53 protein-coding genes (1 of these 53 running past the window's edge) are annotated in these 57,671 nt (G+C 31.5%); 13 read left to right on the top strand and 40 right to left on the bottom strand.

The window, feature by feature from the left end:
• From trpB to NR218_RS06190, 7 genes are all read right to left on the bottom strand, one after another.
• Positions 1-231: the 5' portion of a tryptophan synthase subunit beta gene (gene trpB / locus NR218_RS06220; protein ID WP_011275828.1), read on the bottom strand. 981 nt of this gene lie to the left of the window's left edge; only the first 231 of its 1,212 coding nucleotides appear in the window; it begins with the start codon at positions 229-231; its stop codon lies beyond the left edge, outside the window.
• Between the two features lies 1 nt (position 232).
• A complete protein-coding gene (locus NR218_RS06215; protein WP_011275829.1) occupies positions 233-859 on the bottom strand; it encodes a phosphoribosylanthranilate isomerase in 627 nt (208 codons plus the stop codon).
• Entirely contained in the window at positions 856-1,638 is a 783-nt protein-coding gene (gene trpC, locus NR218_RS06210; protein ID WP_011275830.1) for an indole-3-glycerol phosphate synthase TrpC, read from the bottom strand. The genes NR218_RS06215 and trpC overlap by 4 nt, the downstream gene beginning before the upstream one ends.
• The gene (trpD, locus tag NR218_RS06205; RefSeq protein ID WP_011275831.1) at positions 1,622-2,638 is read right to left on the bottom strand and encodes an anthranilate phosphoribosyltransferase; all 1,017 of its coding nucleotides are present in this window, start codon (positions 2,636-2,638) and stop codon (positions 1,622-1,624) included. The genes trpC and trpD overlap by 17 nt, the downstream gene beginning before the upstream one ends.
• A complete protein-coding gene (locus tag NR218_RS06200; protein WP_011275832.1) occupies positions 2,613-3,212 on the bottom strand; it encodes an anthranilate synthase component II in 600 nt (199 codons plus the stop codon). Before NR218_RS06200 ends, trpD begins: the two co-directional genes overlap by 26 nt.
• Positions 3,209-4,618, bottom strand: coding sequence for an anthranilate synthase component I (locus NR218_RS06195; protein WP_011275833.1), 1,410 nt, complete (start codon positions 4,616-4,618; stop codon positions 3,209-3,211). The genes NR218_RS06200 and NR218_RS06195 overlap by 4 nt, the downstream gene beginning before the upstream one ends.
• A 502-nt stretch (positions 4,619-5,120) precedes the next feature.
• Positions 5,121-6,158 carry a M42 family metallopeptidase gene (locus NR218_RS06190; RefSeq protein ID WP_011275834.1) on the bottom strand — a complete coding sequence of 346 codons (1,038 nt, stop codon included), beginning with the start codon at positions 6,156-6,158 and terminating at the stop codon, positions 5,121-5,123.
• A 152-nt stretch (positions 6,159-6,310) separates the two neighbouring features.
• Between NR218_RS06190 and NR218_RS06185 the strand changes: the two genes are divergently transcribed.
• Positions 6,311-7,402 carry a prephenate dehydrogenase gene (locus NR218_RS06185; RefSeq protein WP_011275835.1) on the top strand — a complete coding sequence of 364 codons (1,092 nt, stop codon included), beginning with the start codon at positions 6,311-6,313 and terminating at the stop codon, positions 7,400-7,402.
• Between the two features lie 73 nt (positions 7,403-7,475).
• On the opposite strand, the gene NR218_RS06180 is transcribed toward NR218_RS06185, so the two are convergent.
• Positions 7,476-8,738: a Y-family DNA polymerase gene (locus tag NR218_RS06180; RefSeq protein ID WP_011275836.1), complete on the bottom strand. Its 1,263-nt coding sequence runs from the start codon at positions 8,736-8,738 to the stop codon at positions 7,476-7,478.
• A 152-nt stretch (positions 8,739-8,890) separates the two neighbouring features.
• Here NR218_RS06180 and NR218_RS06175 point away from each other — a divergent pair, with 152 nt between their 5' ends.
• A complete protein-coding gene (locus NR218_RS06175) occupies positions 8,891-9,079 on the top strand; it encodes a 2-hydroxymuconate tautomerase (protein ID WP_011275837.1) in 189 nt (62 codons plus the stop codon).
• An 87-nt stretch (positions 9,080-9,166) separates the two neighbouring features.
• On the opposite strand, the gene NR218_RS06170 is transcribed toward NR218_RS06175, so the two are convergent.
• Positions 9,167-10,144, bottom strand: coding sequence for an LCP family protein (locus tag NR218_RS06170; RefSeq protein ID WP_011275838.1), 978 nt, complete (start codon positions 10,142-10,144; stop codon positions 9,167-9,169).
• Between the two features lie 146 nt (positions 10,145-10,290).
• Between NR218_RS06170 and msrA the strand changes: the two genes are divergently transcribed.
• Positions 10,291-10,797 (top strand): peptide-methionine (S)-S-oxide reductase MsrA, encoded by a 507-nt coding sequence (gene msrA, locus NR218_RS06165; protein ID WP_011275839.1) that lies wholly within the window; start codon positions 10,291-10,293, stop codon positions 10,795-10,797.
• Between the two features lie 73 nt (positions 10,798-10,870).
• On the opposite strand, the gene mprF is transcribed toward msrA, so the two are convergent.
• The 6 genes from mprF to parE all read right to left on the bottom strand — a co-directional run bounded on the left by mprF (position 10,871) and on the right by parE (position 22,027).
• On the bottom strand, positions 10,871-13,393 hold the full coding sequence (gene mprF / locus NR218_RS06160) for a bifunctional lysylphosphatidylglycerol flippase/synthetase MprF (protein ID WP_011275840.1): 2,523 nt from the start codon (positions 13,391-13,393) through the stop codon (positions 10,871-10,873).
• Positions 13,394-13,634: 241 nt separating this feature from the next.
• On the bottom strand, positions 13,635-14,864 hold the full coding sequence (locus NR218_RS06155; RefSeq protein ID WP_265848437.1) for an AI-2E family transporter: 1,230 nt from the start codon (positions 14,862-14,864) through the stop codon (positions 13,635-13,637).
• 76 nt (positions 14,865-14,940) lie between these two features.
• Positions 14,941-15,795, bottom strand: a complete 855-nt coding sequence (gene glcT, locus NR218_RS06150; RefSeq protein WP_011275842.1) for a glucose PTS transporter transcription antiterminator GlcT — start codon at positions 15,793-15,795, stop codon at positions 14,941-14,943.
• Between the two features lie 161 nt (positions 15,796-15,956).
• Entirely contained in the window at positions 15,957-17,414 is a 1,458-nt protein-coding gene (locus NR218_RS06145) for an alanine/glycine:cation symporter family protein (protein ID WP_011275843.1), read from the bottom strand.
• Between the two features lie 216 nt (positions 17,415-17,630).
• A complete protein-coding gene (parC, locus tag NR218_RS06140) occupies positions 17,631-20,030 on the bottom strand; it encodes a DNA topoisomerase IV subunit A (protein WP_016931080.1) in 2,400 nt (799 codons plus the stop codon).
• A complete protein-coding gene (gene parE / locus NR218_RS06135) occupies positions 20,027-22,027 on the bottom strand; it encodes a DNA topoisomerase IV subunit B (RefSeq protein ID WP_037558066.1) in 2,001 nt (666 codons plus the stop codon). The genes parC and parE overlap by 4 nt, the downstream gene beginning before the upstream one ends.
• Before the next feature lie 202 nt (positions 22,028-22,229).
• On the opposite strand from parE, the gene plsY reads away from it, so the two are divergent.
• Together plsY and NR218_RS06125 are read left to right on the top strand one after the other, a co-directional pair.
• Entirely contained in the window at positions 22,230-22,838 is a 609-nt protein-coding gene (gene plsY / locus NR218_RS06130; RefSeq protein WP_011275846.1) for a glycerol-3-phosphate 1-O-acyltransferase PlsY, read from the top strand.
• 166 nt (positions 22,839-23,004) lie between these two features.
• Positions 23,005-23,304: a HesB/YadR/YfhF family protein gene (locus tag NR218_RS06125; RefSeq protein ID WP_011275847.1), complete on the top strand. Its 300-nt coding sequence runs from the start codon at positions 23,005-23,007 to the stop codon at positions 23,302-23,304.
• 248 nt (positions 23,305-23,552) lie between these two features.
• On the opposite strand, the gene menI is transcribed toward NR218_RS06125, so the two are convergent.
• The 3 genes from menI to NR218_RS06110 all read right to left on the bottom strand — a co-directional run bounded on the left by menI (position 23,553) and on the right by NR218_RS06110 (position 28,756).
• The gene (gene menI, locus NR218_RS06120) at positions 23,553-24,023 is read right to left on the bottom strand and encodes a 1,4-dihydroxy-2-naphthoyl-CoA hydrolase MenI (RefSeq protein ID WP_011275848.1); all 471 of its coding nucleotides are present in this window, start codon (positions 24,021-24,023) and stop codon (positions 23,553-23,555) included.
• Between the two features lie 94 nt (positions 24,024-24,117).
• Entirely contained in the window at positions 24,118-26,823 is a 2,706-nt protein-coding gene (gene acnA / locus NR218_RS06115) for an aconitate hydratase AcnA (protein WP_011275849.1), read from the bottom strand.
• Between the two features lie 295 nt (positions 26,824-27,118).
• Positions 27,119-28,756 (bottom strand): BCCT family transporter, encoded by a 1,638-nt coding sequence (locus NR218_RS06110; RefSeq protein ID WP_011275850.1) that lies wholly within the window; start codon positions 28,754-28,756, stop codon positions 27,119-27,121.
• Positions 28,757-28,944: 188 nt separating this feature from the next.
• On the opposite strand from NR218_RS06110, the gene mscL reads away from it, so the two are divergent.
• Positions 28,945-29,298 carry a large conductance mechanosensitive channel protein MscL gene (mscL, locus tag NR218_RS06105; protein ID WP_011275851.1) on the top strand — a complete coding sequence of 118 codons (354 nt, stop codon included), beginning with the start codon at positions 28,945-28,947 and terminating at the stop codon, positions 29,296-29,298.
• A 54-nt stretch (positions 29,299-29,352) separates the two neighbouring features.
• Here mscL and sbcC read toward each other — a convergent pair whose 3' ends face one another.
• From sbcC to sosA, 7 genes are all read right to left on the bottom strand, one after another.
• Entirely contained in the window at positions 29,353-32,388 is a 3,036-nt protein-coding gene (gene sbcC, locus NR218_RS06100) for an exonuclease subunit SbcC (RefSeq protein ID WP_265848435.1), read from the bottom strand.
• 4 nt (positions 32,389-32,392) lie between these two features.
• Positions 32,393-33,517, bottom strand: a complete 1,125-nt coding sequence (gene sbcD, locus NR218_RS06095; RefSeq protein ID WP_011275853.1) for an exonuclease subunit SbcD — start codon at positions 33,515-33,517, stop codon at positions 32,393-32,395.
• Between the two features lie 360 nt (positions 33,518-33,877).
• Positions 33,878-34,345, bottom strand: a complete 468-nt coding sequence (locus NR218_RS06090; RefSeq protein WP_011275854.1) for a CcdC family protein — start codon at positions 34,343-34,345, stop codon at positions 33,878-33,880.
• A 158-nt stretch (positions 34,346-34,503) separates the two neighbouring features.
• Positions 34,504-34,746 carry a YneF family protein gene (locus NR218_RS06085; RefSeq protein WP_011275855.1) on the bottom strand — a complete coding sequence of 81 codons (243 nt, stop codon included), beginning with the start codon at positions 34,744-34,746 and terminating at the stop codon, positions 34,504-34,506.
• Between the two features lie 220 nt (positions 34,747-34,966).
• Positions 34,967-36,955 (bottom strand): transketolase, encoded by a 1,989-nt coding sequence (gene tkt, locus NR218_RS06080; RefSeq protein WP_011275856.1) that lies wholly within the window; start codon positions 36,953-36,955, stop codon positions 34,967-34,969.
• Between the two features lie 103 nt (positions 36,956-37,058).
• Entirely contained in the window at positions 37,059-37,292 is a 234-nt protein-coding gene (locus tag NR218_RS06075; RefSeq protein WP_016931078.1) for a DUF896 domain-containing protein, read from the bottom strand.
• A gap of 123 nt (positions 37,293-37,415) precedes the next feature.
• On the bottom strand, positions 37,416-37,649 hold the full coding sequence (sosA, locus tag NR218_RS06070) for a DNA damage-induced cell division inhibitor SosA (protein WP_011275858.1): 234 nt from the start codon (positions 37,647-37,649) through the stop codon (positions 37,416-37,418).
• 142 nt (positions 37,650-37,791) lie between these two features.
• Between sosA and lexA the strand changes: the two genes are divergently transcribed.
• A complete protein-coding gene (gene lexA / locus NR218_RS06065) occupies positions 37,792-38,415 on the top strand; it encodes a transcriptional repressor LexA (RefSeq protein ID WP_011275859.1) in 624 nt (207 codons plus the stop codon).
• A 229-nt stretch (positions 38,416-38,644) separates the two neighbouring features.
• Here the strand turns inward: lexA and NR218_RS06060 are convergent, their stop codons facing one another.
• From NR218_RS06060 to NR218_RS06040, 5 genes are all read right to left on the bottom strand, one after another.
• Positions 38,645-39,670 (bottom strand): CAP-associated domain-containing protein, encoded by a 1,026-nt coding sequence (locus tag NR218_RS06060; protein WP_016931076.1) that lies wholly within the window; start codon positions 39,668-39,670, stop codon positions 38,645-38,647.
• A gap of 14 nt (positions 39,671-39,684) precedes the next feature.
• Positions 39,685-40,662: a GMP reductase gene (guaC, locus tag NR218_RS06055; protein WP_016931075.1), complete on the bottom strand. Its 978-nt coding sequence runs from the start codon at positions 40,660-40,662 to the stop codon at positions 39,685-39,687.
• A 146-nt stretch (positions 40,663-40,808) separates the two neighbouring features.
• Positions 40,809-41,078 (bottom strand): 30S ribosomal protein S14, encoded by a 270-nt coding sequence (rpsN, locus tag NR218_RS06050; protein ID WP_011275862.1) that lies wholly within the window; start codon positions 41,076-41,078, stop codon positions 40,809-40,811.
• 180 nt (positions 41,079-41,258) lie between these two features.
• On the bottom strand, positions 41,259-41,408 hold the full coding sequence (gene rpmG, locus NR218_RS06045) for a 50S ribosomal protein L33 (RefSeq protein ID WP_001265708.1): 150 nt from the start codon (positions 41,406-41,408) through the stop codon (positions 41,259-41,261).
• Between the two features lie 92 nt (positions 41,409-41,500).
• Positions 41,501-43,012 carry a catalase gene (locus NR218_RS06040; protein ID WP_016931074.1) on the bottom strand — a complete coding sequence of 504 codons (1,512 nt, stop codon included), beginning with the start codon at positions 43,010-43,012 and terminating at the stop codon, positions 41,501-41,503.
• A gap of 213 nt (positions 43,013-43,225) precedes the next feature.
• Here NR218_RS06040 and NR218_RS06035 point away from each other — a divergent pair, with 213 nt between their 5' ends.
• On the top strand, positions 43,226-44,680 hold the full coding sequence (locus NR218_RS06035) for an amino acid permease (protein WP_033080038.1): 1,455 nt from the start codon (positions 43,226-43,228) through the stop codon (positions 44,678-44,680).
• Positions 44,681-44,820: 140 nt separating this feature from the next.
• Positions 44,821-45,135: a hypothetical protein gene (locus NR218_RS06030; RefSeq protein ID WP_011275865.1), complete on the top strand. Its 315-nt coding sequence runs from the start codon at positions 44,821-44,823 to the stop codon at positions 45,133-45,135.
• 87 nt (positions 45,136-45,222) lie between these two features.
• Here the strand turns inward: NR218_RS06030 and NR218_RS06025 are convergent, their stop codons facing one another.
• From NR218_RS06025 to NR218_RS06010, 4 genes are read right to left on the bottom strand one after another with little or no spacing between them, the layout of a single operon-like run.
• Entirely contained in the window at positions 45,223-46,026 is an 804-nt protein-coding gene (locus tag NR218_RS06025) for a Cof-type HAD-IIB family hydrolase (RefSeq protein WP_011275866.1), read from the bottom strand.
• A gap of 52 nt (positions 46,027-46,078) precedes the next feature.
• Positions 46,079-46,996, bottom strand: a complete 918-nt coding sequence (gene thrB / locus NR218_RS06020) for a homoserine kinase (RefSeq protein ID WP_011275867.1) — start codon at positions 46,994-46,996, stop codon at positions 46,079-46,081.
• A gap of 2 nt (positions 46,997-46,998) precedes the next feature.
• Positions 46,999-48,060, bottom strand: a complete 1,062-nt coding sequence (thrC, locus tag NR218_RS06015; RefSeq protein WP_265848434.1) for a threonine synthase — start codon at positions 48,058-48,060, stop codon at positions 46,999-47,001.
• Between the two features lie 5 nt (positions 48,061-48,065).
• On the bottom strand, positions 48,066-49,343 hold the full coding sequence (locus NR218_RS06010; protein ID WP_011275869.1) for a homoserine dehydrogenase: 1,278 nt from the start codon (positions 49,341-49,343) through the stop codon (positions 48,066-48,068).
• Positions 49,344-49,541: 198 nt separating this feature from the next.
• Between NR218_RS06010 and NR218_RS06005 the strand changes: the two genes are divergently transcribed.
• Complete coding sequence (locus tag NR218_RS06005; RefSeq protein ID WP_011275870.1) at positions 49,542-50,924, top strand: aspartate kinase; 1,383 nt, start codon at positions 49,542-49,544, stop codon at positions 50,922-50,924.
• A gap of 65 nt (positions 50,925-50,989) precedes the next feature.
• Here NR218_RS06005 and NR218_RS06000 read toward each other — a convergent pair whose 3' ends face one another.
• A complete protein-coding gene (locus tag NR218_RS06000; RefSeq protein ID WP_011275871.1) occupies positions 50,990-51,571 on the bottom strand; it encodes a hypothetical protein in 582 nt (193 codons plus the stop codon).
• Positions 51,572-51,856: 285 nt separating this feature from the next.
• Between NR218_RS06000 and NR218_RS05995 the strand changes: the two genes are divergently transcribed.
• On the top strand, positions 51,857-52,714 hold the full coding sequence (locus NR218_RS05995) for a hypothetical protein (RefSeq protein WP_011275872.1): 858 nt from the start codon (positions 51,857-51,859) through the stop codon (positions 52,712-52,714).
• 61 nt (positions 52,715-52,775) lie between these two features.
• Here NR218_RS05995 and nucI read toward each other — a convergent pair whose 3' ends face one another.
• Positions 52,776-53,312 carry a thermonuclease NucI gene (gene nucI, locus NR218_RS05990; RefSeq protein WP_011275873.1) on the bottom strand — a complete coding sequence of 179 codons (537 nt, stop codon included), beginning with the start codon at positions 53,310-53,312 and terminating at the stop codon, positions 52,776-52,778.
• A gap of 167 nt (positions 53,313-53,479) precedes the next feature.
• Here nucI and NR218_RS05985 point away from each other — a divergent pair, with 167 nt between their 5' ends.
• Both NR218_RS05985 and NR218_RS05980 read left to right on the top strand, forming a co-directional pair.
• Entirely contained in the window at positions 53,480-53,671 is a 192-nt protein-coding gene (locus tag NR218_RS05985) for a hypothetical protein (protein WP_011275874.1), read from the top strand.
• Positions 53,672-53,910: 239 nt separating this feature from the next.
• On the top strand, positions 53,911-54,090 hold the full coding sequence (locus tag NR218_RS05980) for a hypothetical protein (RefSeq protein WP_011275875.1): 180 nt from the start codon (positions 53,911-53,913) through the stop codon (positions 54,088-54,090).
• Between the two features lie 153 nt (positions 54,091-54,243).
• Here NR218_RS05980 and NR218_RS05975 read toward each other — a convergent pair whose 3' ends face one another.
• Genes NR218_RS05975 through NR218_RS05960 form a run of 4 tightly spaced genes read right to left on the bottom strand, consistent with a single transcriptional unit; the run spans position 54,244 to position 57,548 of the window.
• Positions 54,244-54,846 (bottom strand): response regulator transcription factor, encoded by a 603-nt coding sequence (locus tag NR218_RS05975; RefSeq protein ID WP_011275876.1) that lies wholly within the window; start codon positions 54,844-54,846, stop codon positions 54,244-54,246.
• Complete coding sequence (locus NR218_RS05970) at positions 54,843-55,940, bottom strand: sensor histidine kinase (RefSeq protein WP_011275877.1); 1,098 nt, start codon at positions 55,938-55,940, stop codon at positions 54,843-54,845. Before NR218_RS05970 ends, NR218_RS05975 begins: the two co-directional genes overlap by 4 nt.
• Positions 55,941-56,678 carry an ABC transporter permease gene (locus tag NR218_RS05965; protein ID WP_011275878.1) on the bottom strand — a complete coding sequence of 246 codons (738 nt, stop codon included), beginning with the start codon at positions 56,676-56,678 and terminating at the stop codon, positions 55,941-55,943.
• 3 nt (positions 56,679-56,681) lie between these two features.
• Entirely contained in the window at positions 56,682-57,548 is an 867-nt protein-coding gene (locus NR218_RS05960; RefSeq protein WP_011275879.1) for an ABC transporter ATP-binding protein, read from the bottom strand.
• Positions 57,549-57,671 lie beyond the last annotated feature (123 nt).

The following is a 57,671-nucleotide window of genomic DNA, read 5'->3' as shown; positions in this document are numbered from 1 at the left end:
AGCTCCACCCAACGCTTCACTATATGATTTTGCATAAGTCAATGAGGTTTCTCTCCCTACATATTCTTTCAAATAATAAGTTAATTCATCTTGAAACGATTGATCTTGTTTAGCCTTGTTATACGCTTGTTTTAATTCTATAATTGCTGGCATTAATGTCTCTGGAACATATTGCCCACCATATTCTCCGAAAAAACCTAATTCATCTGCTTCAGTTTGTATATTATACATATTATAATTCTCCCTTCACTTGTTGTATCACAGTTAACATTTTATTTTTGTCTTTCATACCATCCGTTTCAATACTGCTTGAAATGTCATAACCTAAGTGATTCAACTTCAATGTTTCAATTTGTTTTATCTTATCAACGTCAATACCTCCAGCAATTAAAAACGGTATAGATTGATCTAAGCCCTTAAGCAATGTCCAATCAAAAGATTGTCCAGTCCCACCATATTGCTCTGATGGCGTATCTATAATAAATAAGTCAATATGCTCTTTGAATTGATTGATATCATTTATTATATTTTGAGTAGCTGGTAAAGCTTTAATTATCTTAATATTCTTAAAATTTAAACGAAGTTGTTTGATAAAATCTATTGTCTCATCACCATGGAGTTGGATAGCATTAATATTAGTAGCATTAATAATTTTCTTTATTAATTGCAATGTTGGATTAACTAATACGACTACTCTATCTATTTCGTCTGGCAACAATCTAGATAGTTTATTTATTTGTTCAATGTCCAAATGTCGTTTACTTTTGGGATAGTGTATAAATCCCACCATGTTTATATTGAGTGGTCGAATGCTTAATGCTTCTACTTTAGTTTTGATACCGCAAAATTTTAAAATCATTGTTTCACCTTTTTTAATTTAAGTGAGGGTATAAAATGTTCTAACTCATTACAATTCATTAAGGCTCCACCAACTAATAAACCATCGATCCCGCTTTTTACTATTTGCTTAACCTCTTGTTGTGAATGAATTCCACTTTCAGAAATATATAAATAGTTCTCTTTCTTACACTTAAGTATTTGATTAGTATGTTTAACATCGGTGTTGAATGATTTTAAATCACGATTGTTTACCCCAATGATTTGTGGATTTAACTGATAGGCACGTTGTAACTCAATACCATCATGTACCTCTACTAACACTTCTAGTCCCTTAGAACTTGCATATTGATAGAGTTGTCGTAACTTTTCGTCGGTAAGAATATTTACAATGAGTAAAATAATTGAAGCACCTGCTTTTTGTGCAACATCAATTTGAAGCGGATCAATGATGAAATCTTTACATAAAACAGGTAATTGTGTTGTTTCTGATATTTGCTGTAATCTTTCAAAGCTACCACCGAAATATCGTTCGTCTGTTAATACGGAGATAGCATTTGCTCCATAACGTTCATAATCACTCACTTGTTTAATTATATTTGTTTGTTGAAAAGCTTTTACAGATGGACTCTTTGATTTAATTTCAGCAATTAATGTTAAATTGTCATTTTTAATTAAAGCATCCGTTAATCGCGATTTATTTTTATGTTTTACCCCTTTCAAATTTTGTAATTTATCATGATAATAGCCGTCTTTTAATAATTGCTCTTTATAATCCACTATTTCACTTAATATCGTCACAGATATCACCTCTCATTTTCATAAATTGTACCATCGCTCGACCACTATCAATTAAGATCGTAGCTAAACTTATTCCAGATGCTATCGTATCTACCTTTTCAGAAACGTATAACGCAAGTGCAGCATTTAATACAACAACATCTCTTCTACAAGTTTTATCATCTCCACTTAAAATATCTAATGTAATCATTTTGTTTTCTTTCGGACTCCCACCCTGTAAATCTTGATTACTTGCAACCTTTAAACCATAATCTTTAGCATTTATAAAATAATGCGTTATGTCTCCATTTTCATTTAATTCATAAACTTCATTGTTTCCTGAAAGTGTAGCTTCATCCATACCATTTGCTCCATGTAACACTATTGCCCTCCGTCGTCCTAAATCTTTCAATGTTTGTGCTATCATGTACAATCGACTTGGGTCATACACTCCTAACACTTGATAGGTCAATTTAAATGGATTGATAAGTGGCCCAACTATATTAAAGATGGTCGGTGTAGAAATCATTTTTCTAACAGGTTGAATATATTTCATTATTGGATAAGACTCCATTGCGCTAATAAATGCCAATCCCTGTTCTTCAATTTGTAATGGGACTTCTGAAACTTTTGTCGTCTTTATTCCCAATTCATTTAACAAATCAGTACTTCCTGAATGGGATGTTATACTTCTATTTCCGTGTTTAATGACTGGAATACCTGCGCTTGCTACTATAAACGATACTGTTGTAGAAATATTGAAACTGTTTGACTTATCCCCTCCTGTACCGCATACACATATACTTCCTTCATATGTTGGTTGATTAGGATACATGGTTTGAATTAAGCTATTGACGACATAGGTTAATTCTTGTTGTTTAATTTCCTTTTTCGTAAATTGCGTTAATAAGTCGACTTTGTCTTCCACATTAATTTCAGGGTTTGTTAGATAGGTTATGAATTGTGTTGTCTCTGATTGCGTTAAAGTTATGTTATTATCCAATTGTTTTAATAATCTCATTAAAATTCACCCTTTCTTTTACAATACGAATGAAGTTTTCAATAATTTGTGAACCAAACTCAGTAGCAAATGATTCTGGATGATACTGTATACCGAAATGAAGATGTTGTTTGTCCTCGAAGGATTGTATTGAATCTGATGTACTTCCCGTAATGATTAAATTCTTAGGAAAAGACTTCATCTCACTTACAAGTGAATGATATCTCATAATTCTGAATCGGTGCGGTATCGTCAAATAGAGTTCTGACTCGTTTTTAACTTCAAGTGTATCTACCTTTCCATGCATGACTTTCTCTCCTTGAATAACTTTGCCACCGTAATAACACGTTAATGCTTGAGCACCTAAACAAATACCTAAAATTGGTAAAGTATGATATTTATCGATAATTTTTACCAATTCATCGTCATCTAAAGGATGACCAGGACCTGGTGAAATGATTACCCCATCAATTTTCTCTAAATAGTTGAATACATCTTTATCATCTGGATATTTAATAATCACTTCATCAATTTGACTAACTATATCAACCAAGTTATACGTAAACGAATCGTAATTATCTATAATTAATATCATGGTGTTACCTCCAATAAGCTTTTTGCTTTAAGTCGTGTTTCTTCGAGTTCCTTTTCAGGTATAGAATCGTACACAACACCACAGCCTGCCTCGACATTAACAGTGTCGTCATCAATCAACATGGTTCGTATTGCCAATGCAAAATCTAAATTTTGATTATAATTGATATAACCAACGCCACCGCTATAGACGCCTCTTTTATATGGATAGGATTCATATATGCGTTGAATAGCTCTTAGTTTAGGTGCTCCCGATACTGTCCCAGTTGGTAAAAGACTTGCTATGGTCGTCATTGGAGATATATCTTTTTTAATTTTTCCTTTTACTTCACTAACGATATGCATGACATGTTCATATTTTTCAATCACCATCAGTTTTGATATTTCAGATGTCCCCGTAATACTTACTCTATGAATATCATTTCTACCTAAATCCACAAGCATACTATGTTCGCTTATTTCTTTCTCGTCTGTAATTAATTGGTGTGCATTGCATTCATCTATCTCTGGGGTAGTGCCACGTCTAATCGTTCCTGCAATTGGATTAGTTGTTACTTCGCCGTTATGAACTGCTACAAAGCTTTCTGGTGAACTTCCAACTACAATCTCATTTTCCATGTTCATGTAATACATATATGGACTAGGGTTCTTACGTTTTAAATTTTGATAAAGCTGATAACTCAATTGGTTTTTATTTTCTCCGAAATGATGTTGGTAGCTATATATTCTAGAGGGTACTACTTGAAACATATCTCCTTCAGTAATCCGTTGTTTCATTTGAGTAACAATATCGATAAATTGTTTATCAGAAATATTTGCTTTTATCTCTGATCTCTTAGGCACCATTTTATTATTCTCTTGGTAAACTTTAATTTGAGACAATGCTTGAATTCTATGCTTCACTCTTAATTTTAATTCTGCATTACTTGCTTTTGAAAATTGATTAGAAGCAATCACGTATAATTCATCCTTGTAATGATCAAATACAAATACATCCTCTATCATGTAGAAAGACACATCTGATATTGTTTTCATACTCTTAATAGCTACTCGTTTTAAAATTGGAAATTCATGTCGCACTAAATCAAAACTACACGTTCCCATAAAGCCAGAAATAAATGGCAGTTGCTTTAATTTTTCATCATTTATGACACAATCAAATTGATTGATGAATGTTTTTAAATAATTATATGGCTCAGTAGTTATAACTTTATCTTCTTTCAAAGTCTTAATAATTAATTCATTATCATTTAATTTGACGGTGCCATAATAATCGAATGCTACGATAGAGTATCTGCCTTTTAATTTTTGTTGACTTGCGCTTTCAAATATAATTTTATGTTCATTTAGCTGTCCTAAAGCTTCAGGCGTTATGTGAGCTTTCAATACTTCGTAATAAAATTCCATTTTCTCATCCCTTTCACTAAAAAACGTCAGCCTCCTTATGTAAAGGACGCTGACGCGCGGTACCACCTTAATTAACGAAATATTCCGAATAATCAAAATATTAAGCATTCACTCATTCTTATTGATTTGTCTTTCAACATAAACCCAAATTCATGATAAGGGGTGTTGATTTGCATCTACCATCAACTTTCTGTCACTACCTTACTCACCACTACTTCATTTATGCCTATTTAATTGTACATAAAAACACCACAGCATACGCGCTTTACTCTATAAGGACGCGTTACCGTGGTGCCACCTTAGTTAACAATACTTTGTTCACTCTTACTTTATTAAAGTTTAAAATTCTAGACCCAATTCGATTAATATGTAGTGCCAATTTACATCACCCATTGGCTTTCTATTTGCTACAAATCATATTATCTACTTCATTCATAGAATTGTTTGATATTTCTTATATTTCAGTATAATACAAAACTCTATTTTATTTGTCAACGATCAATTATAAATTTATTGGAGATAAACAATATGCGTATAAAAGATTTTGAGTTGCATCAATAGACTCAATATGAGTTCTTTCAAGCGCGTGAGATGACTCTATACCAGCACCAAATAAACCATGACGAATGTCTGCACCTGCTTTTAGTGCTGCTGATGCATCAGAGCTATAATAAGGATAAATATCAACTTTATAAGGTATGTCATTGATTTTACATAAATTTATTAAATGAGATTTTAATTCTTTATGATAAGGACCTGATCCATCTTTAGCACAAATCGATACAGTATATTCATCTGAGGTTTGACCATCGCCTAGCGCTCCCATATCAAATGCAATAAACTCTACTATCTTATCCGATATTGATGCATTTGCACCATATCCTATTTCTTCGTTATTAGAAATATAAAACTGAGTCGTATGTGGCAATTGCGTTTCTTCTTGTTTAAGTTTTTCAAGCAGTTCTAGTATCATTGCTACACTTGCTTTATCATCTAAGTGTCTTGATTTAATAAATCCTGATGATGTAATTTCAGTTCTGGGATCAAAACTTACAAAATCTCCCACTTCAATCCCTAAATCTCTTGTCTCTTGATCAGACGTTGTTTTTTCATCGATACGAATTTCCATATGTTCGCCATCTCTAGGTATTTCATGATTATTTCTGTAAACATGGACACTTGTTTCATGCAAACAAATCGTTCCTGTATATACTTGTCCTGAATCAGTTTGTATTTCACAATACTCCCCTTCAATCGCGTTATATGTAAATCCACCTATTAAACTAATAGATAATCGACCATCTTCTTTAATTTCTTTGACCATCGCGCCTAGTGTATCTACATGGGCAGTAATGCATCTTTGTTGTTCATCATTTTCACCTTGAACTTCGATAATTAAGGCACCTTTATTTGTTGTCTTAGTATCATAACCTAACGCTTCAACTTTGTTCTTAACATAATTAATTGCTTCCGTAGCATTACCAGATGGGCTATTTATTTCTGTAAGTTCTTTTATTGTTTTCAATACTTTTTGCGTCATCATTATCTCCCCTTTTTTAAAATAATTATTGATAACATTTTATCGTATTTTTAGAACTATCACTATTAATTCATTCATTTTGCTATTGTTTATCTGCACACTCTACCTTACAATGTACATATTCTGAAAATTTTGAAATAAGGTGATTCATCATGAAAAATATTTTATTTATAGGACTCGGTTTGATTGGTGGCAGTTTAGCTAGCAATTTAAAATATTATCAACCTAATCTTACAATATCAGCATTCGACGCTGATAAAGATCAACTTGAAAAAGCATTATCAATAGGAATAATTGATAAAAAAATTGAGGACTATAGTGAAGGCGTAAAAAATGCAGATATTATCATTTACGCTACTCCAGTACAACAAACTGAATTATACTTAAAAGAATTACCTAATTATCAAACACAATCTCATTTAATTGTAACTGATACTGGTAGCACTAAATCTAATATTCAAAGCTATGAAAAGTTTCTCTTAAACAACGACATTCATCTTGTAGGTGGCCATCCTATGGCTGGAAGTCATAAATCTGGCGTTCTAAATTCAAAAAAACATTTATTCGAAAATGCTTATTACATTCTCGTTTATGATGATGCACGTAATGCTGAATCGGCTAAAAAGTTACAAACATTGTTATCAACTACATCTGCAAAATTTATAACAACATCAGCACAAGAGCACGATTATGTTACTGGAGTTGTGAGTCATATTCCCCATATCATCGCTTCAAGCTTAGTTCATTTGAGTGAAACAAACTCAAAGAATCATACTCTAGTAACACAATTAGCAGCTGGTGGCTTTAGAGATGTCACACGTATAGCTAGTAGTAACGCAGATATGTGGAGAGATATTACGTTTAGCAATCAAGAAAATATATTACACCTATTAGAAATGTTGCAACAACAATTAGATTCAATTTCATCCCATATTCGTTTAAATGATACTAATGAAGTCCATAGTTTCTTTTCAGGTGCTAAAAAGTTTAGGGATCAACTTCCCGTTAAACAACAAGGTGCACTGAGTATTGCGTATGATCTCTATGTAGATATTCCAGATAAATCAGGTATGATTAGCAAAGTAACTTCCATTTTGAGTTTACATAATATTTCTATAAGTAACTTAAAAATCCTTGAAATTCGTGAAGATATTTTAGGTGCTTTGCAAATTAGCTTTAAAACTCCTGAAGATCGTGAACGAGGCATTAAGGCGCTCAGTGATTTTGAAACATACATTCTATAATAATGTCCTCCTAATACAATGAAGTGCGCTCGATTTCTTTTAAATGCGCATTTCATTGATAGGAGGATATATTTTACATTTTATGCCCTGCCATTAAGCCCAAGCGACCATGCTTTGTTCCAGCATCAGTGTAAGATATCGCTTTAGATACGATTCCCTTACCATATTTGTTTTGTAAGTAATCAATGGTTTTAGCTAGCTTTTCATCTCTTCTTCTTTCATATTCGTCTATAAATAAGTTAAGCTGGCGGTCTTCCTCATTAATAAGTTGTGTCAATGATACGCTCAATGTTCGATACAGTGCATTCTTATCACACAATTGATTCGCATAATAATTAACTACTTTATAGATGTCGCGTTCTAAGTTTGTCGCATCTGTTAGTGTATATTGCTTATGAACACCACCGCCTTCTGTATAACCAAATGAAAAGTGAATTGTTCTTGCCAATTGTTTACGTGCTCTTATTCTACTAGCAACGTCTTCTATCAATTCTTGCATTACAATTTTCGATTCCTCAAACCGATAATCTCTCATCAGTATTTGGCTTTTACATATGGATGGATTAGTAACATTATATTTTTCTCTCAATTTACTTTGATCAATACCATTAGCATGTAAATGCATATCTATCCCTAATACACCAAAATCTCTTTTAAGAAATCTGTATGGATATTGAGCTAAATCTCCAACAGTTACAATCCCTTTCTTATTGAGCTTTGCTTCTGTTTTCTTGTTAATGCCCCAAAAATCACGTAATGGCGTAATTTTCCACATTTTTTGTGGGACATCATGATATCTCCATTCTGTAATACCGTTGGATGTATGTTTTGCTTCAATATCCATTGCGACCTTACTTAATAACATGTTTGATCCTATACCAATAGTGCAATATATCCCTGTTTTATCTTCTATTTCCTTTTGTAATCTTTCTGCAAATGATTGTACAGTAGAGTTAAATCGATGATAGCTATCAGTCACATCTAAAAAGAATTCATCTATACTGTATTGATGTAAATCTTCTCCCGGTACATATTTAAGCGCAATTTTAGAAATTGCTATTGAAACTTCTAAATATTTTCTCATGCTAGGATTGATAATATAAATATCATTACGATGCGGAATCTCGAATAGTCTTGACCCTGTTTTGATACCAATTTCTTTTAATTTAGGTGTAGCTGCTAAAACAACCGATCCTTGTCTTTTAGTGTCTGCAACTACTGCTAACTTTGTTTCTAGAGGATTCAATCCCTTTTGGATACATGATACACTAGCAAAAAAACTCTTTTGATCGATACATAATATGTCTCTTTCTTCCAATAAATTATAATCATACATGCCAAGATACCTCCCTTAGTCATTTTTATTATATACGAACATTTGTTCTGTTTCAATAAAAATAAGAACTAATGTTCTTTATTTTGTTTTGGAGTACTGTCCTAAAACATGCTATACTATGGATGAAATTACTAATTCAAGGAGGAAATAAGATGCCAATCATCAATGTTAAATTGTTAGAAGGACGCTCAGATGAACAATTAAAAAATTTAGTAACAGAAGTAACAAATGCAGTTGAAAAAACTACTGGAGCTAATAGAGAGGCAATTCATGTGATTATTGAAGAAATGCAAAAAAATCACTATGGCGTTGCAGGAGTTAGAAAATCAGACGCAGAATAAAACTTTAATTAGTTTACATAATAATATTATGGTGTTTATTAAAGTCGTAAAAAAGAGTGCACCCAATCGAGTGCGCTCTTTTACGTTTTAGTTATTTAGAAATTCTTTGACAGCTTTTTTATTTTTCTCCTTATCAATCTCTAAGGCACTGCCATCGTTATTTGTATTAATATTCTGGTACGAATTATTAATTGGAACCGTAAGAGATTCTACGTTCTTATCTCCTCTTATACCGTAACTAATACCTGTTTGGAAGATAGCTGAATTTGGCATACTTGTATTAATATAGCCCCTTAATATACCAGCTACTTTAGGCAATTTTATTACTGAGCTAGGTGTAACTAACTCTTTTTTCAACGTCTGCATAACTTGTTGTTGACGTCTAACTCGCCCAAAATCTCCTTCCTCATCATGTCTAAATCTCGCATATCCAAGTAATTCTTTACCGTTTAAACGATGATGACCTTTTTTAAGAGATACGCCAATATTTTCAGACATATCTTTTTCTACGTCCATAGGAACGCCGTTAGGTTCTAATTCATCAATCATCTTTTCAAAGCCCGTAAAATCAATGACTGCATAATATTCAGGATTAATACCTAAATTCTTATTTAAAGTCTTTCTAAGAAGTTCAGGTCCGCCAAGTGAATAGGCTGCATTAATTTTATAATTCTGATATCCAGGTATTTCCGCATAAATATCACGCATCACTGACATCATTTTCATTTTCTTATGAATATAATCATATTGAACTACCATGATGGAATCTGAACGCGACTTACCACCGCTAGCTTTGTCAGCACCTAACACAAGTACAGAAATCTTACCGTCATTTTTTACTGGTCCATTAAACTTATGTACTTTGATATCTTTTGCATGTTTCTCAGCGTAATTAACACCACTACGATAACCATGGACAATATAGATAATAGCTGCGATTAGCAATATCAATATAATCAAAATGATAAAAGGTAATTTACGTAGCTTTTTCTTATTCCGTCGTTTAGAAGGTGTCTGCGCGTCTGCTTGTCGTCTGTATACTGTCTTATCCTTCTCTTCTGTCATATTTACCTACCTTACGTCTAGTAAAAATCTTCAAAATTGTATATCTATGTACTATAATTATATATAATTAAATTATAGAAGTTGCTTTGAAAAATCAAGCGATTTTTAAATAAATGGTACTAAGGTCCAATGAAAGGATGGCATAAATGAATATTAATACAGCATATTTTGCTGGTGGGTGTTTCTGGTGTATGACCAAACCTTTCGATCAATTCGATGGTATAGAAACAGTAACATCTGGCTATATGGGTGGTTCAACTCACAACCCTACTTATGAAGATGTGAAAAGTGGGACCACAGGACATTATGAAACTGTAAAAATTGAATATGATGTTGCATTGTTTTCTTATAATAAATTATTAGAAGTATTTTTCTCGGTTATTGATCCCATTGATGATGGTGGCCAGTTTCAAGATAGAGGTTCACAATATAGAACAGCTATATTCTACACGAATGAGGATCAAAAAAGACTTGCTGAGCAATACGTTCACCAACTCGAGCAAACAATTCATTCAGAAAAAGCAATAGCGACTAAAATATTACCCGCTTCAACTTTTTACAAAGCAGAAGAATATCATCAAGATTTTTACAAAAAGAACCCTGAGCGTTATGCTCAAGAACAACAAGACCGAGCAAATTATAAATCCAATTAAAGTTTTAAATAATCAAAGGCACCCTTCAAAGTGATTATCACCCATTCACTTGTTGGATGCCTTTTTTTAACAATTATTTATGACGAATAACTCTCATTACTTTTAACATACTATACCATAGTGAACTATCTTTTCTATAAACCAAAAATCTTGGTTCCCAATTTGGACTATATTTTTCTTTATACTTACGTAGTCCTTGAAAGCGATATAGACCATTGAAGTGTTCAAACACACGCCCAGCTACACGCTCTCGTGGGTAAGAATAATTTAATTGACCTACATTTGATAAAGTTGCCATACCCATGTTAAATGCTTTATAGCCTTTATCTTTACCCCAAAGTAACATATGTAGATATAGGCCATCCATTAAAGGTAAATCTAAATCAGGTAACCAACGAATTAAATCTACTGAAATAGCTTCATTATAATAAGTAGGCATTAAAGTGCAAAACGCAATGACTTTACCTTCCTCATTCTTCATTATTCCAATAGGTGCTTGTTGTAAATACTCTTCTGTAAATTGACCTACTGAAAAATGCATTTCATTACGTCCATCTAGCCATTGATTACTAACTTGTTTTAATTGAAAAATGAGATCTTTCGAAAAAGGTGGCTCTAAAATTTCAAATTGAATATTTAAATCATCAAATTTATTAAGTGTTGCTCGGAAACCACGACGTTTCTTTCCTGATGTCGTAAATTGAGTTAAATCTATAATGGCCTCTTCACCAAGTTTGAAAAACTGATTACCAAAATTATGATATAGCGGCATAAAGCGATCTGACACTTGATAGAATATAATGTCATAGCCTAACTTTTCACCGTAGTTATAAAAATCAATAAGTAAAGACTGAAACGCCTTCGTATCACCGATTGGATCTCCTAACACAACAAGAGCGTTACCTTTGTAGCGATACATTAAAAAAGCTTGTTGCGCTTCATGCATAAAGACATCTTTATCTCCACTATAGATTAAATGACTTAAATAATTGCCACCATACGTTTCAATAATTGATTTACATCTCGATAAATCTTCTAATTGATGTGGTCTAGTGTATCTAGACCCCAATAACCATGCGACGATACCTACAAGTATGACTACGACAAGAATAGTTAACCAGAAATAATATTTCAATAAAGAAGTATCCATTTCAATGTGGTAAATATCAAGTGCATATAAAGTTTCTGAAATTATAAAATGATTAACATACAATACCAGCATACTTAAAATAATTGTAAAAATTAAACGTTTTAATCTGAATGGTCGTTTCATCACTTTAGAACGACGATAAGCGAGAATAAGTAATATAAATATTAATAAAATCCATGATAAAAGAATTAAAGATGCATAAGTATATATTGTTGCACTAAATATTAAAACAAGTGAAATCATTACAAACAAAATAGCACGTCGGCTTTGTTTAAATACACCTCTAACATTGATAAGTAATAATAAGCAAGCACTTGTATGTACAGATAACATAATATAATATGCGAAATGATGATCATCGTATAAACCATCATAAACAATTGTAATGTTATTAATAAAGAAAACAAAACTTGTTATTAGTACTAACGTAGCTAAGGCAAATGATGGAATCTTGGCAATAATATCTTTTTGATAAGAGAATAAAAAAGATGTTACATCTCTTGCAGGTACAAAATATTTAGATTCTTCGAAGTATTTTCGCGCAGATGATCCAAACTCAAATGTAGATAAAATAAGTGCAATAATAACTGGTACAAAGTAATAAGCGAAACGATATAATAATAACGCTAATAATACTTTTTCTTCAGGAACGCCTAAAGACTTAAGACCTAATAATACAACTAAATCGAAAGCACCGAAGCCACCTGGTATGAAACTAACCAATCCAGAAAGAGCAGCAATGATGAATATACCGATAACAGTCGTGAATGCTATGTTAATATCTACAATAACTGTTGATAAATAGAGTACTGTCGCAGCTGCCAGCCACTCAAAACTTGATACTAATGTGCAATAAACACCTAAATATTTATTGTTACGATCAATAGGGTTAATCATGGTATAGGCAATAAATAAAGGTAAAAATAATGCAACAACATATAAAATCCATCGAACCCAACTTACTTTATTTATTATATGGGAAGCATCAAAGATATGTAACACGACAAGGATTGATAAAAGACTCAAACCCATTAACATAGAAATCAGTATGATTGAAATGGCATGAACTAATTTTTTTCTATCAGTTGTATAATTTTTATAAATAAATGCTCTAAAACCAGCCCCTATAAATCCACCAAAGCCAACAATGGCATTAAGTGCATTAATGATATAGCTGATTTTAAAAACCCTAATAAGTGGTATATCAAGTTTTAACCCTTTTACTAAGATAAGATCATACAAACTTAGTAAAATCATAGCTGAACCACCGCAAATGAATAAGCCAACTAGATACCAACGATTAATTTTGCTAAATGCTTCAAGTGTTTGTTTAAAATTAATGTGTGCTAATTCATGATATAGCGTTGCAACAACTGCTATAAATAAAACTGCAGCAAAAACAAATTTGAGTATTGATAATAATCTATTCTTAAGTTCTTCAGTCATGTCATACCTCTACCTTTACCTACGATTATTTAAAAATATATCATACCTTCATTTGAATGAACATATGAATATGTATAACTCATACTAACAGTATTGTAATGTGTGTAAGATTAAATACTTTCTTAAAAAAGACGGGAACGAGACAGAATCCAAAAATGAATTCATTATCTCATTCCCGCTAGGTAACTAAAACTGAGAAAGCTAGATAAACTGGCTTTAACACTTAATACTCTTTTAGAGTTTATTCAGATTGAGTACATTCTTTAGTTTCTTCTTTTTTAATTTCATATTCTCCTGAATCATCACCATAATACTTGTTATAACGACGTTTAAATAATAAGAATAGGTGTGAGACTAATACTTTAAGTATTGCATAACCAGGAATACCTAAAATAACACCAACAATACCTAATAAATTACCAGCACTCAATAAGATGAAAATAATCGTTAAAGGATGAATTTTCAATGTTTTACCCATAACATTAGGTGAAATGAAATGTCCTTCAATAAATTGAACAAGCGTCCATACTACAATTAATTTCAATAACATGAAAGGCGATGTAATAATCGCTATGATGATGGCTGGTGAAATAGCAATCGTTGGTCCTAGATAAGGTACAACACTTGTAACAGCAGCTATACAAGCAAGTACAAGACCGTAATCAAGACCAATAATTGAATAACCTATAAAGAGTAAGATACCAATACAAAATGAAACAATAATTTGACCTTGGATATATGATCCAACTTGTACACTCATTTTTTCCATTAAATCATGGTAATCTTTTCTAAATTTAGGTGGCATAATCTTCGTTGAATACTCTTTAAATTTGTGACCATCTTTTAACATGAAGAATAATACAAAAGGTGTTGTGACAAGAACTACACCTACATTAACAATAGCTTCTGCAAAACTTCTAATTTTAGTTCCAAATCCATCAAAATAACTCGAAACCATAGAAGGTATCTTATTGGAAACTGAGTCTAACCAATCTTGTATTTGAGTATAAAATGATGATAAGAAAGAAAAATGTGTGACTTGATCTATAGCGTTATTAAATTCATCTACATATTTAGGGAAGTTGTTAGCTAAACGTGTGATTTGATCTCCAATAAGCGGAATTAATAAATTAATAATTAATGTCGCTCCACCAACAATAGCTAAAAATACAATAATGATTCCTAGTAATCTTGGAATATTATATCTCTCCATCAAATTAATCACTGGATTAATAAGATAGAATAAAATAAGCGATAAAATAATTGGTGCTACAATTGTATTAAATATGATGATAAATGGTTCAAAAACATAAGAAATTTTATCAAATATAAATATTACAATACCTATGAGCACTAATGAAAGCAAAGCAAATAATAAATCTTTACCGCCTAAGAATTTCATAAAACGCGTTTCTGTAAAACTAAATTTTTTTGCGTTTTTTTCTTCAACTTGCTTATTTTCAATTGCCATGTTTTTCACCATACCTTAACTTACTATTAAAACTATAGCTATTTTACATCATAACACAAAAATAATTAAGTGTTCCTTAGTTATGCGATGAACTTATTTGATTTTCAAAATGATAAATATGTAAAGCAAGATACACAATTTCGGAATCATCGATAGGAATATTCAAGTGCTTTTGAATCATTTTTGAAATTTTAAAAGCAGTATTATATGCATTTGGGTAATGATTTTTAACCATATCTATAAAAACATCTTGAGCATATATATATTCTTTTTTATTAAGTCGTCGAATTAAAAATTGAATATGTCTTATAAAACGTTGATATTGAACCGTATGATTATCGATTTCATGATTTAAATCATTTTCAATAATAAGTATACTTTTACTAATCAATTTATTGATCAAAGACATCTCATGTATCGTTAAATCCTCTGTGTTTGAAGCAATGTGTAATGCAATAAATCCAATTTCATCAGGTGGGAACTTAACATCTAGTCGTTGATTCAATTTATCAATAACTTGACTTGCAATAGCATACGCATCACTATATAAATGTTTGGTTTCGATAGCAAATGGATTACTAATAATTTGATTTTGTTTTAATCTTTTATATGCAAATATAATATGATCAGTCAATGCAACAACAAGGTTTTTATCATCTGTAGTATGAGTTGTACTTGTAATAAAATTGACTGATTCAATAATCGCTTGTAGAACATCTTCATCGGCAATTTCAACTAAAGATTTGTAATATTCTTGTTGTTGTTTTTGCTCTAATTTATAAACCTTTTCTATTGAAGCACTTTCATCTAGGGTCATTCCAGCCTTTTTATTAAAGCCAATACCTTTTCCAATGAGAATGACCTCTTGATTATTATAAGTGCATATGATGACGTTATTATTTAAAGCTTTAGAAATGGTATACTCACCCATCATAATCACCTTTCTCTGTAATATATGAATTATAAATCTATTTATTAAAAATGAAAAGATTTCTAACTTAATGTAAAAACTCCTTTCAACGTTTTGAATGAGAGTTTCAACACATTGAAAGGAGTATGAATAAATTCTATTTTAATCAATCACTTAAGTGATTATTTTTTAGGTAGTTGATTTTCTCTACCCCAAGTTTCAATACCAAATAAGTTAATTTCAAGATTCTCTGGTTTAAACACAGGTTTCATACCAGCTTTACGTTGTTTTTGGTAATCTTTCATTACAGCTATCGCTATATTTGAAAGACCAATTATAGAAATCAAGTTAACAATTGCCATTAATCCCATGAATAAATCGGCAGTACTCCATACAGTTTCAGTTTTTACTACTGATCCAACAAATACTAATAAGACAACTAAACATCTAAAAACAAACATAACTACTTTGTTTTTAGATAAGAACTCTATGTTAGATTGACCATAATAATAGTTACCAACAACAGAAGAAAATGCAAATAGCGTAATTGCGATTGTTAAGAAGATACCTCCAGCTGAACCTAAATGTTCATTTAATGCTGATTGTGTAACTTGAACACCTTGAGGTGCATTTTCTCCAAATTTTAATCCTGAATATAAAAGAATCATAATCGCTGTGGCTGTACAAACTAACATTGTATCGAAAAATACACCAAGTGATTGAATTAAACCTTGTTTAACTGGATGTGGCACTGCCGCTGTTGCTGCTGCGTTTGGCGCAGAACCCATACCAGCCTCGTTAGAGAATAGACCACGTTTAATACCTTGAAGAATCGCTGCACCTACAGCGCCTCCTGTAACTTGCTCGAAACCAAATGCACTCTTAATGATTGTGCCAATCATCGGAACAATTTGATCGATATTTAATAATAAGATAACTAAAACCATACCGATATAAATAATAGCCATGATTGGAACAATCAATGAAGATAATGTCGCGATACTGCGGACACCACCAAAAATGATTGCTGCAGTAATAACAGCTAAAATAATACCTGTTACAACTGGACTTACGTTGTACTGTGTATTTAATGATTCTGCAATCGTATTAGATTGAACAGTATTAAATACAAACGCAAATGTTATAGTAATTAATATTGAGAATAAGATACCTAACCATTTTTGGTTCAAACCTTTAGTTATGTAATATGCTGGGCCCCCTCGGAATCCACCTTCTTTGTCATGAACTTTATAAATTTGAGCTAAAGTTGCCTCCATAAATGCACTTGCAGCACCGATAAAAGCAATTACCCACATCCAAAATACTGCACCAGGACCACCTAGTACAATTGCCGTAGCTACACCTGCAATATTACCAGTACCTACACGGGAACCAGCACTAATTGCAAATGCTTGGAATGGTGATATACCTTTTTCACCACTATTTAATGTTTCAGGTTTCTCGGTTAAAGCTCTAAACATTTCCGGCAACATACGTAATTGCACGAATTTAGAACTAATAGTAAAGAAGAACCCTACAGTTAATAGCAATCCAATTAAATATTGCGACCAAATTAAATCATTACCTACCTGAACAATTGTTTTAAACCATCCAGGTATTAAATTATCGAAATCACTCATTAAATCCCTCTCATCTAAAATAATTTAATATCCTAAGATATACTACAAGAGATTTATACTGTATTGAATAAACCCAATAAAATAATACTAGTACATATTACGTTTGAGTGTTATACAACATCAATATAAATCTCTTGAAAGATTAAAATTGGTTAAAATAACAAGTTCAATTTTATCATTTTCCTTTAAAATTGAAAATATAATTTTTATAATCCATTAGTCGATTGTCATATCTAAGACGTCTCCAAACTCTTTAACATCAACAACAAATGACCCATTTGTGTATTGTTCAGATAAATGAATATCAGTGATTTGTCCTTCTTCAGAGTGACTTTCAGAATATAGAGTATACATACTTTCATCTTTAACAACATAACCTGCAACAACACGATGCGGATTTTTCTTCAACTCTTTAAGTAATGTAATACCTCTTTGTGCTCTTTTAGCTTGTTGTAAAATCTTATAGCTAATTCGTTTTACAGCACCTCTTTGAGTAGCCATTATAATTGAGCTATCACTATCTACAACATCCGTCATAACGACAAAATCTTCATCTTTTAAGTTGATAGATTTCACCCCAGCTGCTCGTAATCCCGTATCAGATAGTTCTTCACTTGAATACGTTAATGACATACCTTTATGTGTTAATACACTGATGAGTTGATCTTCATTTAATCGAATGACGTTTATTAATTCATCATTATCTTTAACTTTCATAGCAACTAATGGTTTATTGTAACGAGTCGTTTTAAATAAGCTAACGTTACTTTTTTTAATCATTCCATTTCGAGTCGCTAGTACATAAAATGCGTCATCTTTAAAACTTTGTTCATTGTAAACATCAACTACAGTTTCATAATCATCTAGGGGAACAATTTGAGATACATGCTGTCCAAGTTCTTTCCATCTGATATCTGCTAATTTATGAACCGGAATGAATAAATACCTTCCTTTATTTGTAAAAACAAGTACCGTATCTTGCGTGTTAACTGTTTGATATTTGAGTAAACTGTCTCCATCTTTAAGCCCTACTTCAGTGACACCACTGGCATTAAAACTACGTGTAGATGTCCGTTTAATATATCCTTGACGTGTAATACTTAAAACAACATCTTCACTTGGAACCATAACTTCTTTATCAATTTTGATTTCTGCGATTTCCGCTTCAATTGATGATAAACGCTCAGATTTAAATCGTTTTCTAATATCAGTCAATTCACTTTTAATTACTTGTAACAATGCATCATGATTATCAAGTATATGACGATATTCTTTAATCAAATTAGCTAACTCATTATGTTCATTTTCCAATGCAACGATATCTGTATTAGTTAAACGATAAAGTTGAAGCATAACAATAGCCTCTGCTTGAGCTTCCGTAAATTCAAATTCAGCAACTAAATTGTCTTTAGCATCTTTTTTATTTTTAGAGTTACGAATTAACGTGATAACCTCATCCAATATTGATAGTGCTTTCATTAAACCTTCCACAATATGCATGCGTTTTTCAGCATGATCTAAATCATATTTCGTACGATTTGCCACAACTTCAATTTGATGATTTAAGTAACTATCAATAATTTGGCGAATACCCATTAATTTTGGACGACCGTCACTAATTGCAACCATATTAAAGTTATAAGCAATTTGTAAATCAGAGTTTTTGAATAAATAGTTTTTTATAGCTTCTGCATTTACATCCTTTTTCAGTTCGATTGCTATTCGTAATCCAGTGCGATCAGTTTCATCACGGACTTCGATAATACCATCTACTTTTTTATCTGCTCTTAACTCATCGATTCTTTTGACTAGTGAACTTTTATTCACTTCGTAAGGAATCTCAGTAACGATAAGTTGTTGACGACCATTACGAAGGGTTTCTTCATCTACTTTAGAACGTACAACAATTTTACCTTTACCAGTCTCATAAGCTTTCTTAATGCCATCCACGCCTTGAATAATACCGCCAGTAGGGAAATCTGGACCTTTTATATATTTCATTAGTTGAGTGACAGTAATATCAGGATTATCGATATATTTCAATGTTGCTTGAATTACCTCTGCTAAATTATGCGGTGGGATGTCAGTCGCATAACCTGAAGAAATCCCTGTTGAACCATTAACTAATAAATTAGGAAACCTTGCTGGTAAAACCATTGGTTCTAAAGTTGTATCATCATAGTTTGGAACAAATGCAACAGTTTCCTTGTTAATATCTCTGACAAGTTCTTCCGATAATTGGCTTAACTTCGCTTCAGTATAACGCATGGCTGCAGGAGGATCATTATCGATACTACCGTTATTACCATGCATTTCAATTAAAACATGACGTAATTTCCAATCTTGACTTAAGCGCACCATTGCATCATATACTGATGAGTCGCCATGAGGATGATATTGACCAATAACGTCACCGACTGTCTTCGCACTCTTACGGAAATTCTTATCATACGTATTCCCACTACTATGCATTGCGAAAAGAATTCTTCGTTGTACTGGCTTCAAGCCATCACGAACATCCGGTAATGCACGTTCTTGAATAATATATTTACTATATCTTCCAAAACGATCGCCTATCACATCTTCAAGTGATAAATCTTGAATTATCTCACTCAATTTGTTTCCTCCTCAGTATATTCTTCAGTTTCTAGTACTTGTACTTCAGTATTATCTAATATACTCTGATCTTCTTGCATGCCAAATTCAACGTGACTTTCAATCCATTCACGACGTGGCGCAACTTTATCACCCATTAAAGTTGTAACTCGTTTAGATGAACGCATTTCATCTTCAATTTGAACACGAATTAATGTTCTAGTTTCAGGATTCATAGTTGTTTCCCATAACTGTTCAGGGTTCATTTCACCTAGACCTTTATAACGTTGCAACATAAATCCTTTTCCTAATTTCTTCTGAAGTTTTTCAAGTTCATCATCAGTCCATGCATATTCAACTTGCTTAGATTTACCTTTTCCTTTTTCCAGTTTATATAATGGCGGCAATGCGATAAATACTCTTCCAGCTTGTACAAGTGGTTTCATGTACTTAAAGAAGAAGGTTAATAATAATACTTGAATATGTGCACCATCTGTGTCGGCATCAGTCATGATAATAATTCTATTATAATTACTGTCTTCTATTTTAAAGTCGTTTCCAACACCAGCACCAATTGTATGAATGATAGTATTAATTTCTTCATTTTTAAAAATATCTTCAAGTCTTGCTTTTTCAGTATTAATAACTTTACCTCTTAAAGGTAAAATCGCTTGGAATTTTCTATCTCTTCCAAGTTTAGCTGAACCACCTGCTGAGTCACCTTCGACTAAATATAATTCATTTTTCTCAGTATTTTTACTTTGAGCAGGTGTTAACTTTCCTGATAATAAAGTGTCTTTACGTTTATTCTTCTTACCTGAACGTGCATCTTCACGTGCTTTACGCGCAGCTTCCCTAGCTTGTTGTGCTTTAATTGCTTTCTTCACTAGAGATTTAGAAAGTTGACCTTTTTCTTCTAAATAATATGGCAATTTATCAGAAACTACTGAATCAACAGCACTACGAGCTTCTGAAGTACCCAATTTAGATTTAGTTTGCCCTTCAAATTGTAACAATTCTTCAGGTATGCGAACTGATATAACTGCAGTTAAACCTTCACGAATATCATTACCGTCTAAATTCTTATCTTTTTCTTTTAATTCATTGATTCTTCTTGCGTAATCGTTGAACACACGTGTCATTGCAGTTTTAAATCCTACTTCATGTGTTCCGCCGTCTTTGGTACGCACGTTATTTACGAAGCTTAATATACTCTCTGAATATTGATCATTATATTGAAAAGCGACATCTACTTCTATACCATTTGAAGCACCTGTAAACATAGTTACGTCGTGAAGAACCTCTTTGCCTTCATTTACATAACTGACAAACTCTTTAATTCCCTCTTCGTAATGATAAACATCTTCACGTTCTTTGCCACTACGTAAATCTTTCAATGTTATTTTAAGATTCTTTAATAGGAAAGCAGATTCTTGTAATCTCTCACTTAAGGTTTCAAAATTAAATGTAGTTGTAGCTTTAAATATTTCGGGATCTGGTTTAAATGTAACTTTAGTTCCTGTTTTTTTTGTTTTACCTGATTTAACTAATCCAGATGCTGGCACTCCACCATTTTTAAAGCTTTGCTTGTAAATATTCCCGTCTCTATGTATTTCTACTTCTAACCATTCGCTTAATGCGTTAACTACAGATGCACCAACCCCATGCAATCCACCTGATGTTTTATATCCGCCTTGGCCGAATTTACCACCGGCGTGCAATACTGTGAAAATAACTTCTACAGTAGGTTTACCTGATGCATGCATTCCTGAAGGCATACCACGACCATTATCTTCAATAGAAATACTATTATCTTGATTTATTGTTACATTTATTTCATTACCATATCCGTTTAAAACTTCATCTACGGAGTTATCTACTACTTCATACACTAAATGATGTAGTCCTCGTTTATCAGTAGATCCTATATACATACCTGGACGCTTTCTTACAGCTTCCAATCCCTCTAATACTTGAATAGAATCATCTGAGTAATGATTTGAATTTTTTGTTGCCAATGCGTTCGCCTCCTACAAACGTACGTTCGTTTTAAAAACTATACAATAGTTATTCTTATATAAATTGGTCTAAATTGCAAGCGTGAGTTAAAAACTAATCTATTTAAAGTTCCTGTTAAGAACAAATTTTTAAAATTGGTCGTTGTTATCTATTAGATTATGGTAAAATATAGCTACGTTATTAAAGGATGTGTAAAGTTATATGATGATAGTAGTCATGCTCATATTAAGCTATCTCATTGGTGCTATTCCTAATGGATATGTTATAGGAAAGCTTTTTTTCAAAAAAGATATTAGACAATATGGCAGTGGTAATACTGGCGCAACTAATAGTTTCCGAGTTCTAGGTAAACCAGCAGGATTTATTGTAACCTTTTTAGATATATTTAAAGGATTTATTACTGTGTTCTTTCCTATTTGGTTTCCAGTGCATGCAGATGGACCGCTTAGCACGTTCTTCACACATGGGTTAATTGTAGGTTTATTCGCAATACTTGGCCATGTATATCCAATATATCTTAGATTTAAGGGTGGAAAAGCTGTAGCTACAAGTGCTGGTGTTGTCTTAGGCGTAAATCCTATCTTGCTACTTATATTGGCAATTATATTCTTTGGAGTATTATATATATTTAAATATGTTTCACTCTCAAGTATTATTGCAGCAATTTGTTGCGTTATTGGCTCTCTCATCATACAAGATTACATATTATTTGGGATGAGCTTACTCGTTTCAATAATTTTAATAGTAAGACATCGCACCAATATTGTAAGAATTTTTAAAGGCGAAGAGCCAAAAATAAAATGGATGTAAATCCAATACCGATAATAATGCATTAAGCGTATCAATTCGCTTAGTGCTTTTTTATATCTTCATTGAAATTTTATGGATTATCTCAAAATATGAATATGTTATAATTCTAAGAGTTCCATTTTAAAAAAATCCAAGTAATAGATAAATAAGGTAGGAGGATAATGTAATGAAAATTAAACTAACAGATCAAGCTGTAGAATGGTTTAAAGATGAACTAGACTTACCTGAAAATAACAAAGTTTTACAGTTTTACGTTCGCTATGGTGGTGAATTTCAACTTAAACAAGGTTTCAGTCCTGCCTTTCGCGTTGAACCAAGAGAAGATGTAGAAATTGGTTACGAAGAAAATTATAATGATTTGATATTAGTCGTTTCAGAAGAAGATCTATGGTATTTTGAGGATAATGAAGTCCTCGTTGAAAAAGTAGATCATGATGATGAAATTGCCTATTCTAAATTGAAGTAAGTCATAAAAACCGTTGAATTTAACTAAGCATATATAAAAGAACTGAGAAGACGCTCCCATGTAGCATTTCTCAGTTTTTTTAATACATATTAGTGATAAATCTAAACGCTTGAAATCACAATAAAAATTTTAAAGGTAAGGTAAATGATAGTCGGCCCCCACATAGAGAATTTCGCCCTGAAATTCTTCAAGCAAAGCAAGCTGGGTTAAAATGAATACATTCCTCTCACATAAGTCTTGTATATCATCTATATTTCAAGGTCGCTTGATTGAGTCACTTCAAAATCTTTTCCATCTTGATTTAATTTATCTACATGACTATAAACCTTATGCCATTCTGGGAAGTAACGGTCTAATCTAATTGGTCGAAAATTACTTGATTTCATACAAATTAATTGAGTTGAACCAGTTGTAGCAAGTTCTCCATTCTCATTATATACTTCATAACAATAAACTGATTTAAGTCTCGAATATTGCTCAACCCATGTTTTAATTGTCACTTTTTCAGGATAAAAAATTGATTTTCTATATTTTATTTGAAGGTCTACAACTGGAGAAATGATGCCCTCTTTTTCCATATCTGCATAACTAAAACCCAACTTTCGGATGTAATCTGTTCGTGCAACCTCAAACCATGTAGCATAATTACCATGATAAATCACACCCATTTTATCTGTTTCTTGATATCTAGCTTCAATTTCAGTCATACTGTATATCATTCTTAAGTACCTCTTTTCCAAAATCATTCATATTTCATATTAACATAAAAAAGCCATGCCAACATAAAGTCAGCATGGCTTCAAAGTTCATATATTATTGCGCTAATTTATTTCTTAGAACCATTTGTAAAATACCACCATGACGATAGTAATCTAATTCTACTAGTGAATCAAATCGTACAATTGCTTCAAAATCAACGACTTCACCATTTTCTTTTTTAGCATGTACTTTCACAGTATCACGTGGACTTACTGTTTCGTCAATATCAACAGAAATAGCTTCTTTTCCATCTAATCCTAATGATTCAGCCGATTCACCATCTTTAAATTGTAATGGTAAAACACCCATCATAACTAAGTTAGAACGGTGAATACGTTCATAGCTTTGAGCGATAACAGTTTTCACACCTAATAAGTTTGTACCTTTTGCAGCCCAGTCACGAGAAGAACCCATACCGTAGTCGTTTCCTGCTAAAACAGCTAAACCAGTACCGTCTTCTTTATATTTCATAGCTGCATCATATATAGGCATTACTTCATCTGTAGGCCAGTAAGTAGTGAATCCACCTTCAGTACCTGGGGCTAATTGGTTTTTAATACGAATATTAGCAAATGTACCTCTTACCATTACTTCATGGTTACCACGTCGAGAACCGTAAGAGTTAAAGTTTCTAATAGGTACATCATGATCTAATAAATATTTACCAGCTGGTGTGTCTTTACCGATTGCACCGGCAGGAGAAATATGGTCAGTCGTAACAGAATCGCCAAATTTACCCATAACTCTTAAATCTTTAAGTGGTTCAATTGTACCAGGCTCTTTTGATAAACCTTGGAAGAATGATGGATTTTGGATATATGTTGAATTAGGATCAAAGTCATATAATGGTGCATCTGTTACATCAATTTCATTCCACATTTCATTGTTATTATACACGTTTTTATATTCTTCTAAGAATAGTTCAGGTGTTACAACACTATCTACAGTATCTGCAACTTCTTGAATAGTTGGCCAGATATCGTTTAAGTAAACATCTTGACCATCTTTACCTTTACCAATTGGCTCATTTTGTAAATCAATATCAACTGTACCAGCTAATGCATAAGCTACTACTAATTGAGGAGAAGCTAAATAGTTTGCTTTAACTAATGGATGGATACGACCTTCAAAGTTACGGTTACCAGATAATACTGATGTAACTAGTAAATCTTCTTCAGCCACTGCTTTTTCGATTTCAGGTAATAATGGACCAGAGTTACCAATACATGTAGTACAGCCGTAACCAACTAAGTTAAACCCTAAGTCATCTAAATATTCTTGAAGACCTGAATCTCTTAAGTATCCAGTTACAACTTTTGAACCTGGCGCTAATGAAGTTTTAACAAATTCAGGAACTTTAAGACCTTTTTCAACAGCTTTTTTAGCAACTAAGCCTGCCCCTAACATTACATAAGGGTTAGATGTATTTGTACATGATGTGATTGCTGCAATAGCAATATCACCTGTTTTCATTGTTGCAGTTGAACCGTCAGCAAAATTGATATTTGCTTTTTTATCAAATTCACTTTTATCTAGTCCATGTCCTTGGTTACCAGCAGGTGCTGTAACAGATTTTTCAAATTCTTTCTTCATATCACTTAAGAAAATTAAATCTTGTGGACGTTTTGGACCTGATAATGAAGCTTCAACAGTAGATAAATCTAAGTCGATGACATCTGTATATTCAGGGTCTTCTTTATCTACAGTGAAGAACATATTATTTTGTTCTAAATAAGCTTTAACTAATTCAACATGCTCTTCTTTACGTCCAGTTAATCTCATATATTTAAGAGATTCTTCATCAACTGGGAAGAAACCACAAGTTGCACCATATTCAGGCGCCATGTTAGCGATTGTTGCACGATCTGCTAATGGTAAGTCAGTTACACCAGGACCGAAGAATTCAACAAATTTGCCAACTACACCTTTTTTACGTAGTTCTTGAGTCACACGTAATGCTAAATCAGTAGCTGTTGAACCTTGTGGTAATGAATTAGTTAATCGAACACCAATTACTTCAGGGATTGGGAAGTAAGAAGGTTGTCCTAGCATACCCGCTTCGGCTTCAATACCACCAACACCCCAACCTAATACACCAATACCATTGATCATTGTTGTATGAGAGTCAGTTCCTACAAGTGTGTCAGGAAATGCCGTCTGTTCTCCATCAACATCGCGAACGTGTACAACATTTGCAAGATATTCTAAGTTTACTTGGTGAACAATACCAGTTGCAGGGGGAACAGCATTATAGTTATCAAATGCTTTAGTCGCCCAATTTAAAAATTGATAACGCTCATAGTTACGTTCGAATTCTAATTTCATATTTCTTTCTAATGCATCTGGATTAGCATAGCTATCAACTTGAACAGAGTGGTCAATGACTAAGTCAACTGGCACTTCTGGGTTGATTTTATTAATATCCCCACCAACATCGTTCATTGCTTTACGTAATGATGCTAAATCAACAACCGCAGGAACACCTGTGAAGTCTTGCAGAATAACACGAGATGGTTTGAAAGGTACTTCACCTTCATTTCCTTCATTGCCAAAGTTACCCAACGCTTTAATATGTTCATCAGTAATGACAAATTCATCTTCTTGTCTTAATACTGATTCTAATAAAACACGAATTGAGTAAGGTAATTTACTTATTTTTGTTAAACCTTGTTCTTCTAAACTTTTTAAATCATAGTACGTATATGACTGGCCATTTGCTTCAAATGTCTTTTTAGCTTGTTGCTTAATGTTAGAAGTCATTTATATATCCCCCTTGAATATTAAAATTCATATTTATATGCCTTTAAATAAATTGTATAATTATATGTTTTTCAAAACAACTGTATATACCTACATTTCACGTGATTTAGCTTTCGCATTTATAATCAGTGTATATAAGTTATTCTTATCATATGAGCTTACCACTATAAGTAAATATTATTAATTGAGAATGATTTTCATTAATATATAACATGATTTCTTTTAAATTCATAAAAAACCCTCAAGTACTTTTAAAAGCACTTAAGGGTAATAATGTTATTATGATGCCTTCATATTATTTTTCAGCGTTTCTTCTTGATTCACGCTTTTCTAAAATATCAGATTCATAATCTTGTTGTTGATATTTAACATAATCTTGAAGTCTATGTTTGTTTGGTTGAAGTGTTAATCCTAAGAATTTACGTTCTTGGTTTGCATCTTTATAGAAACTAATCATCATCATTATAACTACAAAGGAGAATGGGAACGCACTTATAATTGCCGCACTTTGAATAGCGTTTAATGCGTCAGCACCGTTTCCCCCACCTGCTAGTAATAAGATGAATGCGATTAATGATTGAGAAACACCCCATGTTACTTTCACAGCACTAGAAGGTTCAAGAGAACCAAATGTTGTTTGCATACCCAACACAAATGTAGCTGAATCGGCAGATGTGATAAAGAATGAAGCAATTAGTACTAATGCTATAAGTGATAATGCCATTCCTAATGGAACGTGGTGGAATACACCGAACAACTGAGTTTCAGGTGTCATTTTAAATAATTCTGGGTGTTTTTTACCTGTTTCAATACCTAACACACCAAATACACTGAACCATAAGAAACTTACGATTGCTGGTACTAGTAAAACACCTGAGATAAATTCACGAATTGAACGTCCTTTAGACACACGTGCAATAAATACACCTACGAATGGACTCCAACTTAACCACCAACCCCAATAATAAAGGGTCCATGAAGACATCCATTCACGTTTTTGACCATTTAATGCTGCAGTGTCAAAACTGTTGAATAAGAATGAATTTAGTAAGCTACCAGTTGAACTAGTAAACATATTTAAAATAAGTACAGTAGGTCCAATAATTAAAGCAATAATCATTAAAACAGTACCTAAACCAATATTTAGGTTACTTAAATATTGAATACCTTTACTTAAACCAGACCATGCACTAGCAAGAAATAATATTGTAACTACGACAATTATAATAGATTGAACCCATACATTATTTGGAACACCAAATAAATAATGAAGTCCACCATTAATTTGTAACGCACCCATACCAAGTGAAACGGCTACACCTACAACAGTCGCAAATACTGAAAGAACGTCAATAATTGTTCCTATAGGTCCTTCCACTTTGTCACCTAAAATAGGGCGTAGTGTACGTGAAATTAAACCTGGTTCATTTTTTCTAAATTGTGCGTAAGCTAAAGCTAATGCAACTACACCATATACAGCCCAAGCATGGAATCCCCAGTGGAAAAATGTAGAACGTAATGCTTCTGTATATGCTTCAGTAGTTTTAGGATCAGCATTAGGAGGTGAAGCAAAATCTGCCATAGGTTCAGCTGCACCGTAGAACACTAAACCTATTCCCATACCAGCACTAAATAACATCGCAAACCATGAAACAGTATTAAATTCAGGTTTATCATTAGGTTTACCTAGTTTAAGTTTACCGATTGGACTAAAAATTAAAAAGATACAAAAGAACACTATTACAGTAGTCAAAATCATGTAATACCAGCCAAGCTTTTCAGTAATCCAACTACTGATGTCGCCTGTAATTTTACCGAATTGCTCAGGTAAAAATGCACCGATTGATACAACAATGGCTACTACGATAGCACTGTAAATAAAAACCGATGAAAACTTCTTGTTTTGTTTTGTTTCTTCAGAAGAAGAATTCATAATTTACTTACTCCTTTCCTATAATAAATTTAAAAATTAGTTTGAAATAACTATGAAGTAATTTAAGACGCTATATTAAAGGATAACAAAGCCTTTATACAATATCAAATTTCTTTTAAATTAAACATTTACTAAAATATTTATATGTTGTATAATATATTTTATTCTTATGTGAGGGGTATTGAATTATGTTAAAAGAATTTAAAGAGTTTGCTCTTAAAGGTAATGTGCTAGATTTAGCAATCGCTGTAGTTATGGGTGCAGCATTCAATAAAATTGTTACATCATTAGTTACATACATTATCATGCCATTAATTGGTAAAATTTTCGGTTCTGTTGATTTTGCTAAAGATTGGGAATTCTGGGGAATTAAATATGGCCTATTTATCCAATCAATTATTGATTTTATAATTGTAGCAATCGCATTATTTATATTTGTTAAAATCGCAAATACTTTAGTGAAGAAAGAAGAGCCTGAAGAAGAAATCGAAGAAAATACTGTTTTATTAACAGAAATCCGCGATTTGTTAAGAGCTAAATAATCATATTTTAAGACCGTATGACAATATTGAATTAATTTTGCCATACGGTCTTTTTTAATTCCACTTAAATCGAGTATGACTTTGATATTGATTCGATGTTACCTCAAGTATTAATGGAATGCGTTGTTTAAGTTCACTAACGTGAGATATGATACCAACCATCCTGCCTGAAGTTTTTAATTTCACCAAAGTATCTAAAGCAGTTTCTAATGTTTCTTGATCTAACGTACCAAAGCCTTCATCTATAAACATTGACTCAAGGGTAATACCTCCAGATTCTTGTTGAACTACTTCACTCAATCCTAGCGCTAAAGCTAGAGATGCTTGGAACGTTTCACCACCTGATAATGAACTAATATGTCTAGATTTATTTGAATGAAAATCAAACACTTCAATTTCTAAACCACTATAACCATGAGATATAGATTCTCTTCTTTTTAGCTGATATCTTTCCCCACTCATGCGTTCCAAACGAATATTTGCTTGATGGATGATTCGTTCTAAGTAATAAATAAGCACATAGTTTTCAAGCGTCAATTTTTTACTATTTTTTCCTGATAGTACCTCTGATAATTCAAAGATTTCTTGTTGTTCTTTTAATTCTTTCTCTAAATAATTTATATGATCCATTATACTATTAAATTTGTCTTTATTTTTCTGTACTTGATATTGAATTGTAGCACTCGCTTCAACGTACTTATTATAGTTGGATTCAATTTCAGTTTTTGTAGCTTCCAATTTTTCAACTGATTCAGACTTATTATCTTTTGTAAGTTTAGATAGTCGTTCAATCTCTAAAGTAAGTTTTTGATGATCATGCTCATATTGCTGAATTTTCATTTCAATTTGCTCTTTGTTTTCTAATTTAGATAATAAAATTTCAACATCCTTGTATGAATTTAGTCCAATTCGCTTCATTTCTTGATTAATTTCATCGCTATGACCACTAATTTCTTGTTCAAGTTCTTTAATAGCTAATTTATTATTGTTTAAATTATTTGTTTCGATTTCAATTTGTTGTTTTGTTTGATTTATTTCTTTCTCTAATACTTCGCTCTTAGATACATAATCAGTTACTATTTGTTCATATTGCTTAAAGCACTGTTCAAATTTATTAGTTTCATCATAATTAGTGTAGCTTTTAAATTCATTTATTAGTGTTTCAAATTGATGCTTCAATGATAAAAGTTTTTCATGCTTAATTTGTAAGCTATGTTTAATATCTTTATGCTTATCTAGTGCACTTTTTAACTTTTCACGTTGCTTAATTTGAATTTGTAGTTTTTCTTTTTCCTTATTTTTAGTTCTTAATTGTTGTTCTATTTCGTTGATATCACAAATTTCATCATCATTTATTTCTAACTCACTCATTTGATTACTAATATAATCAGAAGTGGTTTCAAGTTTAGTTAACTCATTTATTTTTTTATTTAACTGATTATTGACCTCTTCTATTAAATTTTGATTCTTAGCAATTTCATCAAACTTAATATGTTCATTGAGAGACTCAATTTCATTACCACATATAGGACATGTATCTCCAACATGAAGTGCATTTTGAATTTCTTGAATAAATGTTTGTTTATCATTTAAATCTATATTTGACTTGTCTATATTTTCTAATTGAAGTTTTAAATCTGAAATTTGTTCTTTAGTCTTTTTAATACTATTCTCTGTTTCGTTGTATTTTTGACTTAAAGATTGGTATTTTTTCTTGTTTTCTCTCAAAGTCACTTTTTTATCAAAAGTGTTTGTTAATTGGAATATCTCCTGTGTTATTTCGTCAATATTCTCGTTATTAACATCTATTTTAGCTATATCATTATTTAATTTATCAATTAAATTCTTATTTTCTTCTTGCTTTTGATTATTCTCTTTTAAGTATGTTTCATTTTGTTTAATTTCGTTAAAAGCTTCACGATACTTATTTATGTTTGAATAAAACTGTTTAGTTTTATCAATATATTCAGACTTAATGTTAATATCTTCTAATTGTTCATTTAAAATTTCTTTTTCTTTCTTAAATTTCTCTAATTTATCATTAAGTTCATTTAACTCTTCAAGAATAGAATTTAGCTTAACCTTAGTATTTTCATATTTTTGTTCTTTTGTGTTTCTTTGATTATACAATTGACTCAAGGGTTTAATTTCAATAATTTTACGTAATTCAGCTTTTAATTTTTCAATACTATCTTTGTTTTTTTCTAGTTGCACTTTCTTATCTTTATTTCGATCGAGTTCTTTAAGTGATTCTATTAATTTATTGTTTTCTTCAATTTTTCTTTTTATAGCTTCAAGCGCATCATTGTGTTCAGATTTTAATTGTTCATATTCTTCATTTAAGTGTTGACCTACTAGTTCAAACTGAGGTATTGCTTTAATAATGTCTTTGGTTTGCATACTATTCAAAGATTTAAATTGAATTAATTCATCATTCTCAAATGTTTCAATATCTTCCCAAAGTATTTGAATCCGACTATAACGTGATTCTATTTGTTTCTTCTCGTCTTTAACTTGATTTAACAATAAATTTTGCATCTCTTCAAAACGGATACTATTGAATAATGTTCTTAAAATACTTTGTTTATCGGAACTATTAGATACTAAAAATTTCTTAAATTCTCCTTGAGGTAATATGAATAATTGTCTAAATTGTTCAGCGTTGATACCTAACAAATCTTTGATAAAACCATTACCAGAGCTGATTTTACTCTCTCGTAGTTCGTAAAGCTGACTTTCTTCATCAAATTCAAAAACATCAAGTTTACCAGGTGTTAAGGAAGTATTCCCCTCTTTAATAAATCCAGCCTGTCTAGATATTTTAAATTTTTTATCGTTAATTTTAAATTCATATTCTACACTCATTGGGGATTTACCATCTGCAAAATGACTTCGTAATTCCCCCTCATTTCTACCTTCTGTAGAAGCCTTACCAAATAGCGCATAAACAATGCCATCAAATAACATAGTTTTTCCCGAACCAGTTTTTCCACTTATTAAAAATAACTGTTCTTTATTTATTTGTTCAAAATCAATAACTTCATGTATGAAAGGTCCAAAATTATTAAGTATTAATTTAGTTGGTCTCAATTATTTAGTCCTCCCTATTGATAACTTGATTTAATAATTGATGTATTTTCTTCTCTTGATAGTTTGTTAAATCTTCATCCGTAATTGTTTTGTAGAAATTTTTAATTATTGTAGGGTCATCTGTAGTTTTAAAATCTGCGTACGTTGATTTATTATGATTTTCAAAAGTGATATTACTAAGCGAAAGTGTATTTGGGTATATCTGTTTAAGGTGGATGATAGGGTCGGTAACATGAGACATATTTTTAAGTTTGAAGTGAAAATAATTATCTTTATTTTTCACAGGAACGTCGCCTTGTATAACAGCCGAGTAGTCACCTTCAATTTCCTCTAACTCTCTTAAAGGTTTTAATTGTACAAACTTAGTATTTATGTCACCTTTTGAATTAATCATTAATTTTTTGTATCCTTTGGCCTGGTTCACTTCAGAAAATGAGTATTGTAATAACGAACCACTATAATCAACAATATTATCTGTAATACTAAATGGATGATGAAGATGTCCTAATAGTACTTTGTCAAAAATATTGAAGTTAGCGCTTTCTACACTTTCAACTGTTCCAATTGTAAGTGGCCTTTCAGATTCTGATGTTTTACCACCTTTTATAGTTAAATGGCCAATTAAAATATTAATTTGATTCGGGTCTATAATCTTCGAAATGTGGTTAATACACTTTTGAGTTGCTTGCTCATATGTCTTGATATCATCATCATCGAAGTAAGCCTTAATTTCACTAATAGTGGCAAAAGGAAGTGTGTAAAAGTTAATATTATTAATAGTTATAGGTGTAGACATTAATTCTAGTTGCGTTCTAATATATAATTGTGAAAACTCAAACCATGTTGACCCATAATTTAATCTTTCTCTACCATCATGATTCCCATTGGTTATAATTGTAGGAATTTTCATATTTACATTTATAATTTTAATCGTTTCTTCAAAAAGTCTAATGGTCTCCTTACTAGGATAAGACGTATCATATATATCACCCGAAATAACCAGAACATCTGGTTTCTCTTCCTTCAAATTATCAATAAGTTTGTTCAATATATAATGTTGATCTTCTAAAAATTGCTTACCATTTAAAATCTTACCTAAATGCCAATCAGCAGTGTGAATAACCTTCATAATGGCCTCCCTTTAGAACATTTGTTCGTGTATATTATATCTTGAATCACACTATTGTTCAAACTAAAAAAGATGGAACAATGATTAATTTAAATTCATTGTCCCACCTATGTTATTAAGCAGCTATTAATAACCCCAACTTGCATCACTTGTAGAATTTCTAATTTGAAATTCTCTTTGTTGGGCCCCGCTCAACCCCGCAAGGTTGACTAGAATTAAAAAAGTTAGTTACAGGTGTATTTTTAATTCAGTCAACTACTTCCAATATGTAATTATAGCCTGAGATATTGATTTATGTCCCAGGCTATACTAAAATTTTCAAAGTAATTTAAAATACATCATTTTTTAATCATTATTCAATTATTTGACAGTTGCTCTTTTCAACTTTTTATATTTATATAACATAGCTAATCTCCAAGGAACAATCATGCTAAACGCAAGTAAGAAGAACATGCCGCCAATTTCACCTGGATCAATTTTACTACTGATAAATATTTTAATTACAGTACGTATAATTAATAAAGAAATTAAAATGATTGGAAATGCTTTTGAGCGCTTCATATAAATTTCAGTACCGTGTACCTCAAAGTGACTTGTCCATATAAGAACAGATGAGAATAAGACACCTAGAATAATTGACTCTAAAATTTCAGTACCAGTCAATCTAAAGTACGGAATCACATACATCAATGCGCCTGTAGCCATGAAAAATGGAGGTAATATAATTTTCTTTTCATTAACAGGAAAGTTTTGAGCTTTCATTCGAATAAAAATTACTACTATACCCATAAATAAAGCAAATACAACAGAAAAAATTAAATACGCCAACGTTACACCTTCTTATATATTCATAAACCCTTACTCTTTATTACTCATTGTAATTTATTTAGATTTTTAAATATTTTTCTTTTTAAATAACACTAAAGTTGTTTTACTACAAAAATAAAGGATTGTAAACCTTAAAGGTACTACAATCCATTTAAAAATTATTTTTTTGAACTTTTCATGTTTTGATCCATGTTTTTATTCATCATTGTCATCATTTGATTGATTTTCTTTTGCGATGGTTTTTGACCCATTTGCATCATCATCATACGTAACATTTCTTCATTAATAGGTGGGTTTTTTTTCAAATAATCCATCATATATTTACGTGCTAAAAAGAAACCACCAACTAATCCACCGATAAGCGCTACAATGATTAATAAAATTGCTAACCATGTTGCCATTGTTTCACCCACTTTCTATATCCTACTGAATTTTACTAAATTACTATTCTATTTTCAAGAGCTAGTTAGTAATTCTGCATCCATTTGTTATCATAACAAATACTTAAACAAATGTAATACTTATTTTTAGTTAACTTAAAAATTATTTTGTATTGCTCATTCAAATTAAAGAAGACTTTCCAATGAAAGCCTTCTCAGTTCTCTAATTTCTTATCTAATATTAAAATGTGCGAATTTGATTTAATACATTTTCTTTAGTGAAACCATATTTTTCTACGACTAAGTCGCCAGGGGCACTTGCACCAAATTGGTCAATACCTATCACTTTACCTTCAGTGCCTACATATTTGTGCCAACCTAATGGTGATGCCATTTCAATTGCAACACGTTTAGTAATTTCTTTAGGAATTACAGACTCTTTATATTCTTCTGGTTGTTGTTCAAAAGCAAACCAGTTAGGCATTGATACTACACGTACACCTTTACCTTGTTTATCTAAATCTTTAGCTGCTTCAATTGCTAAGCTAACTTCTGAACCAGTAGCAAGTAATAGATACTCAGGTTTAGTTTCAGTTTCGAAAACAACATAAGCACCTTTACGAACACCTTGTTCAACTGTCTCTTCATCTACATCTAAATATGGTAGATTTTGACGAGTTAATACTAAAGAAGTTGGTGTTTGTTCTGATTCAAGAGCTACTTCCCATGCTACTCTTGTTTCATTTCCATCAGCTGGACGAATGACATTCATATTTGGTATTGATCTTAAGCCCGCTAATTGTTCAATAGGCTCATGAGTAGGTCCATCTTCACCTACAGCGATTGAATCATGTGTGAAGATGAATGTTGAATTTAATCCCATGATAGCTGATAAACGCAACGCTGGTTTTAAGTAGTCACTAAATACAAAGAATGTTGCACCATAAGGGTGTAATCCACCATGTGCTGCCATACCATTTACAGCTGCACCCATTGCGAACTCACGTACACCAAACCATATATTTTTACCTTCAGGTGTATTTCTATCATAATCAGTCGCTTCTTTAACGTTAGATTTGTTAGAACCAGCTAAGTCAGCAGAACCACCAAAGAATGACGGAACTGATTTACTTAATGCTTGAATTACTTCACCTGAATCAGCACGTGTTGCTGCATTATGATCGCTATCAAAGCGTGGTAATTCATCTCTATAGTTTTTAGGTAGTTTACCACTAATAGCTAATTTAAATTCATCTGCTAATTCTGGATATTGTTTAGAATAATTTTCTAGTAATGCTTTCCATGCATCTTCATGCTCATTTGCACGTTTTAACATAGTTGTTTGGAAAATTTCATATACTTCTTCTGGCACATTGAAACGTTTCTCAGGATCTAAACCATATGCTTCAAAAGTTAATTTTCTCTCATCTGAACCTAGTGGTGCACCATGAACACCATTAGTACCACTCACGTTTGGAGCACCATAACCGATAATTGTTTTAACTTCAATCATAGTTGGACCATTTTGAGATTTAGCTTTAGTTATTGCTTTATCGATAGCGTCTAAATCATTACCATCTTTTACTAATATGTGATTCCAACCGTAACTTTCAAATCGTTTCTTAACATCTTCAGAGAAGGCTTTATTTAATTCGCCATCTAATGAAATATCGTTTGAATCATATAAAACAATTAGTTTATCTAATTGGTTATGGCCAGCAAATGAAGCAGCTTCATGAGAAATACCTTCCATTAAATCACCATCAGAAGCTAGCACATAAGTATAGTGGTCAACTATATTGAAATCATCTTTATTAAATTTACCAGCTAAATGGTCTTCAGCTAAAGCCATACCTACAGACATAGCAAAGCCTTGTCCAAGTGGGCCAGTAGTAACTTCAACACCATCAGTATGTCTAAATTCTGGGTGTCCAGGTGTTTTAGAACCCCATTGTCTAAATTGCTTTAATTCTTCTAATTCAAGACTGCCTGAAACATGTAACAAGCTGTATAATAGCGCAGAGCCATGTCCAGCCGACAATACAAAACGGTCTCTATTAAAATAGTCTTTAGATTGAGGATTAAAATTTAAGTGGCGTGTCCATAAGGTATAAGCCATTGGTGCAGCTCCCATAGGTAATCCAGGGTGACCTGAATTAGCTTCTTCGATTGCATCAATACTTAAAGCTCTAATCGTATCAATCGCTAGTTGATCTTTCTCGTTAAACATCTTTAATACTTCCCTTCGACTTTAATCATCTTTCGTATATTATAACTTAAAAATATTGAAATTGATAATTGTTTAAACTCAACGAACTATAATCTAATATTTATTAATTTTTATTTTGTTCTTGTATCTTTTTTAATTTTTCAGGTGTCACATCATTACCTTCAGGATCTATCACCTTTGTACTCTCAATTTGTTGTTTAAACCCTTTTCTAAATGCTTCGAGGTATTTTTTACGTAATTTCGATTGCTCTTTAGCTTCAGCTTCAGTTAAACCTTGTTCCTTTTTCTTTTTAGCAAGCTCATTAATTCTATCTATATTTAAATTATCATTAGACATAACTATCACTCTTTCTATATTCCCATTAATATTTTCTCTTTTACTTCATAGAATATAACAAAAAAGAGGTCTAGACAAAAGCTATTAACATTTAAATAGCTTTGACAGACCTCAAATTTATAATTATCTTACAAACGCGAACACTTTGTAGTTATTTTGTTCCCCATTTGTAGTATTTACGTTCTTATTATCATCTTTAATAATTGCCTTTTTAGAAATAGTATGGTCAGTTATTTCGTACGTTTGTTCCATTTGAGCGTTATGATATAAATTCATGAAAAATACTATAAAAACAACACAAGATATTGATACAACAGCTATATTAGTTAATAATTTATTTTTATATTTATTAAACATTACTTTCACCTCTAGAACATTTGTTTGTATAAATACTTTAACAGAACATCTGTTCTTAGTCAACATAAAAACGAACAAATGTTTGTTCAATATTAAAATCAGTGCTATAATATAGTTAAATAAAATTAGGGAGTGCCTATATATGAGAGAATTAACTAAACGTCAAAGTGAAATATACGATTATATTAAACATGTAGTACAAACTAAAGGATATCCACCAAGCGTACGAGAAATTGGTGAAGCAGTAGGGTTAGCGTCGAGTTCAACTGTTCATGGTCATTTATCTAGACTGGAAGAAAAAGGATATATTAAACGAGACCCTACGAAACCGAGAGCCATTGAAATTGTTAGCGAACAAACTAACGATGCAGTTAATATGGAGGAAACAATTTATGTTCCTGTAATTGGTAAAGTTACTGCCGGAATTCCGATTACTGCAGTTGAAAATATTGAGGAATATTTCCCTTTACCAGAACATTTAACATCAACTCACAATAGTGATATTTTTATTTTAAATGTTGTGGGTGAAAGTATGATTGAGGCAGGTATTTTAGATGGAGATAAAGTTATAGTTAGAAGCCAAACCATTGCTGAAAATGGAGACATCATTGTTGCGATGACTGAAGATGATGAAGCAACAGTTAAACGCTTCTATAAAGAAAAAACACGTTATAGATTACAACCTGAAAATAGTACAATGAGTCCTATTTATCTTGATAACGTTACTGTTATCGGTAAAGTTATTGGTTTATACAGAGAACTGTAGTTTTAATTTCTAAAATTTACGTTAACCTCTCTCTTATATATTTCTATATAAAAAGAACTAGCAAAGTCTACAATGTAAACTTCGCTAGTTCTTTTGCTTTTCATTTTCTTTTTTATTCAAAATTTCTTTAACCTTATCTAGAATATCTAGTTTATTAACATCTTTAGTTGTCATAATATCAACTTCCTTATCAACAAAAAGATACCCTTAATAAGTCTCGTTAAAACACTTAGCCCGTATAATTTTCTGTCCAATATGGTTGTCGTTTTTCATTAAAATCAACGCCTACGCCTAGAGTACTGAAATTTGTATTCAATATATTCTTTCTATGACCAAGTGAATTCATTAACCCCTCATGAGCAAATATACTATTTTGTTGCCCATACGCTAAATTTTCACCTGCCACATTGAAATCAATGTCATCATCTTTTAATCGATCAAAAGGAGATTCACCATCTAAATTGTTATGATCAAAGTAATTTTGTTTTACCATGTCTTCACTATGATTTCTTGCTGTATTGGAGACATCTTTTGAGTAACTAAGTGTATTCAACCCATGCTGTTTACGCTCAGAATTAACTAAATCATAATTTTGATATTCAAAGCTTTGTTCTAATGTTGAAGATGGCGCACCGTAATGTTGAGTCAACCTTTTTTCCATGGCATCACTAACTTGAAGTAATGCAGTAACACCATTGTCATTATGTTTATCATAAAAAACAGTTGTATAAATATTATCTTCATGGAAAACATCATACTCATCGCTACTTATATCAACACGGTATCTACCTTTAACAATTTCCTTTAAAGGTTTACCAAGTCTATCCTCAACAACATTTTTAGGGGTGTTATATTTTACCTTAGATTTAGATGTAATGACATTTTGATTACTATATAAAGCATTGACTTTATTTCCTAAATAGCTAACCATTATGAAATTATCGTAATCATTATTGTAATAGGTATACCATTTAGCGCCATATTCATTAGATGTTACTCTTTTAGGTTTCCCCAATTGATTTTCAACTTTGTCTTTAGACATATTCATCTGAATATTATTAATAGCAAAGTCCTGTTCTGTAGGTGTTTTGAGCGTATTGTTTTTTAAACTCGAATCTTGATTCATAACTTGCTGAACTTTACTTCTTACGTCATTCTGTAATTTTACTAGTGTTTGATTTTCCTTTAATGGTATGAATAAAGCTACAACTAATAACACCAAAGAAAACAAAAGAAATTTTTTAATAACATACACCTACCACTCAAGTTTTAATCCTTGTCCCCATTAAAAATTGAATTTCGCACTATAACATAATCGACAGTTGTTAATGATTTTAAATCTTTTCCACCTGCATATGAAATCGAGCTTTGTAAGTCTTGTTGCATTTCAACTAAAGTATCTTTTAATGATCCTTTATGTTCAACAAACATTTTTTTACCTTCAACATTCTTGTGTTCACCTTTTTGGAATTCAGATGCACTACCAAAATACTCTTTATAACGTTTGCCGTCTAATTCAACTGTTTCACCTGGCGATTCTTCGTGAGCCGCAAATAGAGATCCTATCATTACCATGCTTGCACCAAATCGAATTGATTTAGCAATATCGCCATGTGTTCTTAAGCCACCATCAGCGATTATAGGTTTACGCGCTGCTTTACTACAAATATTTAATGCTGCTAATTGCCAACCACCAGTGCCAAAACCAGTTTTTATTTTTGTGATACAAACTCTACCTGGTCCGATACCAACTTTAGTTGCATCTGCACCTGCATTTTCAAGTTCTCTAACACCTTCTGGCGTACCAACATTTCCAGCAATTACAAATGTTTTTGGAATATATTTTTTTATGTGTTTAATCATTTTAATAACTGAATCTGAATGACCATGAGCTATATCAATCGTAATATATTCAGGAACTAATTGTTTGTCAGCTAATTCTTCTATAAACTTAAATTCATTTGCTTTAACACCTACAGAAATAGAAGCAAACAATCCGTCTTTTTGCATTTTTTGAATAAATGGAATACGAGCTGCTTCGTCAAATCGATGCATAATATAAAAATAATCATTTTTTGCGAACCAATGAGCTAATTCTTCACTCATAACAGTTTGCATATTCGCTGGAACAACAGGTAATTTAAATGTTTTCGGTCCAAATTGGACAGTTGTATCACATTCTGAACGACTTTCAACTATACATTTATTTGGAATTAATTGAATATCTTCATAATCAAAAATTTTCATACTTTTTAGCCCCTATACAATCTTATTTATTAAGTAAAAACGAACGTTTAGTATATTAAATATAAAAATCATTCATTTTCTCACCCTTATATACTTTACAATTTTTTAATTGTCTTGTAAATGGACTAAAGTACTAGATTTGCATTTTACCAACTTGATTTTTTGACACCAGGTATTTGTCCTTTGTGTGCATGTTCTCTAAAAGCAATTCTAGACATTTCAAATTTTCTTAATACACCTCTTGGACGTCCTGTTACTTTACATCTTCGAGTTAAACGCGTTGGTGAAGAATCACGTGGCAACTTACGTAATGCTTCATAATCTCCTTTAGCTTTTAATTCTTTACGTAATTCATAATATTGATTAACTAATTTTTCTCTTTTCATTTCTTTAGCAATTTTAGATTTTTTTGCCATATATTTCACTCCTGTTTTTTAAATCGTAATTATTACGTTTTATATAATAACACATGATTTTAAATTTACAAGACTGATGACTTAATTTCATTTAAATAATTAAAAAAACCGAAGTATAAGATTATTATACTTCGGCAAGCTCTAAGTTTATCTTTAATGTCGTATTTAAAAGATAAGAGATTATTTAGTTTCACGGTGTAGCGTGTATTTATTTAATCTTGGGCAATATTTTTTCATTTCAATACGCTCAGGATTATTACGTTTATTTTTAGTAGTAATATAATTACGATCGCCACATTCTGTGCAAGCTAATGTTACATTAACGCGCATAATTAACATCCTTTCTCATTTAACTAGGAATACTTACGATTTAAAATTTTACCATATTAAAATGCTCTACGCAATCTAATTTTTTAGTACTATTAAAAATTCTCGTAAGTTTCGTCGTTAGTACCTTCTAAATCAACATCATTAATATCGATTTCTAATGCTTTGGCAACACCTTTACCATATTCTGGATCAGCTTTATAACAATGACGAATATGTCTATGTTTAACGTCTTCACTCACACCATCCATTGCATTTGCTGTGTTAGTAAAGATTCTTTCTTTAGCATCATCAGATTGTAAACGGAACAATTTACCAGGTTGTTCAAAGTAATTATCATCATCTTGTCTTTGATTGTACTCATAACCGTCTCCATCTACTGGGAATGCTGGTTTTTTATATTCAGGTTGTGATTGGTAAACACCTTTATTATTTGGATAATAATGAGGTCCACCACCTTGATTTCCATCAAGGAATCTCATTTGACCATCACGACTAAATGGACACATATTTTCAATGCCAACACCTTTAGGTTGGTTAACAGGAATTTGCCAATGATTGACACCTAATCTATAACGTTGCGCATCACCATATGAGAATAGACGTCCTTGTAACATTTTATCTGGTGAGAAATCTAGACCAGGAATAATGTTTGTTGGAGCAAAAGCAGCTTGTTCAACATCCATGAAATAATTCTCAGGATTTCTATTTAGCTCAAATTCACCCACTTCAATTAATGGGTAATCACCTTTATACCAAACTTTAGTTAAATCAAATGGATTATCTGGATGATTTTTAGCTTGTTCCTCTGTCATAACTTGAATGTACATTTTCCATTTTGGATAATCGCCATTTTCGATTGCATCGTATAAGTCACGTTGTGATGACTCTCTATCTTGACCTACAATTTCAGCCGCTTCATCATCTGTATAATTTTCAATGCCTTGTTGTGTTCTAAAATGATATTTAACCCAAACACGTTCACCCTCATCATTGTACATAGAATACGTATGTGAACCGAAGCCGTGCATATGACGGAAGTCTTTAGGCATACCTCTATCTGACATTAAAATTGTAACTTGGTGTAGTGCTTCCGGTACGCCAGTCCAGAAGTCCCAGTTATTTTGAGGGCTTCTCATATTTGTTCGTGGATCTCTTTTTACGGCACGGTTTAAGCTCACAAATAATTTTGGATCTCTAAAGAAGAATACAGGTGTGTTATTACCTACTAAATCCCAGTTACCGTCTTCAGTATAGAATTTAAGTGCAAATCCTCGGATATCTCTTTCTAAATCAGCAGCGCCACGTTCACCCGCAACTGTTGAGAAACGTGCAAACATTTCTGTTTGTTTTCCTACTTCTGAAAAGATTTTAGCATTTGTATATTTCGTAATATCATTTGTTACTGTAAACGTACCGAATGCACCTGAACCTTTCGCGTGCATACGTCGTTCTGGAATTACTTCACGATCAAAATGTGACATTTGTTCTAAGAAATATGCATCTTGCATTAACAACGGACCTCTAGGACCAGCTGTCATACTGTTTTCTCTATCTGAAACTGGGTGCCCAAACAAACCAGTTAATCTTTTATCATCTTTCGCCATAGTTAATTCCCCTTTCACTTATTTATAATAATTATAATGTAGAATCTACTAATAATAAACCCATAACCCCTATAATTAAAACATTTTTAATAACCTATAAAATTTCAGAAAATTTAAAATTTTTAAGCTGATTTGTTGAAAAGTTATTGAATACTGTCCTTAAAAGGATTAAAATGGTTTGTATATTTTAAATTTAGAATTAGGAGACATCATATGGAAGATAACAATATGAAAAGAGGTCTTAACTCAAGACACATATCTATGATTGCTATAGGTGGCGCAATTGGTACGGGGCTCTTTGTAGCAACAGGTAGTGTTGTTGCTCAAGCCGGTCCTGGTGGCGCTATATTAGCTTATTTATTAATTGGCATAATGCTTTACTTTTTAATGTCGTCAATTGGTGAATTGGCAACATTTTATCCTGTTTCAGGATCGTTCAGTTCATACGCAACGCGATTCGTAGACCCTTCTCTAGGTTTTACTATGGGATGGTTATACTACATCATGTGGGCATTAGTATCCAGTGTAGATGTTATGGTAGCTTCAAACGTTTTATATTATTGGGATATATTTAAATTCTTTAGTCCACTTACTTGGAGTTTAATCTTTATCACAATTGTATTTTTATTAAACATCTTCACGGTAAAAGCTTTTGGGGAAACTGAATTTTGGTTATCTTTAGTTAAAGTAGTAACTATTATTATATTTATTATTGTTGGTTTCTTGATGATCTTCGGTATATTAGGTAGCCATACTTACGGTTTTGAAAACTATACTAAAGGCGAGGCACCATTCGTAGGTGGTTTATCTGGTTTCTTAGGCGTTTTACTAGTAGCCGGATTCTCAGTTGGTGGTACTGAAGTTGTAGCAGTAACTGCTGGCGAATCTGATAATCCAGAAAAAACAATGCCTAAAGCTGTTAAACAAGTTTTTTGGAGAATTTTATTATTCTATGTATTATCAATTGGTGTTATTGCAGCTATCATTCCTTATACAGATCCATTATTATTAAATGAAAATGAATCAGTAACACAAAGCCCTTTCACAATTGTATTTGACAGAATTGGTGTTGCTTTTGCCGCTTCAGTTATTAACGCTGTTATATTGACATCATTATTATCTGCGACAAATTCAGGTGTTTACACCACTAGTAGAATGTTATTCTCTTTAAGTGATGAAAAACAAGCACCAAAGTTCTTAAGTAAGCTTAATGAAAAATCCAAATTACCTTTAAGAGCATTAGTTACAACATATATTCTAATCGTTGCAATTATCATTATTGCTAATTTTTATTCAAATGCTGTATTTAGTTTATTAAACATTATAGGTTCATTGGTAATCATTGTTTGGGCAGCTAGTTCATGGGCACAAGTGAGATTGCGTAAAGCTATTAAACGTCAAGGACAAGATATCAATCAACTTTTACCTTATAAATCACCATTGTACCCTCTTGGACCAATTTTAGTATTTGCAACTTTAATTTTCTTATACTTTGGTAATTCAATTGGAGATTTATTCGATGGTAATATAGGTAAATTTTTCGTTAACATCTTACCTATTATTATTTTAGGACTCATTTTCTTAGCTCATAAATTAATAAGAAAAACGAAGTTCGTTAAATTAAATGATATGGATATCACACCACATCATTATCATAAAGAAAATTAAATAATAAAATGCGAGCACTAAAAGTATAGTAAATCCTTTTTAGTGACTCGCATTTTTTTGTTTCAACATATTGATATTTTCGAAAAAACAGTTATCTAGTATAATAGTAGTAAAGATAATGACTTAGAGGTGAAAGCAAGATGGTTGGTCAAACAAACTTATTTGATGATGTCATTAAGAGTGAAGAACGTTTCGTTATAGTAGTACAATCTCTAGAAGAAAAAAATGGTCAATTACTAAAACGTACATTAAGAGAGTACCCTAGTCTTGAACATGACCAAATGGAAAATTTATTTACACATTTAAAAGATGTATTTAGTACGGAACCTTTCAGTGAAAACCAGTCTGCATTTACAATTACAGTGTATACAAATTTAGATTATGCTGCTGATCAAGTTTACGCTTATGTAAAGCGATCAAAAGGGAAGCACGAATGGACACATACTGCTAAATAATAAAAAAGGCATGAGATCGAATGGATCATTCATCATGGTAATTATGATGAAATAAACTACATTCGTATACTCATGCCTTATTTTGTATTACAAAAGTGTTTTTAAAGCTGCGGGAATACCATTAGAATCGTTATCTAAAGTTATTTTGTCTGCAATAGCCTTCAGTTCCTCATTTGCATTTCCCATCGCGATAGCACAACCCACTACTTCAAACATTGATTGATCATTTAAACTATCACCAAAACAAATTACTTCAGATAACGATACATTTAATTTTTCACATAATGCTTTAATCGCATTACCTTTTGAAACATCCTTTGCCATAAATTCTAAAAAGAATGGTTTACTTGTTGTTACATCAATTTCTGAATTAAAACTTCCATGCATATCATCACGTACTTTAGCAATATTTGTTGCGTAATCAACGCCCATCGCTTTTGGAACGCTATCGTTAATATAAGCTTTAATATCATTTACACGTTTCATAGGTAGCCCGGTAAGTTCTGATTCAATATCTCGATATTCATGATCACCATCATGGATAATATGACCATCTTGATATGTCAGGATTAAAAAGTTATGTTCACGACAAAAATCCACAATAAGGTCAAAATTCTTCTTAGATACACTTTGACTCACTTCTACTTCTTCTGTTGCTACTTTGATTGTTTTACCGCCGTTGTAACTGATGATATAACTATCATGAACATCTAATTGTAATTCTTTTGCAATTGGTAGCATACCTTCAGTTGGTCTTCCTGAAGCTAACACTACTTTATAGCCTTGGTTTTGAATATCTATCAAGTAATTTTTAGTTTCTTTACTTACTTTATTCTCACTATTAATTAAAGTATCGTCCATGTCCATAACGATCATTTTATAATTACTCATATCTGAAGTGTACTCCTTTCGAAATTTACTCGTTTATATTTTACAATAAATTTTATGAAGGATACACAATTTCTTCAACAACGCCAATTTCATTGATTGTTGCTAATTCTGAATGACATGTTGTAACGGCTTTTCTTAACGCTCTAACTAATTGACCACTCTTCTCCTTAGGACTCATTGTTAATATGGTAGGTCCTGCACCACTAATAACTGTCGCATATGCATCATATTGTTGAGCTATAGCTTTAACCTCTTTAAATTCAGATATTAAATGTTGGCGATATGGCTCATGGAAGCCATCCTGTGACATCATTTTCCCAGCAAGTCCATAATTATGTTGAATTAATGCACACAGCATCGTATTACTTATTGCACTACTTTGAACCGCGCGCTTATGAGAAAATTGATCAGGTAAAACATTACGAGAATCTTCAGTCTTTAATTCATATGGAGGTATAGTTAGAATTATATCAACATCTGGCACATCAATATGTGCTACATTCGTTTCTTTTGTATCTGGATTATAAAAGCCTGCTAATAAGCCACCATAAATTGTAGGTGCAACATTATCTGGATGACCTTCTATTTCTGTAGCTAATTGAAGTAATTCATATTTAGAAAGCTGAATATTGCCAAAATAATTTGCAATGTATAAAGCGCCTACCAATGCAGACGCCGATGAACCTAAACCTCTAGCTAATGGTATATCACTTCGCATTTCAACACTTAAACTAGGTAATTTTACATTATATTTAGATGCGACTTGCTGAGCCACTTTAAAAACATAATTGTCTTTGTTCTTAGGAAGTGAATCTAATTCAGAATTTAAATATGTAAATTCCCATTCTTCCTCTTCAATTCGTTTCACATAAAGATGTAAATATTTATCTATAGCCATACCTATCGAATCGAAACCAACGCCTAAATTAGCAGTAGACGCTGGTATCTTTAAGTGCAACTGTTCAGTCATTTTTACAAAGCTCCTTTAATGTAATCAATAATACTTGATCTATCGTTAGGAAGCGGTTGAATAGGGTTATCTAATATTGAAATAGCAGTATCAGGATCTTTTAATCCATTACCAGTTAAAATAGCTACTATTTTTTTGCCTTTAGGTAATTGTCCTGCTCGATGTAATTTAATCAGACCTGCAATTGAGGCGTTACTAGCTGGTTCGCTAAATACACCTTCTTTAGAAGTCATTAATTGATAAGCTTCTAAAATTTCTTCATCAGTAACGCTATCAATCAATCCATTAGATTCGTCTAACGCATTCGTAGCTTTTGTCCAACTAGCTGGATTACCAATTCGAATAGCTGTAGCAATTGTTTCAGGGTTTTTAATCACTTTATTTTGAACAATTGGTGACGCACCTTCTGCTTGGAAGCCAAATAATCGAGGTAATTGACTACCTTTTTTCTCATGGTATTCTTTAAAACCTTTCCAATAAGCAGTAATATTGCCTGCGTTTCCAACTGGAATTGCGAGTACGTCTGGAGCTTGTTCCAATTGTTCAACAATTTCAAATGCACCCGTTTTTTGTCCTTCAATACGATACGGATTCACTGAATTAACTAACTCAATTTCTTCATCATTTTCAGCAATTTCCTTAACAATTTCTAAAGCCTCATCAAAGTTTCCTTCAATAGAAACAATTTCAGCACCATACATAACAGCTTGCGATAATTTACCGAGTGCAATCTTACCCTCTGGAATAACTACAATTGCTTTTAATCCAGCTCGTGCAGCATATGCAGCTGCTGAAGCTGATGTATTACCAGTAGATGCACAGATAACAACTTTTTTCCCTTGTTCTTTTGCTTTAGTAACTGCCATGACCATACCTCTATCTTTAAAAGAACCTGTAGGATTTGCACCTTCATATTTTACATATAAATCAATATCCAACATCTTAGACAAGTTCTCACAATGAATTAATGGAGTATGTCCTTCATTTAATGTTAACTTAGGTGTGTCGCTGTTAACTGGTAAATATTCTTTAAACTCTTCAACTAAACCTTGCCATCTTTTCATAAACATTAAACCCCTTCAACTGGATAAATTTTCTCGATATTAAAATCAGCTTTACTTAAAACGTCCTCTGGTGACTGATCTAAACCTATAATAACTACACCATACGTTTGTTCATCACGTTGTTCAACTTGTAGTGATTTATGGAAAGGTAACGTTTCTTTCAATAATGATTTAAATTTTTCTTTTGATAAGTCACTATTAAGAACAATATAATAGTTTAACTTCTCTTGAATAGCTACGACATCTTCCGTATCCATAATTTCGCGAGTTGCATCGGTTTTCAATTCAAAATGAGGTGGTAATGTATGCGTATTTGATTCAAAGAATAATGCCACATTTAGTAAATCACTTACAACAGCACTTCCAGTAGCTAAGCTACCTGCACCTTTCCCATAGAACATTGTATCGCCCACTGCATCGCCTACGACATAGATTGCATTATATTCATCTTCAACTGTAGCTAGTTGATGGGATTTATGTATTAATGTTGGTTCAACTGATGCGTTTACTTTACTATTTTGATAAGTTCCCTTACCAATCAATTTAATTTTATAACCTAATTTGTCCGCGACATTGATATCAGATAAAGTTGTCTGACTTATACCACGAACTTTAACATCATTTAGTTTAATGACTTGGTTAAATGATAAATAAGAAGTGATAACAACTTTACGTGCTGCATCAATACCTTCTACGTCATCAGTCGGATCTGCCTCAGCAAAACCTAGCCTTTGCGCTTCATCAAGAGCATCTTCAAACGTTGTTTGTTCACGTGTCATTTTAGATAAGATGAAGTTAGATGTACCATTTAGTATTCCCATAAATTTAGAAATGTTATTAGCATTCAATCCATTATTAATAGCATTTACTATAGGGATACCACCAGCAACACTCGCTTCGAATTTCAACGCAAGTCCCTTTTCCTCAGCTAAATCTTCTAGTAGCTTCAAATGTACGGCTAATAAATCTTTGTTTGCAGTAATTACATGTTTACCGCTTTTCAAAGCATCTCTTAACCAATCAACAGTAGGTTCAATGCCCCCCATTACTTCAATGACGATATCGATAGAATCATCATTTAAAATTTCATTAACATCTTCAGTTAAATGATATCGACTAATATTTATAGGTCTTTTCTTAGATTTATCACGCACTAAAATATGCTTTATAACAATATCTTTGTTTAACGTATCTATAATTTGTTGTCGATTCTCTTCAATTATTTTAACTACACCCGATCCCACTGTTCCTAGACCAAGCAAAGCAATATTTAATTCTTTCATATTTTTATCTTCCCCCATTTGTATAACTGAGAAATACAATTGTTTTATTGAAATATACTTTATTTTAGTATACTATTAAACCATATTAAATTAATAGGACTTTTTAGCATAAAATGTAAATACTTAGCTTTATATTATCATGTGGTATCAGAAAATTAAATAGAATTTTCTGATTTTTTAGAAAGGTTGATTAGGTATATGAAAGTGGCAAAATTCGGCGGTAGTTCAGTTTCAAATGCAACACAAATCAAAAAAGTCCTAGATATCGTTAATAGCGATTCAGATCGTAAAATTATTATTGTTTCTGCACCAGGCAAAAGACACAAAGATGATGTTAAAACGACCGATCTTCTAGTTCGATTATATGAAAAAGTAATGAATAATCTTAATTATCAAGATAAAAAGAAAGAAATTATTCAACGTTATGCAGATATTTTACATGATCTTGATATGGATGATTCATTATTAAAAGTAATTGATGACACATTAGAAGAGATTATTTCAACTTTAAAAGATAAGCCTTTAAGATTATACGATGCAATTCTTTCTTGTGGTGAAAATTTTAATGCGCAATTAATTGCATCTTATAATGATTCGCAAGGTTTTAAAACGACATACCTTTCTCCAAAAGATGCAGGTATTCTAGTTACAGATTTACCGCAACAAGCTCAAATCTTGGAAGAAGCTTATGAGAAGATTAGTAAATTAAAAGATATTGAAGGTAAAATTATTATCCCAGGATTCTTTGGTGTTTCTAAAAATGATTATGTCGTTACGTTCCCAAGAGGTGGTTCTGACATTACAGGTGCAATCATTGCTAGAGGAATTAGAGCATCTTTATATGAAAACTTCACTGATGTATCAGGTATTTATAAGGCAAACCCTAATATAATTAACAATCCGGATCTTATTGAAGAAATTACGTATCGTGAAATGCGAGAACTTTCATATGCTGGGTTTAGCGTCTTCCATGATGAAGCATTGCAGCCACTCTATAAACACAGAATTCCAGTGGTTATTAAAAATACTAATCGCCCTCAAGATAAAGGTACATTTATACGCCATGATAGAGATGTAAGTGATAAAAATGTCATTATAGGTATAAGTTGTGATAAAGGATTTAGTGTTATTAATATTAAAAAATATCTAATGAATAGACAGGTCGGCTTCACACGTAAAATTCTTGAAATATTAGAAGATTACAATATTTCTTTCGACCATATGCCTTCAGGTATTGATAGTATTAGTATCATCCTTCGAACATATCAATTAAAAGGTAAAGAAAAAGATGTACTTAACGCTATACGTAAACGTTGCGATGTTGATGAATTAAGTATTGAACACGACTTAGCGATTTTAATGATTGTTGGTGAAGGAATGAATAAAGCAATCGGTACTGCTAACACTATTACCCATGCGTTAGCAGAGTCTAATATCAATTTGAAAATGATCAACCAAGGCTCGTCTGAAATATCAATGATGTTCGGTATTTCAATTGAAGATGCAGATAAGGCTGTTTTATCTACATATGAATATTGTTATCATGGCATTTGTTTGAAAAATCTAAATAAGCAAGCATAGTTAAAAAGCATCTAGTATTTAAGTAGTCATGTTTTGTACATTCCACTTAAATATTAGATGCTTCTTTATAATTTGTTATGAGCTAATGCCTCATTGATACGTTGCTCCCCTACGACAACTTTTAATATAACAAATTGATAATAACTTAATGAGTCTAACACCATTTTATAATTAGGTAATTGATGGTAATTTTGATTATCCAATAAGTCGTACATTAGCACGATTTCTGGTTTAATATAATCTACTCCCCATGTCAGCGAATGAAAATAAATACTATTCTTAGGAATTCTAATATTACTATCTAATCTAAATATCCACTCTTCATTTACGACATCATAAATAAAGATATTCATTAATAATTCTCCGTTAAAAGTAATATCTATGTGTGCAATTTCGGGTACACTTAATTGGTCTCGATTCATTAAATTATTATTTTTATCATAATAATTTAAATGATACGTGGACGAAATTACTTTTAATACTTCAACTAGTTGTTTACGCTCTACGCATATGTCGACTCTAGAAGGTAGAATAAAATTATCACTTAAAAATAGCTGCATTGCGACTTCCCCATGAAATTTGAATGAAGTACGACATTCATTTTTTAATATTTTAACTAGCTCTTCTACATGTTGTTGATGTTCCATATTACTACCTCCAAAGGAAACGCTTTCATACATTAATTATACATATCCTTATTTCTGATTTCAATTTACGAATTGTGAAGGATTGTAAATTTGATAATAAACAAAATAATAATATTGCTAAAATTAGGTAATATTTATTATTTTAATAATTTAACTTAATTTACATTTTGTTGAACTACGCAATTATAATAGATATAATTTATATGTTATTTCATATCGCTCACATTATTACTATTTATATAAAAGAGTGATATAAAATTAAAATTCGAACATAGGTGATGAATTATGACATTAACAATTATCTTAATTGTTATCATCGTTATACTTATTTTGGCGTTCATCTTAAATCAACGTTACATGCAAGATAGAGTTGATACAGAAGTGTACGCAAGAAATCAGATGGTAACTAAGAATGCGACGCTTAGCAATGAAAATTTAGAACTTAAAAATCAAATGCTTAGTTCTAATAATGATGTTAGTTCACATGCAAAGCGCAACGCAAAACACGTTTTAACTAGCATTCTTGATAAGTATAAAGACGAAGGCAAGTTAAAGTATTACGATATTATAACGACAAGTAATTTAGCTACGAAACACCCTTTCTTTGAGTACGCTAGAACATTTGATTATATTGTCGTTTCAGATGTTGGCTTAATCAATATTGACGTCAAAAACTGGAAACAAAAAACGTTCTACCATTTTGATGCACCGGTAGATGACGATATGCAGATTGATACAAGTGATGTTAATCAGATTGTCGGTCATTATGTAAGCAAACAATATCACAGTCAGTTTGATTCACCACGTAGTGAAATTTATACTTTCGTTGAAAAAATCCAAAACAATCGCGTAATTTATGAATTTTATGATCATGATCCGTATGAACAAGCGGCGATTAATTCTAAAGTTTTAAAAGATGGTATTGAAAATCATTTCAATCATAAAGTACAAAGCATCGGTGTCGTTTACTTTAGCGATGGTAGCGTAAATATCATTGAGGGATCTGAGGAAAGAGCTCAATATGTAGACACCGTTTCAACTAAATCATCACTTGAAGCGGTAATCAAAAATGCAATTGATTTATCTAAACACCCACTTTCTGAAGACCAAGTTAACAAAATCGTAAATAGCTTTAATAATTAATTCATTAAGTAAGCGATTGACAGTGAATCTACATACTGATACACGTGTCAATCGCTTATTTTTAACTCCATAAATTCACTTTATCTTTTTTAGCTTGTTGCTCATCTTTTTCAAAGAGAGAACGATATTTGCCATTCGGTGAGAAGTACTTTTCACGTGCTAATCCATTTTTAACTAATTCTTCGTTGTACATAATGTTCTCATCTAACCACACATAAGCAAGTGTCCGACCATATCTATCTTCTTTTTCTTTGTCATATTCTAAATATACATCTTTCCCATTTAAGTGTTGTTTACTATAATTAGATGCTTCTTTACCATATGGTTGAACTGGTGTGTTAGGTTTGACTGTTTCTGGAGTATCTATACCTATAAGTCTAACTTTAATTTCTTTCCCTTCGCTATTTGTTGCAACAAATGTATCACCATCTACGACTCGATCTACATGTACTTTTTCTTTGTCTTTAATGTTAGTACTGTTTGATGACTGTGAACCATTATTTTTAAAAGGCCCAGTGTGATTAATAAATTGAAAGGCTAATACGCCTACCACTAAAACAGCTAAAACTATGATACTTAATGATTTTTTCGAATTCAAAGATGTCACCTACGCTTTTAATTTCAATAATAAATATAATATATAAATTAAAATTAGTCGTCAATGACTTCTTATTTTAGTTAGACGATGATAGTATCTACTTTTATCGCAAAAAGTGAAAAAATTAGAGCTATCATGCTATAATAAATGCGTTAGGAGTGACATCAATGTCTGAGAAAAATGAAAATTTAGTGACAGTTATAGCCGTAATTATAGCCATAATCGTCGGTGTAATACTTCAAATTGTCTATAAGTTACCTATTATTGTTTCTGTCGTAGTAGCTGTATTATTAGGCGTCTTAGTAGGATTTATTGCTTATATCATTCAATCTATAATACGCAAAAGAAAGAACAAGTAGCTTGATATAAAACATTAAATGAAATTTTACTTGCAAAAATAATGGGAGTAAGACAAAGAATTCAAACTGAATTTTTTATCTTACTCCCAACTTTTTTTATATTTAAGGTTAACTTCTTAATATTGTGGTATTTATAAGAAACACCTTAAATGTATAAAATTAATTTTAAAAAATGATTAATTTATCACAATTTTAACTATCAAAAAGCCTCATCATTAAACAATTAGCGAGGTGTTATTATGGAAATTCTAGACGTAATTATAGATAATCACGGTCTAATTTATAAAGTACAAACACAAAATGGCCATGTATTCGAACATACTTTGGCGAAAGATACACCTCCAGATAAGGTTGCTCAAGTGTTAAGGTTATTAGCCACTCATGTTGACAATCTAGAAACTCAAAAAAGAGATAATTAATGAATTTACCAAGCCAAATCTCAAATTTTAAATTATAGTATTATATTTCACAAAAGTCAGGACATAAAGTGTTTTGGTTCTTGGAAACCATTCTCTTAAGAGCAAACTTATGTACTGACTCTTTTCTTCATATTTAACTACAACCATTAAATTTTATATCCAACCTTTTTCATTTGCTTTTTTCCATGCATCAAAACGATTCTCCGCTTCAAGTTTATCAATTATATTAGAAGTGTAATTTCTTACAGTACCGTTTGAAAGATAGAGTTTATCAGCGACTTCTTTATTACTTAATCCTTCTCCTATTTCACGTAACACGACTTGTTCTTTATGCGTTAATGGATTAGCCTCTTTAAACAAAGATGTCATTAAAGACGTACTATATTCTTTTTCGCCATTTAAAACTTTATGAATGGTTGCAACTAAATCATCTACCGATCGTTCTTTTAACACATAGGCATCAACATCGTTTGCAACAGCTCTTTCAAAATAACCAGGCCTTTTAAAAGTCGTGACAATAATCACTTTTGTATTAATTTTATTTTCTCTTAATTGCGATAATACTTCTAAACCCGTCATTCCTGGTATCTCAATATCTAAAATAGCAATGTCAGGCTGTTGACTATTAATAGATTGTAATGCGTCAATACCATTATCAAAATCATCTATCACTTTTAAATCGTCGTGAAATTCAATTAATTGTATCATTGCTTTACGCAACATATTTTGATCTTCTGCAATTACGATTGAAATCATTTTACACCTTCTCTCGGAATCATAATATCGATAGTCGTACCCTGTTTAGAAGTGATATTAACTGTCCCGCTCAATAACGCTACCCTATCGTTAATACTCTTTAATTTTACTTCGCTAGGTTGTTTCAGACCTATACCGTTGTCACTAATGATTAATTTAATACCATTGTCGTAACTTTCTATTTTCCCATTAATTTCAGAGGCTTCCGCGTGCTTAATTACATTGTTAACCGCTTCTCTAAGTATCATTGATAATATCGTCTGTTTAGTTGGGTTGAGGGAACTCGCACCTCTTATATTTTCAAAGTTAAAGTGAATATTTGCATCCTTTAAGAATTGTTCTATAGATTGAATTTCTTCTTCAAAAGTTTGAACTTTTAAATTTTCAATAATATGTCTTACTTTCTCTAATGTATCTTTCGAAATTTCGTTTATATTTAGTATTTCTTTCTTAGCTGCTATCGGATCTTTATCGATTAGTTTTGCAGCTAATTCTGATTTAACACTCAAACTTGCAAATACATGTCCTAACGTGTCATGTAAGTCTTGACCTATTCGATTACGTTCTTGTTCCGCAATCAAAATATTAATATATTTATTTTTTTCTTCAATTTGTTGACGATATTGTCTCTCTTTCATTATTTTAAAATTACCAAATAATATTGCTAAAATAACAATATAATAAATAATAATACTCACGACATAAAAGTGATTCGTTTGTATAATCGTTATGATGATACATGTAATCATTGAGCTTATTAATAACATAAACTCTATTGATTTTACTCCCCTTTTAAATAAAAATGGTATAGCAAATGCACTAAAGAAGAAAAATAAACTCAATGTTGGATTGTATGCATATACAAAGTAAATAATCGCTAGAAAATGAATAAAAAATAACATTAAATTGATACGATGGCTTAATGCTTCATGAAAAAGAATTAAACTAGCATATGCAAATGTAAAAATGATTACAATAAATAAATTTAATAAAAAGCTATCATCTTGCCATGTTAAATACAAACCATAATATGGAAATATTAAGTAAATTAAAGATGAAATCTCTCCCATTTTAGCTCCTAAACTACGCTTCATTTATTCCACCTCTTTGCTCTTATTAATTAATAATGCAATAATTAAGAAAATAATGCTATAAATACCTAAAATTATGAATGATTGTACATTAAAGCCATTACCTTTACCAAATTCAAGTGCCAAATGACGTAAATGATACGTTGGTGTTAGTTTAGCAATTGTTTGCATCCAATCAGGAAATGTACTAACAGGGAACCACAATCCACCAATAATGGCTAATACAATATTACATAGATTAGCTACGCTGCTTGCTTTCTGTGTTTCAGTAAATTGCGTAATGATTAAACCTAATGTCAAAAACATGCTAGCACCTAACCATAAAGAGACACCAGATAAAATCCATTCACTTACACTTAGATCTACCCCTTTATAGAAGTGTGCTACGCAGAATAAAAGCAATATTGAAGCTAAAAATAAAGTCATAGTTTTAATAATCTTAGCTAAATAATAATTTAACACTGTGATCGGTGTAGAAATTAATCTTTTATACCAACCACTGTTTCTTTCCTCGATTATTTCTAATGGAAATTGCATCAGGCAAAATCCCATTAAACTGAATACCGTCATACTATACATATACTCTTTGTAAAATACTTTTTTCGCATCTGCTGGCATATCAATTAATGATGTAAACAATAAATAGAATGCCAAAGGGAAGATGAAAGCCATAAATGATGATAATTTGCGTCGAAATAATAATTTATATTCAATATCAAGTAACGTTATAATGTTCGTCATAGTCTATTGCACCACTCTTTCTTCTTTTGAAAACATGAGTTCCAATAAAGATTTTTTATAAATTGTGATTTGATTTAAATCTACATTTATTTTAATTAGATTTGTAATAACTGCTTCAACATTTTCTGTTTGAATTTTTAAGTTACCATTCGTAATTTCTATATCATATGTTTCTGAAAGTATTTGATATTGTTCTTCCGTAAAGGTCATTATTTCAATAATTGAATTATTTTGACTAAATAAGATATTATGTGGTGTATCATTAATTTTGATACTTCCTTGTTCTAAATAGACAACTTTATCAGCCATTCTTTCGACTTCTTCAATATAATGAGAGGTGTAAAGTATAGTTATACCATCTTCTTTAAGTTGTTCAATTAGATTCCAAAAGTGTTCTCTTGTTTCAATATCCATTGATGTTGTTGGTTCATCTAATATTAAAAATTGAGGTTTGCCTATTAAAGTTAGAACAAAGTCTAGTAATCTCTTTTGACCTCCTGATAATTTATTAGCATATTGTTCCAATTGAAGATTAGAAAATTGAGTTAATTTTTGAAACTCATTAAATGTCATAGGATTGGTATATAATTGTTGATATAAATGATATAGTTCTTTTACTTTAATGAGCTTAGGTAAATTCGTAGTTTGAAATAATATGCCCATATTATGTGAGGATATTAAATTAAGTTTATCTTCGACTGTTCCACTATTCGCATGCTTATGACCAATAAGTATATCTATTAAAGTGGACTTTCCTGCACCATTTTTTCCGATTAATGCAGTACACTTTCCTTCCTCGATATCTAATGAGATATTATTCAAAACTGTCTTTTTACCAAACGATTTCTTTAATTGATTAATATATATCATAACGACCTCACATCCTTTTAATTTATATATCTACTTTATCTTTTAATCGAATTTAAAATTAGTTCAAATTGTCACGATTTTAATATGACATTTGTCATATTAACTACGACGAGGTAGCAAAAA

This window comes from Staphylococcus sp. SUC_1.2 (assembly GCF_026222585.1).
This window is presented reverse-complemented; position numbering and strand designations above follow the sequence as displayed.

What these genes read in the sequence shown, in the direction of transcription:
- NR218_RS06155 (WP_265848437.1), bottom strand. Translation starts at nt 14,864, where the DNA reads ATGGCAATTGAAAATAAGCAAGTTGAAGAAAAAAACGCAAAAAAATTT.
- mprF (WP_011275840.1), bottom strand. Translation starts at nt 13,393, where the DNA reads ATGACTGAAGAACTTAAGAATAGATTATTATCAATACTCAAATTTGTT.
- NR218_RS06005 (WP_011275870.1), top strand. Translation starts at nt 49,542, where the DNA reads ATGAAAGTGGCAAAATTCGGCGGTAGTTCAGTTTCAAATGCAACACAA.
- NR218_RS06000 (WP_011275871.1), bottom strand. Translation starts at nt 51,571, where the DNA reads ATGGAACATCAACAACATGTAGAAGAGCTAGTTAAAATATTAAAAAAT.
- NR218_RS06110 (WP_011275850.1), bottom strand. Translation starts at nt 28,756, where the DNA reads ATGAATTCTTCTTCTGAAGAAACAAAACAAAACAAGAAGTTTTCATCG.
- msrA (WP_011275839.1), top strand. Translation starts at nt 10,291, where the DNA reads ATGAATATTAATACAGCATATTTTGCTGGTGGGTGTTTCTGGTGTATG.
- rpmG (WP_001265708.1), bottom strand. Translation starts at nt 41,408, where the DNA reads ATGCGCGTTAATGTAACATTAGCTTGCACAGAATGTGGCGATCGTAAT.
- NR218_RS06145 (WP_011275843.1), bottom strand. Translation starts at nt 17,414, where the DNA reads ATGAGTGATTTCGATAATTTAATACCTGGATGGTTTAAAACAATTGTT.
- NR218_RS06125 (WP_011275847.1), top strand. Translation starts at nt 23,005, where the DNA reads ATGAAAATTAAACTAACAGATCAAGCTGTAGAATGGTTTAAAGATGAA.
- thrC (WP_265848434.1), bottom strand. Translation starts at nt 48,060, where the DNA reads ATGAAAAGATGGCAAGGTTTAGTTGAAGAGTTTAAAGAATATTTACCA.
- menI (WP_011275848.1), bottom strand. Translation starts at nt 24,023, where the DNA reads ATGATATACAGTATGACTGAAATTGAAGCTAGATATCAAGAAACAGAT.
- NR218_RS06010 (WP_011275869.1), bottom strand. Translation starts at nt 49,343, where the DNA reads ATGAAAGAATTAAATATTGCTTTGCTTGGTCTAGGAACAGTGGGATCG.
- acnA (WP_011275849.1), bottom strand. Translation starts at nt 26,823, where the DNA reads ATGACTTCTAACATTAAGCAACAAGCTAAAAAGACATTTGAAGCAAAT.
- trpD (WP_011275831.1), bottom strand. Translation starts at nt 2,638, where the DNA reads ATGAGATTATTAAAACAATTGGATAATAACATAACTTTAACGCAATCA.
- NR218_RS06025 (WP_011275866.1), bottom strand. Translation starts at nt 46,026, where the DNA reads ATGAGTAATTATAAAATGATCGTTATGGACATGGACGATACTTTAATT.
- NR218_RS06030 (WP_011275865.1), top strand. Translation starts at nt 44,821, where the DNA reads ATGGTTGGTCAAACAAACTTATTTGATGATGTCATTAAGAGTGAAGAA.
- NR218_RS05985 (WP_011275874.1), top strand. Translation starts at nt 53,480, where the DNA reads ATGTCTGAGAAAAATGAAAATTTAGTGACAGTTATAGCCGTAATTATA.
- plsY (WP_011275846.1), top strand. Translation starts at nt 22,230, where the DNA reads ATGATGATAGTAGTCATGCTCATATTAAGCTATCTCATTGGTGCTATT.
- sosA (WP_011275858.1), bottom strand. Translation starts at nt 37,649, where the DNA reads ATGTTTAATAAATATAAAAATAAATTATTAACTAATATAGCTGTTGTA.
- NR218_RS06190 (WP_011275834.1), bottom strand. Translation starts at nt 6,158, where the DNA reads ATGACGCAAAAAGTATTGAAAACAATAAAAGAACTTACAGAAATAAAT.
- tkt (WP_011275856.1), bottom strand. Translation starts at nt 36,955, where the DNA reads ATGTTTAACGAGAAAGATCAACTAGCGATTGATACGATTAGAGCTTTA.
- NR218_RS06185 (WP_011275835.1), top strand. Translation starts at nt 6,311, where the DNA reads ATGAAAAATATTTTATTTATAGGACTCGGTTTGATTGGTGGCAGTTTA.
- NR218_RS05980 (WP_011275875.1), top strand. Translation starts at nt 53,911, where the DNA reads ATGGAAATTCTAGACGTAATTATAGATAATCACGGTCTAATTTATAAA.
- NR218_RS06200 (WP_011275832.1), bottom strand. Translation starts at nt 3,212, where the DNA reads ATGATATTAATTATAGATAATTACGATTCGTTTACGTATAACTTGGTT.
- rpsN (WP_011275862.1), bottom strand. Translation starts at nt 41,078, where the DNA reads ATGGCAAAAAAATCTAAAATTGCTAAAGAAATGAAAAGAGAAAAATTA.
- guaC (WP_016931075.1), bottom strand. Translation starts at nt 40,662, where the DNA reads ATGAAAATTTTTGATTATGAAGATATTCAATTAATTCCAAATAAATGT.
- NR218_RS05995 (WP_011275872.1), top strand. Translation starts at nt 51,857, where the DNA reads ATGACATTAACAATTATCTTAATTGTTATCATCGTTATACTTATTTTG.
- NR218_RS05975 (WP_011275876.1), bottom strand. Translation starts at nt 54,846, where the DNA reads ATGATTTCAATCGTAATTGCAGAAGATCAAAATATGTTGCGTAAAGCA.
- lexA (WP_011275859.1), top strand. Translation starts at nt 37,792, where the DNA reads ATGAGAGAATTAACTAAACGTCAAAGTGAAATATACGATTATATTAAA.
- NR218_RS06075 (WP_016931078.1), bottom strand. Translation starts at nt 37,292, where the DNA reads ATGTCTAATGATAATTTAAATATAGATAGAATTAATGAGCTTGCTAAA.
- mscL (WP_011275851.1), top strand. Translation starts at nt 28,945, where the DNA reads ATGTTAAAAGAATTTAAAGAGTTTGCTCTTAAAGGTAATGTGCTAGAT.
- NR218_RS06195 (WP_011275833.1), bottom strand. Translation starts at nt 4,618, where the DNA reads ATGGAATTTTATTACGAAGTATTGAAAGCTCACATAACGCCTGAAGCT.
- NR218_RS06215 (WP_011275829.1), bottom strand. Translation starts at nt 859, where the DNA reads ATGATTTTAAAATTTTGCGGTATCAAAACTAAAGTAGAAGCATTAAGC.
- NR218_RS06180 (WP_011275836.1), bottom strand. Translation starts at nt 8,738, where the DNA reads ATGTATGATTATAATTTATTGGAAGAAAGAGACATATTATGTATCGAT.
- NR218_RS06170 (WP_011275838.1), bottom strand. Translation starts at nt 10,144, where the DNA reads ATGACAGAAGAGAAGGATAAGACAGTATACAGACGACAAGCAGACGCG.
- thrB (WP_011275867.1), bottom strand. Translation starts at nt 46,996, where the DNA reads ATGACTGAACAGTTGCACTTAAAGATACCAGCGTCTACTGCTAATTTA.
- NR218_RS05965 (WP_011275878.1), bottom strand. Translation starts at nt 56,678, where the DNA reads ATGACGAACATTATAACGTTACTTGATATTGAATATAAATTATTATTT.
- NR218_RS06175 (WP_011275837.1), top strand. Translation starts at nt 8,891, where the DNA reads ATGCCAATCATCAATGTTAAATTGTTAGAAGGACGCTCAGATGAACAA.
- NR218_RS05970 (WP_011275877.1), bottom strand. Translation starts at nt 55,940, where the DNA reads ATGAAGCGTAGTTTAGGAGCTAAAATGGGAGAGATTTCATCTTTAATT.
- NR218_RS06085 (WP_011275855.1), bottom strand. Translation starts at nt 34,746, where the DNA reads ATGGCAACATGGTTAGCAATTTTATTAATCATTGTAGCGCTTATCGGT.
- glcT (WP_011275842.1), bottom strand. Translation starts at nt 15,795, where the DNA reads ATGGGTGAGTATACCATTTCTAAAGCTTTAAATAATAACGTCATCATA.
- sbcD (WP_011275853.1), bottom strand. Translation starts at nt 33,517, where the DNA reads ATGAAGGTTATTCACACTGCTGATTGGCATTTAGGTAAGATTTTAAAT.
- NR218_RS05960 (WP_011275879.1), bottom strand. Translation starts at nt 57,548, where the DNA reads ATGATATATATTAATCAATTAAAGAAATCGTTTGGTAAAAAGACAGTT.
- NR218_RS06040 (WP_016931074.1), bottom strand. Translation starts at nt 43,012, where the DNA reads ATGGCGAAAGATGATAAAAGATTAACTGGTTTGTTTGGGCACCCAGTT.
- NR218_RS06035 (WP_033080038.1), top strand. Translation starts at nt 43,226, where the DNA reads ATGGAAGATAACAATATGAAAAGAGGTCTTAACTCAAGACACATATCT.